This is a genomic window from Ornithinimicrobium avium (assembly GCF_003351765.1).
GTDB lineage: Bacteria > Actinomycetota > Actinomycetes > Actinomycetales > Dermatophilaceae > Ornithinicoccus > Ornithinicoccus avius.
This window is the reverse complement of sequence record NZ_CP031229.1, coordinates 2271267-2328937: the sequence shown is the minus strand read 5'-3', so window position 1 is coordinate 2328937 and position 57671 is coordinate 2271267. Positions and strand designations below refer to the sequence as shown.

Genomic DNA, 57671 nt, shown 5'->3' with positions numbered 1-57671 from the left:
CGTCCAGGCCACCAGCGCCACCCACCACCAGCCGGCCCCGATGGCCTCCACGACCGGCAGCCGGTTGGCCTGGCCGAGGTACATGCCGGCGACGGCGTACATGCCGAGCGGGAAGACCATGCTCCACAGCGTGGGCTGGTAGACCAGCGGGATCTTGTGCAGCAGGTGCCGCCAGAACCCGGCGGCGACGAGCACCGGGATCAACCAGGTGGCGAACGCCCAGAAGACCACCGACATGCCGGCGACCAGGTCGCGCGTCACGTCGATCATCGGCGCGTCCTTCATCTCCACGATCCGGGCGCCGGCCACGATCGTGATGGCGACCGCCCCCATCGCCACCCAGTAGGGCGGGTCCAGGTGTTCGGGGCGCAGCGGGTAGAGCATCACGCGCAGCGCGACGAAGACGGCGCACCCGGCATACAGGACGACCCCCACCGACCAGGCGAGGACGGCGAGGATCGCCAGCCACTCGCGCTGGCTCTCGTAGAGCGGCTCCAGGCCGGCGGCCACGACCGCGATCGACTGGCTGGCCACCACCCAGATGAACCAGGTGCCGTTGGCGGTGTCGAGCATCGGGCGGCGCTTCATGCCGAGCACCGAGGTCCAGGGGATGACGTAGCCGAGCACCAGCCAGGCCAGCACCGCCACCGCGAGCAGCACCCCGGCCACCACCACGTGGCCGGTGCCCACCAGCGAGGCGGCCAGCACGTTGGTCGCCGCGATGAAGGTGAAGAAGCCGAACGCCCGTGCCGGGTCGTGGAAGTCCTCCGACATCTGGTGCCGGAAGGACAGCAGCCGCCACCCGGTGAGCACCAGGAGCACGACGTAGAAGACCACCGTGAGCCAGAACAACGCGGTGGCCAGCAGCGTGAACCCCTTGAGCTGGGCGCCGATGCAGACGATGCCGGTCGCCATGACGCCGGCGAAGTAGCCGGGCGTGAGGCGGACGGGTGCGAGCGGGTGGTGAGCTGCCGGCCGGGTGGTGGCCGGCGCGCCGGCGGGAGACTCGGCGGGCTCGCTCACGGGTTCAGCCCCCGATGCGGCTCATCGGCCGCGGCGGCTGCAGGAAGCCGGGCTCGTTGATGCCGTGCCCCGGCAGCTTGGCGCCGATGGAGGCGCGGAAGAGGTCGGCGAGGGCCTCGTCGTCGGCGCCGTCCCGCAGCGGGGTGCGCAGGTCGGTCTCGCCGGTGGCGAACAGGCAGTTGCGGACCATGCCGTCGGCGGTCAGCCGGACCCGGTCGCAGGACCCGCAGAAGGGCATCGTCACCGAGGCGATGACTCCCACCGTCTGCGGCCCGCCGTCGACGTAGAAGCGCTCCGCCGGCGCGTTGCCCCGGGACTCCTGCGGCTCGGGCTCCAGGTCGAACTCGGTGCGCAGCCAGGACAGGATCTCCTCGCCGACGATCATCTGCGAGCGGTCCCACTGGTGCTGGGCGTCCAGCGGCATCTGCTCGATGAAGCGCAGCTGGTAGCCGTGGGCCAGGGCGAAGCGCAGCAGGTCCACGGCCTCGACGTCGTTGACGCCACGCATGAGGACGGTGTTGATCTTCACCGGCGTCAGCCCGGCGGACGCGGCCGCCTCGATGCCCTCCAGGGTGTCCTTGAGCCGGTCCCGCTTGGCCAGCTCGATGAAGGTCTCGCGGCGCAGCGTGTCGAGGCTGACGTTGACGCGGGTCAGCCCGGCGTCCTTGAGGGCCTGCGCGTTCTTGGCCAGGCCGACCCCGTTGGTGGTCATCGAGATCTCCGGCGCCGGGTCGAGCGCGGCCAGCCCGGCCACGACGTCGACGAGGTCGCGGCGCAGCAGCGGCTCGCCGCCGGTCAGGCGCACCTCCTCGATGCCGAGGCCGACGGCGACGCCGGCCAGGCGGAGCAGCTCGGGGGTGCTGAGCATCGTGTCGCGCGGCAGCCAGGGCACCCCCTGCTCGGGCATGCAGTAGGTGCAGCGCAGGGAGCAGCGGTCGGTCACCGAGACCCGCAGGTCCTTGTGCACCCGGCCGTAGCTGTCGACGAGCGGTCCGCTCACCATCAGTGGTCACCTCCGGCGACCTGGTCGATGAGGTGCTCGAGCAGCGGCCCGAGCACGTCCATGCCTTCCTGCACCGCCGAGGGTCGGCCGGGCAGGTTGACGACGAGCGTACCTCCGACGCCCACGTCGTCGGGCCAGTCCACCACGCCCACCACCCCGCGCGAGGCGGCGGCGTAGGGGGTATGGCGTGCGCCCTCGTGGCGCAGCAGCTCGGCCAGCCCGGGGTTGTCCCGGGTGATGACCTGCCTGGTCGCCTCGGGCGTCAGGTCGCGCGGCCCCATCCCGGTGCCTCCGGTGGTCACCACGAGGCGGTGCCGCTGACCCACGGCGCCGCGCAGGGCTGCGGCCACGCTCTCCACGCCGTCGGGGACGACGACCGGCTCGTCGACGGCATACCCGTAGGTGCGCAGCGCGGTGACGAGCACCCGGCCGGACTCGTCCTCGCGGCGGCCGTCGGAGCTGCGGTCCGAGACGGTGATCGCCGTGGCGGGGCGGGCGGCGGGGGAGGGGGAGGTCACGGACCAAGGGTAGCCGCTATTTGCAGGAACGACGGGGGCGGTCGGGCGCCCGTCACAGGAGGCGGGAGACCGCCCGGGTGGCTCCCTCGAGATAGCGCAGGACGACGGCCAGCTCCTCGTCGGTGAACGCGGCGTCCAGCTCGGCCAGCTCGCGGAACATCGGCATCATGTGCCCCAGGACCTCCTCGCGCCCGCTCGCCGTGGCCTCGACGACGGTGCGCCGCCGGTCGGACTCGTGCGGCTGGCGCTTCGCGTGGCCCCGTGCGACCAGCCGGTCGACGATGCCGCTCGCCGCGGCGGAGGTGACGCCGAGGCGGTGCGCCAGCTCGGTGGGCCCGACCGGGTCCTCGATGACGTGCTCGAGCACCGCCAGCTCGGTGTGCGTGAGGCCGGTGCGACGGGCGAGGGCAGGTGAGACCCGCCCGCTGGTCGCGAGCAGGCGGCGCAGCGCCTCCAGCGCGTCGCTGCGGCGCCAGGACCCGAGCCAGGCGGCCTCCGGCGTGCTAGCCTCTGTCACTTAGTATCTCACTTACTTAGACATCTGCTCCCTCACCCTGGATAGTAGCCGAGAGGATCACCGCATGGACAGGCTCGTGTCGTTGCTGACCGGACGACGGGCCTGGGTGCTCGCCGTCCTCGCCCTCGTGATCGGCGGCTGGCTCGTCGGCGGGGTGGGTCAGGCCGAGAAGGACCCCTCGCCGCTGTCGAGCCTGCCCGCCGGCTACGAGAGCACGCAGGGTCAGGAGCTGCTGCAGGAGCTGCCGGACGAGGGCACCTCTGCCGCGATCGTGCTCTTCACCGCGGACGACATCCGGGCGGACCTGCCCGAGCTGGGGACGGTGATGCAGGACCTCGCCGCCACCTACGACCAGGGCAACGGGGCGCAGGGGCAGCCGGCTCCGGCCCAGGACGGCCCCGTCGGCGGGGGCGGCGAAGGTCAGGGTGGCCCGCCTCCCGGCGTGGCTGGCGGCCAGGGCGGCATACCGCTGATCCCGTCCGAGGACGGGACCGCAGCGCTGAGCGTGCTGACGGTCGACTCCGCCTCGGCGAGCGTCGCCCGCGACGTCGTCTCCGCCCTGCGCGCGGACCTGGACGGTGCGGTGCCCGAGGGGGTGACCGCGCAGGTGACCGGTCCCGCGGCCGTCCAGGCCGACCTGGCCTCCGTCTTCGACGGCGCCAACATCACGCTGCTGGCGGTCACGGCCAGCGTGGTGGCGCTGCTGCTCATCGTCACCTACCGCAGCCCGCTGCTGTGGATCGTCCCGCTGACGGTCGTCGGCGTCGCCGACCAGGTCGCGGCGGTCGCGGCCACGCGCGTGCTGGCCCTGGTCGGCGTGCCGTGGGACGAGTCGACGGTCGGCATCCTCTCGGTCCTCGTCTTCGGCGCGGGCACCAACTACGCGCTGCTGCTCATCTCCCGCTACCGCGACGAGCTGCGCAACCACCACGACCGGCACGAGGCGATGGCGCTGGCGCTGCGCCGGGCGGCGGAGGCGATCCTCTTCAGCGCGAGCACGGTGATCGTCGGCGTGCTGTGCCTGCTGCTGTCGGTCTTCCCCTCCACCCGTGGGCTGGGGCTGGCCTGCGCCGTCGGGGTCGTGGTCGCCGCCGCGTTCGTGCTCGGCGTGCTGCCGGGCGCGCTCGTCGCGCTGGGCCGCTGGATCTTCTGGCCGCAGGTGCCCCGCGAGGGGCAGACCGTGCTCAGCGAGTCGCGCTCGGCGTGGCGCCGGGTGGGCGACCGGGTCGCCCTGGCACCGGCGCGCTACGTGGTCGTCACCCTCGTCGTGCTGGCCTCGATGGCTTTCGGCCTCACCCAGCTGCGCAGCGGGCTGGCCCCCGAGGACCAGTTCCTGCGGACGCCGGAGGCGATCAGCGCCGCGCAGCGGTTGGCCGAGTCCTTCCCGGCGGGCACCTCCGACCCGGTGCTGGTCGTGACGCGCACCGACGAGCAGTCCCGGGTGGAGGACCTGGCCGACACCCTCGGGCAGGTCGAGGGCGTCACGAGCGCCACGGCGGTGCCGCCCGTCGAGGGGATCGGCCAGGTGCGGCTCGTCCTGCAGGCCGAACCCGGCAGCGACGCGTCGCGGACGACGGTGGAGCAGGTCCGGGAGACGCTGACGGGCCAGCCGGCGACCTACGTCACCGGCGGCGACGCCTCGACGACGGACGCCGACGACGGGGCGGTGCGCGACCGGCTCGTGGTCATGCCGCTCATCCTCGTGGCCGTGCTGCTGGCGCTGGCGCTCCTGCTGCGCTCGGTCCTGGCGCCGGTCATCCTCGTGGCCAGCGTGGTCGCAACCTTCTCCGCGGCGCTGGGTGTCTCGTGGTGGGTCTTCACCAAGATCTTCGACTTCGGCGCGATCGACGCCACGATGCCGCTGCTGGCGTTCGTCTTCCTCGTGGCGCTCGGGGTGGACTACAACATCTTCCTCATCACCAGGACCCTGGAGGAGGCGCGTGGTCACGGGACGCGCGAGGGCGTCCTGCGGGCGCTCGGCGCGACCGGCGGCGTGATCACCAGCGCCGGCATCCTGCTGGCCGCGGTCTTCGCGGTGCTGGGCGTGCTGCCCCTGGTCGTCCTCGCCCAGATCGGCGTGGTCATCTGCATCGGCGTGCTGCTCGACACGCTCGTGGTGCGCACGATCCTGGTGCCCGCGATCGTGCGGCTGCTGGGCGAGCGGTTCTGGTGGCCGCGGCGGGTCGGGTCGCAGGGCCTCCCGCACCACAGCGAGGCCTACGTCGAGCAGCTCTAGGGCCGCCGGACCGGCCGGAGTGCTCCGGCGGAGCACCCCGGCGCGCGGTGCTCCGCGGAGCACCCCTGCGCGCAGGTCTCGGCCGCTCGTGGCCGCGATCGCTGCCGCGCCGGCTCCGGCACGGTGCCTCTCCGCCTCATTCGGCCAGGCGACGGAGCTCGATGAGCTCGCCCCGTGAGGCGAAGCGCTCGGCGCACGCCCGTAGGTCCGCCTCGTCCTCGCTCTCGACGAGGTAGAAGCCGACCACCTGCTCGACGGACTCGGTGAAGGGACCCGCGGTGAGGGTCGTCCCGCCGCTGCCGTCCGGGCGCATGGACGTGGCCTGCGCGCTCGGCTCCAGCGGCGAGGTGACCACGATCGTGTGACCGCCGTCGGCGAGCTCGCGGTGGAACTGCTCGTGCGACCGCATGCCTTTCTCGTGCTCCTCGGGAGGCAGCTGCGCCCACTCGGACTCGGGGGCGGGCAGCAGCAGCAGGTATCGGCTCATCGGGTGGTCCTCCTGGTCGGTGTCGGGTCCGCGGGTCCGCGTCCTCTGCTCCCCTGACGGACGAGGCGGCCACGGATCGACAGCCCTCCCCAGAAACGTATCCGCGCGCCGCCGCCCGCGCCTGCGCCGCGCCTACAGCACGAAGCGGAAGAGCGGGCTGTCCGGCGGGATCGGCTCGATGTCGATCGTCGACTCCGCCATCCGCGCCAGCAGCGGGTCCAGGTCCTCCCGCGAGCCGAGCTCGATGCCGACCAGCGCGGGGCCGGTCTCGCGGTTGTTGCGCTTGGTGTACTCGAACAGCGCGATGTCGTCGTCCGGCCCGAGCACCTCGTCCAGGAAGAGCCGGAGCATGCCCGGCTCCTGCGGGAAGTCGACGAGGAAGTAGTGCTTGAGCCCCTCGTGGACCAGTGAGCGCTCCATCACCTCGGGGTAGCGCAGCACGTCGTTGTTGCCGCCGGAGACCACCGCGACGACGTTCTGCCCCGGCTCGATCCCGGCGACGTCCAGGGCGGCCGCCGCGAGCGCCCCGGCGGGCTCGGCGATGATCCCCTCGGTCTGGTAGAGCGCGATCATCTCCGTGCACACGCGCCCCTCGGGCACCGCCACCAGCCCGGGGGTATGCCGTGCCACGACCTCGTAGGTCACCTCCCCCGCGCGGGCGACCGCCGCGCCGTCGACGAACCGGTCGATGGCCGGCAGGGTCACCGGACCGCCCGCCCGGGTGGCGGCGATCATGCTGGCCGCGCCGGCGGGCTCGACGCCCACCACGCGCACGCCCGGGTGCCGCTCGCGCAGCCAGGTCAGGCAGCCGGCCAGCAGGCCGCCACCGCCGACCGGCACGACGAGCACGTCGAGCCGCCGACCCAGGTCCACCAGGTCCTCGAGCACCTCCCGGGCGATCGTGCCCTGGCCGGCGACGGTGTGCGGGTGGTCGAACGCGGGCACCAGCGTGGCGCCGGTGCGCTCGACGTCGGCCAGCGCGGCCGCCGCCGCGTCGTCGTAGGTCGTGCCGCCGACGACGGTCTCCACCCAGTCACCGCCGATCGCGGCCACCCGCTCGCGCTTCTGCCTGGGGGTGTTGGCCGGCAGGTAGATCCGGGCGCTCACGCCGAGCGAGGCGCACGCGTGCGCGACCCCCTGCGCGTGGTTGCCGGCGCTGGCGCAGACCACGCCCGACCACACCTGCTCGCTGTCCAGCTGGGCGATGAGGTTGGCGGCGCCGCGGCCCTTGTAGGAGCGCACCGGCTGCTGGTCCTCGCGCTTGAGCCAGACGCTGGCCCCCGTCGCCTCGGACAGCCGCGGGCTCGGGGTGAGCCCGGTGCGGGCGACCCGGCCGCGGATCCGCTCGGCGGCGGCGTCGACGTCGTCGGCGGTGGGTGGCTCGGCCTCGGCGGGGAACGTCATGGACCCGATCGTAGGGCCGGTGCCGGTGCCGCCCGGGAAGGGCCCGGAAAGGCAGTCGTCCGGTCTGTATTGAATTTTATCGGATTTCTGGTAGAATGAACAATGTGCGGGCGGGATAACGCGGGGATCGAAAGGTGGAAGGACTATTTTGGTGCAGTTCAGCAGAGGCCAGGTGCTTATTCACCCTCAGCACGGACCGGCGACCGTGAAGAAGGTCACCAGCCGGGTCATCCAGGGAGAGCGCAGGGAGTACCTGATCCTGAGCGTCCACGCCGACGACATGTCGGTCGCCCTGCCCGTCGACGCCGCCGAGGAGATCGGGGTGCGCGCCGTGATGGACGGTCCGCGCGTGCGCGAGGTCTTCGAGGCGCTCGCCGACGACGGCGAGCCTTTCGACAAGGTCTGGTCGCGGCGCTTCAAGCACAACACCGAGCGTCTGCGCAGCGGGGACCTGCTCAAGATCGCCGGGCTGGTGCGGGACGTGACCCGCCGCGACGACGAGGTCAAGGTCTCCTACGGCGAGGCGAACCTGCTCAACGAGGCCATGGGGCTGCTCACCGCTGAGCTGGCGATCGCGCTGCGCGTCACCCCGGAGCGCACGGTGGAGCTGGTCGAGTCGGCGGTGCGTGACCAGGTCGTGCCCGAGCTGGGCGAGGACCTGGCGCTCGCCGGCTGACCCGGGGAGCTCGGCGGTGCCCCTGCGCGGGGCGCCGGCGCACCGCATACCTCAGCCGAAGAGGATCGCGGCCTCGTCCCACTGCTCGCGCGGCACGGACTTGAGCGCGCTCGTCGCGTCGTGCAGGTTGACGTTGACGATGTCGATGCCCTGCAGCGCCACCATCGTGCCCCACCGCCGGGCGCTGACCGAGTCGACGGCCGCGGTGCCGAACCGGGTGGCCAGGACGCGGTCGAAGGAGCTGGGCACGCCGCCGCGCTGAAGGTGGCCCAGCGTGGTGTTGCGGGTCTCGATGCCGGTGCGCTCCTCGACCATGCGGGTGACCTGCTCGCCGATGCCGCCGAGACGTCGGCGGCCGAGGGTGTCGGTGCGCTCGCTGCTCGCCTGCTGGTCCTCGCCGGGGAAGCTGAACCCCTCCGCGACGACGACCACCGGCGCGCGGCCGCGATCCATGGCGTGCTGGACCCACCCGCACACCTGGTCGCGGGTGACCGGCACCTCCGGGATGAGGATCGCGTGCGCGCCCGCGGCGATCCCGGCGTGCAGCGCGATCCAGCCGACGTTGCGGCCCATGACCTCCACGACCATGCAGCGGCTGTGCGCCTCACCGGTCGTCCGCAGCCGGTCGATGGACTCGGTGGCGATCGAGACCGCGGTGTCGAAGCCGAACGTCCGGTCGGTCGCCGACAGGTCGTTGTCGATCGTCTTGGGCACCCCGACGACGTTGATCCCGTCGTCGTGGAACATGCGGGCCACCGTCAGCGTGCCCTCGCCGCCGATCGCGACGAGCGCCTCGATGTCGTGCTTTGCCAGGACCTCCTTGACCCGGTCGGTGCGGCCGTCGACGAAGGGGCTGACCCGGGAGGTGCCCAGGATCGTGCCGCCCACCTTGGACAGCCCGCGCACGTGCTGGCGGGGGAGAGGGACGATGTCGTCCTCGACGAGTCCCCGGAAGCCGTCCTTGACCCCGACGAACTCGTGCTCGTAGATGCGGTCGCCCTTGAGCACCACCCCCCGGATGACGGCGTTGAGGCCGGGGCAGTCGCCCCCGGCGTTCAGCACGGCGATCTTCACGTCAGGCTCCTGGATCTCGGGCGGTCCGCACCCCGCGGGCCGCTCACGGCGACGCCGGTCGACCTGCGGGCAGGGGACCGGCGTCGGTGCGGTCCTCAGGGTATGCCGTCGCGCTCCCGATCCGCCAACCTCACGTGCGCGTCAACCTGCGCCGCGCGGTCGCGCCGTGCTGTGGCAGGCTGTGCGGCGTACGTCACCGCCGACCACACCGCCGACCCACCAGGAGGTCCCACCCGTGTCGACCGCTGCCCTCACCGCGCGCCCGGGCGTGCTCGCCGACCGCCTCGTCCCGCGCAGCTCGGCGCTCACCGACGTGGCGCTGGTCGCGACCGGTGCGGCCGTCGTCGGGCTGCTCGCCCAGGTCACCGTCCCGATGTGGCCGGTGCCGGTCACCGGCCAGACCCTCGCGGTCATGCTCGTGGGCGGGGCCCTCGGGATGCGTCGCGGGGCGGGGGCGCTGCTGCTCTACCTGCTGGTCGGCCTCGCGGGGGTCCCGTGGTTCGCCGAGGGCAACGGCGGGACGGCGATGGCGCTGGCCCCGTCGTTCGGCTACGTCCTGGGGTTCGTCCCCGCCGCGGCGCTCGCGGGCTGGTGCGCCGAGCGGGCGTGGGACCGCCGGCCGCTGCTCGCGATGCTCGCCTTCCTGGGGGCGACCGTCGTCCCGTTCCTGGTCGGCGTGCCGTTCATGGGGCTCGTCCTCGGGGTGGCCGACCCCGCCACCCTGTTCGCCTGGGGCGTCCAGCCCTTCGTCCTCACCGGCATCCTCAAGGCCGGCATCGCCGCGGCGACCTTCCCGCTGGTGTGGCGCCTGATCCGCAGCATCGACCAGCGCCGCTGACGCGCCCTGGGGCACACTGGACGCGACGGACCTCCCCGGGCTGCCTCCGGGGAGGTCCGTGTGTCCGGGCTGAGGGTTGAGGGCTGAGGGCTGAGGGCTGACGGCGGTCGCGACTGCGGGGACGCCTCTGCGCGGCCAGCGGCGTCTAGCGGTCCTCGGCCTCCTCGAGCGCGGCCCGGGCCGTGTCCCGCTCCTGGCGGCTCCGGCGCAGCTCTGCCTCCGCCGCCTCCAGGGTCCGGGCTGCTGCCTCGGCCACCTCGACCGCGCGCTCGGACTCCTCCCGGGCCTCCCGGAGCAGCTGCTCGGCCTGCTCCACGCGGCTGACGGCCCCGGTGGCGGCCTCCTGGGCGGCGGCCTGGTCGGTGGCGGCCTGCTTGCGGGCGGCGCGTGCTGCGGCGACGACCTTCTCCGCGGCGTCGAGCGCCATCTCGAGGTCGCCGACTGCGCCGCCGCGTGCCGACCGTGTCGCCGGTCGGGGGGTGTCCTCGTCCTGCGCCGGCTCCTCGGCGTCCTCGTCCTCGTCCTGTGCCGGCTCCTCGGCGTCCTCGTCCTCGTCCTGCGCCGGCTGCTCACCCCGGCCGCCCTCGAGGCGGGTGAGCACGACGCCGGTGCTGGTGCGGGCGACCGCGTCGGCCACGTCCACCTCGCCGAAGCCGCTGTAGCTCAGGGCCCGCGTCAGGCTGCCGCTGGTGACCACCTCGCTCGCGGCCGCGTCGGCCAGCGCGGCGACCGCGGTGTCGCGCACCTCGGCCTCCACCGCCGCGGTCAGCCCACCTGCGTGCTCGCGCGCGGCTGCCACCCAGGCAGCCAGCACCTCCTCCCGCTCGCCGCGCAGGGCCGACAGGGCGCTCGCGTCCAGCGCGGACTGTGCGTGGCGCATCCGGGCACCCAGGTCCTCCAGCCGGGCCACGACAGGGTCGTCGGCGCGGACCGTCGCGTTGACCGCCGCGGCAGCGACGCTCGGCCTGCGCAGCGCCGCCACCTGCTTGGCCGTCTCGCGCAGCCCGTCCGCCCGCAGACCCTTCACCCTGGCCGTCCGGGCGGCGACGAAGTCGGTGGGTGCGACGGCGTACAGCGCGTCGACGACGTGCTCGAGGACCGCGTCGCTGCTCTCCTGGTCGGCGCCCTCCATGTGGCGGACGATAGTCGGGGACCAGCGCGGGCGGGGCCGGAGAAGGCTGCGGACACCCGTAGGCTGGTCCGCGTGAGCACGCCCCCGGTCCTTCCGCTGCACGTGCTCGGGACCGACGTCGACGTGCGCGTGGTGGGGCACGAGCCCGAGCACCTGCTCGAGGTGCTGCGTGCGCGCTGGCACCTGGCGCTGCGCCCCGGACGCACGGGCGCCTCGACGCCGGCCGGTGCGCCCGCGCCCGGGCCGCTCGTCGTCGAGGCCGGGGTGCTCCCGCCGGACGGCGGGACCACGCCGTGGACCCGGCAGGAGAACACGGTGCACGACCAGGACCTGCCCCGTCTGCTGCAGCGCCTGACCCAGAGCATCACGCACGCGGTCATCACCGCCCGCACCGGCGAGCTGCTGATGCTCCACGCCGCCGGCCTGGCCGACCCGGGCACCGGGGCCACCGCCGCCTTCGTCGCGCCGGGCAACACCGGCAAGACCACGCTGTGCCGCACGCTCGGCCCGACCCGCGCCTACGTCACCGACGAGACGGTGGGGGTGCGCCGCGACGGGACGATCGCCCCCTACCTCAAGCCGTTGTCGACCCGGCGCGACGACTGGGCCGGGACCAAGGACGAGCAGGCCCCGGGCGAGGCCGGTCTCTCCGCCCCGCGCGTCGCGCCCTGGCTCGCCGGTGTGGTGCTGCTGCGGCGCGAGCCGGACCACCCCGGGCCGCCGCGCGCGGCGGAGCTCGACGTCCTCGACGCCGTCCTCGAGCTCACGCCGGAGTCGTCCGGCTTCATGCGCACCGACGGCCCGCTGCGCTGGCTGGCCGACGTCCTGCACCGCACCGGCGGCGCCCGCAGCGTCGTGTATGCCGAGGCGCGCGACCTCGAGCCCCTCGCCGCGCAGATCTGCGCGCGCAGGTCGCCGTGGTAAGGGTCCGCGCCGTCCTGGCCCACGACGAGCTGCACCACGAGGGCGAGTCGCTCGTCCTCGTCGACGGCCAGGTCCACCGGGTCTCCGCGCTCGGGACGACGATCCGCCGGCACGCGGCGGTGGGAGTGGCCACCCTGGACGAGCTCGCGACGGCGCTGGAGGATGAGTTCGGCACGCCGCCGGAGGGCTCGGCGCAGGAGCTGACCAGGCGCGCCGTAGAGACCCTCGTCGCCGCAGGTCTGCTCGAGGTCCTCGAGCCGTAGGACGCGCCCGGGCCGTGCCCGGGGTGCGCGAGGGGCCCGGTATGAAGCACACTGGCACCCGTGCCCGTCGCCCCCTACCTGGCTCTCGTGCTCGCCCTCGGCGCCGCGTGCCAGCTCCTCGCCTACCGGGCGAAGGTGCCCTCGATCCTGCTCCTGCTGATCGTGGGCTTCGGGCTGGGCCAGGTCGTCTCCCCGAGGAGGTCCTGGGCCGCGAGGTGCTTTTCGCCGGCGTGAGCATCTCGGTCGGGATCATCCTCTTCGAGGGGTCGCTGTCGTTGCGCTTCCGCGACCTGCGGGGGCTCGGTCGCGCCGTGGTGCGGCTGTGCACGGTGACGGTGGCCATCGCCTGGGCCCTCATCACCGCCTCCGGGATGATCGCCGGGATCAGCTGGCGGCTCTCGCTGCTCATCGGGGCGCTGCTCGTCGTCACCGGCCCCACGGTCATCGCCCCGATCGTGCGCCAGCTGCGGCCCACCCGCCGGGTGTCCTCGATGCTGCGCTGGGAGGGCATCATCGTGGACCCGATCGGTGCGGCCCTGGCGGTGCTCGTCTTCCAGGCCGTCATCATCGGCGGCCCCGAGCCGGCGGTCGGGCCGGCGCTCCTCACCCTGGGGCGCCTGGTCCTCATCTCCACCGCGCTGATGGTGCTCTTCGGCGTGGCCCTCGAGGTGGCGATGCGCCGGCACCTCATCCCCGACTTCCTCGACGGCGTGGTCTTCCTGGCCGCCGCGGTCGGTGCGCTGGTCGTCTCCAACCTGCTGCAGCCCGAGAGCGGCCTGCTGACGGTGACGATGCTCGGCATCTACCTGGGCAACCGGCGCGAGCTGCGCCTGGAGCACGTGCGCGAGTTCAAGGAGCACCTGCAGGTGCTCATCGTCGGCGCCCTGTTCGTGCTGCTGGGCGGGCGGATCTCCCCGGCGGAGGTCGTCGACGTCGCCCCGACCGCGGTCCTCTTCGTGGCCCTGCTCATGCTGGTCGTCCGGCCGGCCTCGGTCCTGCTCGGCCTGCTGGGGACCTCGGCGACGCGCAAGGAGCGCACCCTGCTCTCCTTCATGGCGCCGCGCGGCATCGTCGCCGCCGCCGTCACCAGCATCTTCGCCCTCGAGATCGAGCACGCCGCGGAGCGGGCGGACCTGGAGGCCAGCGCGCTCGACGTCACGCCCCAGGAGGCGCTGCGCCTGGAGGCCGAGGCCGAGCGGCTGGCCGCGCTCGTCGTGGACGCCGCCGACCTCGTCCCGCTGGTCTTCGTCACCATCGTGGTGACCGTGGCCGTCTACGGGCTCGGCGTCGGGCGGCTGGCCGAGCGGCTCGGCCTGGCCACGACCACGCCCAACGGCATCCTGTTCGCCGGGGCCCCGAGCTGGGCCAGGCAGGCCGCCGGGGTGCTGCAGGGCCTCGGCGTGCCGACCCTGCTGGTCTCCCTGGCCCCCGCCGAGGTGAGCCAGGCCCGGATGGCGGGGCTGCGCGTCGAGCGCACCCACATCCTGTCGGAGTATGCGGTGGAGGACATGGAGCTCGCCGGCCTGGGCTCCCTCGTGGCCGGCACCTACGACGACATGACCAACTCCACCGCCGCGCGCGAGTTCGCCCACACGCTCGGCAGCCAGAACACCTACCAGCTGAGCCGCCAGGGCGAGCCCGAGCAGCGCAGCGGCACCCCGGGCGGCGCCAAGCAGCGGACCGCGAGCAAGCTGACCGCCAACGTCGCCTTCGAGCCGCCGCTGACCGCCCCCGAGCTGGAGGCCAAGGTGCGCGAGGGGATGACCGTGCGCAAGACCCGGCTCACCGAGCAGCACACGCTGGCCGACTTCCGGCAGCGCGAGCCCGACGCCGTGCTGCTCTTCGTCGTGGAGGACGAGAAGGCCAAGGTGGTCACGGCCCACTCGCCGCCGCCGGAGGACTCCGGCACCGTCGTGGCGCTGGTCCGACCCCGCCGTGACGCCTCCGACCGCTGACCGTCGGCGCGGCCCCATACCTCGGAGGTCCGACACCGCCGACGCGCCCGCTCCCGGCGCGGGGAGCACCACCTCGCCGCGGGTGTGCGGTATGGTGCGGGTGCGCCTGGAGTTACACGTGTGTTGTTTGTGACTGATGTGACCAATGGTGCGAACCGTCAACCTGGACGGGTGGGGCACCGGCCCCGCGCGTCGCCGTGAAAGGAACCGATATGCGCACCACCACGCTCCGTGGCCTGGCCGCGGGGGCCGGCGCCGCCGCAGTCCTGGTGGCGGGGGCCGCCACCGCCACCGCGATCCCCGGCCAGCCGCAGGCGGCCTTCTGGGAGGGCTACTTCGCCGAGCAGGGCTACGAGAACGTCTCCTGCGGCGTCTCCGTGGTCTCCGGTCAGCCCGGCGTCCTCGACGTCGTCGTCGGTGAGGAGTGGGACTCCACCCTCAAGGACGGCAACGAGTGGATCGGCGTCGTCATCAAGGTCGCCGACGACTACGACGTGCACGCCTGGGAGGGCTACGGCACCTACCACTACACCCTCGACGTGCCGGGCCAGTCCCCGGGCAACATCACCCACGTCATCGGCTGCCAGGCCCCCGCCGGCAGCGTCGCGACCGAGGACCCCGGTGACGGTGACGGCACGACCGAGGAGCCGGTGCTCACCGAGGAGCCGACCGACGAGCCCGTCGACAGCGACGAGCCCGGCGACAGCGACGAGCCCGGCGACAGCGACGAGCCCGGCGACAGCGACGAGCCGAGCGACAGCGACGAGCCGAGCGACAGCGACCAGCCGAGCGGCCCCCCGGTCGAGACCGACGGCCCCTCGACCCCCGGCGGCACGAACCTCGGCATGCTCGGCGGTGCGGCCCTCGTGCTCGCCGGCGCCGGCGCCGCAGGCTGGGCGATGCGGCGCCGTCCCGGTCAGCACTGATCGGCACCTGCTGAGGGATCGATGACCGCAGGACCACGTCTCCTCGTCCCGACCGCACTGCTCGTCGCGACGCTCGGTGTGAGCACGCTGACCGTGCAGGCGGTCGGGGCGCTGGCGGGCACCCCCGGCCCCGAGGTCGCTGCCGACGGCCCCGACGCACCCGCCTGGGTGTCGGTGCCCGCGGCCGGCCTCGACGAGCAGCCGGTCGCGCCCGAGGGCCTGACCGCGCAGGGCACGATCAACCCCGACCAGGGCGAGGCCATCTGGTATACCGGCACCGGCCGCGTCGTCCCCGGCCAGGTCGGGACCGCCGTCGTCGCCGCGCACATGGTCTACTACGACGAGCCGGACGTCTTCCACGACCTGGGCGAGGTCGTCGAGGGCGACGTCATCACCGTCGGCTACGGCAACGGCGCGACGCGCGAGTTCGTCGTGACCGACACCCAGCAGCTGTCCAAGAAGGGGCTGCAGTCCTCACCCCTGGTCTGGGGAGACCAGGACGACGTGGCGAGGATCGCCCTCATCACCTGCGACGACTCGCTCGGCGAGCGCGCCGACGGGCACCGCAGGGCCAACTTCGTCGCGATCGCCGAGGCTGTCGAGGGCTGAGCGGGCCCTCGGGAGCGGCTCCCGCGCATAGGCTGGGACGGACCCCACCGCCGTGCCGCCCCAGAGAGGGCCTCTTCGTTGACCCCGCCCGTACCGGGCCGTCCGCCGACGGCCGCCCCCACGACCCCGCGCACCCGCAACGTGGGACTGGTCGTCGTCGCGCTCGTGCTCGGTGGCGTCGGGATCGGGATCACCGAGTTCGTCACCATGGGGCTGCTGCCCCAGATCGCCGAGGACGTCGGCGTGGACATCCCCACCGCCGGTCACGTCATCTCCGCGTACGCGGTGGGCGTCGTCGTCGGGGCGCCGCTCATCTCCCTGGGAGCCGCCCGGCTGCCGCGCCGCGGGGTGCTCGTCGCGCTCATGGTCGTCTTCGCCGTCGGCAACGCGCTCACGGCGCTGGCGCCCGGCTACGGCACGCTGCTCGCGGCGCGCTTCCTGACTGGGCTCCCGCACGGTGCCTTCTTCGGCCTGGCCGCCCTCGTGGCGGTCGCCCTGGCCCCACCGGGTCGCGGCGGCCGGGCGGTCGGCACGGTCATGCTCGGGCTGCCGATCGCGATGGTCGCCGGAGTGCCGCTGGGCACCTGGGCCGGCCAGGTCCTCGGCTGGCAGGTCGCCTACTGGGCGGTCGCGGCCATCGGGGTGCTGACCGCCGTGCTGGTCCGGGCCTGGGTGCCCGTCTTCCCGGCCGACCACCGCCAGTCCTTCGGCACCGAGCTGCGGGCCTTCGGCGGGCTGCAGTTCTGGCTGACCATGCTCGTCGGTGCGGTCGGTTTCGGCGGCATGTTCGCCATGTACTCCTACATCGCCCCCGTCGTCGAGCAGGTCACCGGCCTGGGAAGGTCGTGGGTCCCGGTCTTCCTCCTCGTCCACGGCGCGTTCTCGGTGGTCGGCACCTGGCTGGGGGGCCGGCTGAGCGACTGGTCCGTGCTGCGCACCCTGCTGCTCATGGGGCTGCTCTCGGCGGGGTCCCTGCTCGCCTTCTGGCAGACCGCGCGCTGGACCGTCCCGGCCCTGACCACCCTTTCGGTCATCGCCGTCTCGGGCTCGGCGTGGGTCATCGCCCTGCAGCTGCGTCTGATGAGTGTCGCGGGTCCGGCGCGCACGCTCGGCGCCGCCATGAACCACTCCTCGCTCAACGTCGCCAACGCACTGGGCGCCTATCTCGGCGGTCTGGTCATCGCGGCCGGGTACGGGTTGCGCGCCCCCTCGCTCGTGGGCGCCGGGCTGTCGGTCGCCGGCCTGGCGGTCCTCGGACTGTCGCTGCTGCTGCACCGACGCGGGCAGGGCAGACGCGCCCAGGACGGCCCCGGTCAGATCGCCTCGACGTCGGGGTAGTTCGGCTGCCACATCCGGTCGTAGACCTGCTGGATCGGGTCGGTCATCGGCAGCTGGGCCACGCCCTCCTGCGTGGCCGCCCGTGCCACCGCGATCGCCACGGTGGCCGAGACCAGGCGCAGGTCGCTCATGCTCGGCAGCAGCCGGGCGCCGGGGCGCCAGGTGTTGACCATCCCTGCCAGCGCGTTGGCCGCCGCCGCGATCATCCCCTCGGTGACCCGCGAGGCGCGGCACGCGGCGACGCCGAGGCCGAGCCCGGGGAAGATCAGCGCGTTGTTGGACTGGGCGATCGTGTGCCTGACCCCACCGTGGTCGACCGGGTCGAAGGGGCTGCCGCTGGCCACCAGCGCGCGCCCGTCGGTCCACTCCAGCAGGTCCGCCGGAGTGGCCTCGGCCCGGCTGGTGGGGTTGGACAGCGGGAAGATGATCGGTCGCGTGCAGTGCTCGGCCATCTCCTGGACGATCTCGCGCGTGAACGCCCCGCCCTTGGTGGAGGTGCCGATGAGGATGGTCGGCCGCACGTTGCGCACGACGTCCATCAGCCCGATGGCGTCGGGGTCCTTGACGTCCCACCCCGCCACGTCGAGGCGCCGGCGGGCCCACGGTTTCTGGAACGAGTGCAGCCGGTGGTCGTCGACGAAGTACAGCCCCTGGATCCCGATCGGCCAGAACCGCGAGTAGACCTCCTCCTCGGTCTGCGAGCTGCCGGTGCGCAGCATCTCGTCCCGGACCAGGCCGGCGATCCCCATCCCCGCGCTGCCCGCGCCGAAGACCACGACCCGGTGCTCGCCGAGGTCCACCCCGGTCACGTCCACCGCGGCCAGCAGCGCGGCGAGGACCACCGCCGCGGTGCCCTGGATGTCGTCGTTGAAGGTGCAGACCTTGTCCTTGTAGGCGTCCAGGATCCGGTAGGCGTTGGCCGTGCCCACGTCCTCCCAGTGGATCAACGCCTGCGGGAAGAGCCTGGTCACGGTGCTGACGAAGAGCTCGATGAAGTCGTCGTAGCGCTGCCCCCGGACCCGGCTGTGCCGCTCCCCGAGGTAGAGGTCGTTGGACAGCAGCCCCAGGTTGTCGGTGCCGACGTCGAGCACCACCGGGATCACCCGACGCGGGTGGATGCCGGCCGCCGCGGTGTAGACCGACAGCTTGCCGATCGCGATCTGGATCCCGCCGATGCCCTGGTCGCCGATGCCCAGGATGCCCTCGGAGTCGGTCACGCAGATGAGGTCGACGTCGTCGGCGCGCAGCCCGTAGTTGAGCAGCGACTGCTCGATCTTGTCCGGCCGGTCGATCGAGAGGAACACCCCGCGCGGACGGTTGTAGTCGTGGCTGAACCGCTCGATCGCCTCGCCGATCGTCGGCGTGTAGATGACCGGCAGCATCTCCTCCAGGTGCTCGGCGAGCAGGTGGTAGAAGAGCACCTCGTTGCGGTCGCGCAGCGCGTTGAGCGTGAGGAACTTGCCGAGCATCGACTTGTTGGCGCGGTACTGCTCGTAGACCCGGCGGGTCTGGTTCTCCAGGTTGGTCTCACCGGTCGGCATCAGCCCGTCGAGCTCGAGCAGCTCGCGCTCGGCCAGGGTGAAGGCCGTCCCCCTGTTGGTCATCGGGTTGCTCAGCACCGCCCGCCCGCGGGTGCGGATCCGCAGGGTGCTGCTGCCGACGGTCGTGTCCTGGTCGTACTCGCGGCCCATGGCCCAACTCTAGGGCCCCTGCCGCGGCCCAGGGTGGCACCATGGCCGGATGACGACCCTCTACCTGGGTGGATACACCCGTGAGCAGCCGCCGGGCCGGTCCGGGCTGGCCCGCGTCGAGCTCACCGGGCAGGGGTTCGGCGACGTCGAGGCGCTCGAGGGCCCGTCCGACCCGTCCTGGCTCGTCCGCGCACCCGGGACGCACGACCTGTATGCGGTGAGCGAGGGGGACGGTCAGGTCGTCCGGGTGCGTCCCGGGCAGGGCCTGGGTGCGACCACGGACAGCGGTGGCAGGGGGCCCGCCCACCTCGCGCTCTCGCCCCACGGCCGGTGGCTGGTCGCCGCGAACTACGTCAGCGGCAGCGTCGGCCTGGTCGAGGTGGGGCAGGACGGGAGCCTGGAGCTGGTCGACGAGCTGGCGTTCACCGGTGAGGGCCCGAGCGACCGGCAGGACGCGCCGCACGCCCACCAGGCCGTCTTCCTCGACGAGGAGGACCTGCTGGTCTGCGACCTGGGTGCCGACCGGCTGCGCGAGGTGAGGGTCGGGGAGCGGGCGCTGCGCCATACCGGGGACGTCGTGCTGCCCCCCGGCTGCGGACCGCGGCACCTGGCGCTGGCGCCCGGCCGGACCGACCTGCTGTGGGTGGTCGGCGAGCTGGACCAGACCGTGCACACGGTGCGGCGCGAGGGCGGCGCGTGGACGCCGGTGCAGAACGTGACGACCGTGCCCGAGGGGCCCGGGCCGGGGGAGACGACCACGGCGGGGATCGTGGTCTCGCCCGACGCCTCGCACGTCTACGTCTCCACCCGCGGGACGGACACGGTGTCGGTCTACGCGGCCGACGACGGCGGGATGCTGACGCTGCGCCAGCAGGTGGTGACGGGACACTGGCCGCGGTTCGTCGGCTGGGTGCCCGGCCTCGAGGGTGAGCGGCTGCTCGTCGCGGCCGAGCGCGAGGGCTCGGTCGACGTCTGGGCCGTCGAGGAGGGCATGCTCGAGGAGACCGGGCACAGCCTGGCCTGGCCTGCGCCCACCTGGGTCGGCTGAGCGCTCAGCGCCGCTTGAGGATCCGGACCGCGACGGTGGCCAGGACCACCATCACCGCCGCCGCCACCGCGGCGATCGCCAGCGGCTCGCCGGCGAGGGCCGCGATCGCGGCGCCCCACAGCGCGAACCCGATCGTGCTGTAGATCAGCGCCCACGCCGCGGCACCCGGCAGCTGGACCAGGGTGAAGCGGCCCCACGGGATGCCGATCATCCCGGCGGCTGCCAGGACGAGGGTCTGGAAACCGACGGTGAGGTAGCACAGCGGCACCGTCACCAGGCCCCAGCGCCGGATCGAGTCCCGGCCGCGGGCCACGCCCTCCCCGGAGAGCCAGGCGTGCACCCCGGCGCGCCACCCGGTGCTCGGGGAGGTGTGCCGCAGCGCCTGCTCGGTCACGGTGCGGGCGATCCAGTAGGTGGCCTGGCCGCGCAGCAGCGCGATCGCCATCAGGAAGACGAAGGCGACGGCGAAGCCGTGGTCCTCCCAGAAGAATCCGCCCTGGCCCGGCAGCACCGCGTGCATCGTCAGGCAAGCGTAGGCGCTGGCGACGCCGCGGCCGCATCCCGGGCCGACGGGAAGGCAAGGCTGTCCGTGCTGGCCGACCGGCCCGAGGTCGGGGCAGAGTAGGGGGATGAGCGATGGCCACCGCCCGGCCCTGCCCGAGCCAGCGGCGCCCCACGTCGAGCCCGCGGGATCCTCGGCCTCACGGCTGAACTGGCTGCGCGCCGGCGTCCTGGGCGCCAACGACGGCATCATCTCCACCGCCGGTGTGGTGATCGGCGTGGTCGCCGCGACGCCGGACCGCACCGCCGTGCTCGTCGCGGGCCTGGCCACCCTGGCAGCCGGGGCGATGTCGATGGCGGTCGGCGAGTACGTCTCGGTGAGCACCCAGCGCGACGGCGAGCGGGCGCTGCTGGAGAAGGAGCGTCGCGAGCTGGAGGAGAAGCCGGAGGAGGAGCTGGAGGAGCTCGCCGGGATCTACCGGGCCAAGGGGATCAGCGACGAGCTCGCCCACGAGGTCGCCCGGCAGCTCACCGAGCACGACGCCCTCGCGGCCCACGCCGAGGCCGAGCTCGGCATCGACCCCGACGACCTGACCAACCCCTGGCACGCCGGATGGGCCTCGATGGTGGCCTTCACCCTCGGCGCGCTGCTGCCGCTGGCCGCGGTCCTGCTGCCCCCGGCGGGCTGGCAGGTCCCCGTCACGGTGGTCGCGGTGCTCCTCGCGCTCGCCGCCACCGGCGCCGTCAGCGCGACGCTGGGCGCCTCCCCGCGCACGCCGGCCGTGGGACGCAACCTGGTCGGCGGCGTGCTGGCGATGGCGATCACGTACGGCATCGGCACCCTGCTCGGCGTGACGGTCGTCTGAGGCAGGGGCACGACCTGCCACCGGGCCGTCGGCCTGCCAAGATGGAACACATGGCAGACGCTCCCACCACCCTGATCATCATCGGTGCCTCCGGCGACCTCACCCGTCGCCTGCTGCTCCCCGGCCTCGGCTCGCTGCTGGCCGTGGAGCCGGAGCGGGAGGTGGTCGTGGTGGGCGCGGACCGGGACGAGATGTCCCAGGAGGACTGGGGCAGCACGATCCGGGCCGCCTTCGCCGAGGCTCAGACGCCGAAGGAGTCGGTCGACCGGGTGGTCGGCAGGGCGCGCTACGACCGGACCGACGCCCTGGACGAGGGTCAGCTGCGCGAGCTGGTCGCCTCGGTCGAGGGCGACCTGGTCATCTACTTCGCGCTGCCGCCTCAGGTGACCGTGCAGGTCTGCGCGCTGCTGGAGAAGATCCCGCTGCCCGACGGCACGATGCTGGCGATGGAGAAGCCGTTCGGGCACGACCTCAGGACCGCGGTCGAGCTCAACCGGCAGGCGACGCGCGTGGTCCCGGAGAACCAGATCTTCCGGATCGACCACTTCCTCGGCGTCAACACCGTCCTGAACCTGCTCGGCCTGCGCTTCGCCAACCGGATCTTCCAGCCGTTGTGGAGCGCCGACCACATCGAGCGGGTCGACATCTTCTACGACGAGTCGCTGGCGCTGGAGGGTCGGGCCGGCTACTACGACCGGGCCGGGGCGCTCATCGACATGACCCAGTCCCATCTGCTCCAGGTGCTCTCGATGTTCGCGATGGAGTCGCCGGCCAGCATGGACGCCGACGAGCTGCAGTCGCTGAAGTCGCAGGTGCTGCGCGCGACCAGCCTGTGGGGCGAGGACCCGACCACGGCGACGCGGCGGGCCCGCTACACGGCCGGGCACGTGGGCGGCAAGGACGTGCCGGACTACGTCGCCGAGGAGGGCGTGGAGCCCGCCAACAAGACCGAGACCCTCTCCGAGGTCGTCCTGGAGGTGCGCAACCAGCGGTGGAAGGGCGTGCCCTTCGTCCTGCGCAGCGGCAAGGCGCTGGGCGACCAGCGCAAGGAGATCGTCGTCACCTTCAAGGCGCCGAGCCACATCCCCGACGGCCTGCGCGACAGCGGCCAGCCCGACCGGCTGGTGCTCGAGCTCAAGCCCGGCGCGGTGACCCTCGACATCTCGATCAACGCCGAGGGCGACCCCCTGGACCTGGAGCAGAAGGAGCTGACCGCCACCCTCGGCCAGCCCCGGATGCGGCCCTACGGCGAGGTGCTGGCCGGCATCCTCGACCGCAACCCGATGCTCTCGATCCGCGGCGACACGGCCGAGCAGATGTGGCGTCTGGTCGAGCCGGTCCTGGCCGCCTGGAAGGCCGACGAGGTCCCGCTGGAGGAGTACGTGGCCGGCAGCTCCGGCCCGGAGGGCTGGGGCACCGTCCCGCAGCGCTGAGCGGGTCCCGGGCCGGCCCTGCGCATGCCCTCCTGTGGACAGGGCAGGCTCACCTGCGGAAAAGTAAGGGCGATGACAGGGCCGCGCGCCACCACACCTGACCCCTGACCGCTACCCCGGCCCCGTCAGGACGGAGAGATCATGGACGACCTCGCCCGGCGCCTCGGCCTGCGGACCAACGCACACATCTTCTTCTGGTCGGCCGGCCTGATGGTGGCCATCCTGCTGCTGCTCCTGGTCTTCCCCGGACCGATCGGGGAGGTGTTCGGAGCGGGTCGGGACTGGATCGTCGCCAAGCTGGGGTGGTTCTTCATCCTCGGCGTCACCAGCTGGGTGATCTTCCTGGTCTGGGTGGCCTTCAGCCGCTACGGGTCGTTGCGGCTGGGCAAGGACGACGACCGCCCGGAGTACGGCAACCTGTCGTGGTTCGCGATGCTCTTCGCAGGCGGCATCGGCACCGTCCTGATGTTCTGGGGTGTCGCGGAGCCGATCTCCCACTTCTCCGACCCGCCGTTCGCCGGCACCGAGCCCTACAGCATCGAGGCCGCGCGCAGCGCGATGAGCATCTCGCTCTACCACCTGAGCATCCACACCTGGGCGATCTTCACGCTGCCCGGTCTGGCGTTCGGCTACTTCGTCTACCGCCGCGGGCTGCCGCTGCGGTTCTCCTCCGCCTTCTACCCGCTGCTCAAGGAGCGGATCCACGGCCCGATCGGCAAGACGATCGACGTCTTCGCCGTGCTCGGCACCCTGTTCGGGCTGGCGGTCTCGCTGGGGCTGGGCACCTCCCAGATCAGCGCAGGCCTCAGCGCCCTGACCGGGACGGCTGACGCGGTGTGGCTGCGCGTCGTCATCATCACCCTGCTCACCGCGGTCGCGACCGCCTCGATCGTGGCAGGCCTGGACAAGGGCGTGCGGCGGCTGTCCAACCTGAACATCCTGATGGCCGTCGGCCTGATGCTCTTCGTCCTCTTCTTCGGCGACACCGTCTTCCTGCTGCGCCAGGTCATCGAGAGCCTGGGCTACTACCTGCAGGACGTCGTGCGGCTGTCGTTCTGGAACGACGCCATGGCCCAGTTCGGCAAGGAGGAGGGCTGGGGCTGGCAGGGCAGCTGGACCGTCTTCTACTGGGCCTGGACGGTCACCTGGTCCCCATTCATGGGGATCTTCCTGGCCCGCATCTCCCGCGGCCGGACCGTGCGCGAGTTCGTCGGGGGCGTGCTCGTGGCCCCGTCGGTGTTCACCCTGGTCTGGTTCGTGATCTTCGGCTGGTCGGCCATGGAGCTCGACGGCATCGGCGGTGACGGCGGCGCGCTGTCCGCGGCGGTCGCCGAGAGCGTGCCGCTGGCGATGTTCGCCTTCTTCGACCACTTCCCGGCGGCGACGCTGATCTCCGGGATCGCGATCGTGGTCGTCGCGCTCTTCTTCGCGACCTCCTCGGACTCGGCCTCGCTGGTGGTCGACATGCTCTGCTCCGGCGACGGGGACGCCGGCCCGGTGCGGCAGCGGGTGTTCTGGGGCGTGTCGGAGGGTGCCGTCGCGGCGTCCCTGATCGTCCTCGGCGGGGACCAGGCGCTGACCACCCTGCAGCAGGTCATCACCGTGATGGGCCTGCCGATCTTCGTCCTCGTCTTCGTGATGCTCGTCTCGCTGCTGACCGGCTTCCGTCAGGAGCGATTCGGCGCGGGCGCGGACCCCTCCGTGCCGCAGGACGGCGCGCACGCCGAGCCCTCCGACCGGGGTGGGTCTCCCGCGGACCGGGCCCCGTGATCCGGGCCTCCGTCCGGCGCGGGTAGGCCGTGCGCGCTCAGTCCGCGCGACGTGCCCGCGGCGTGCGCGGGGTCTGCTCCTGCCGCCCGTCCCGCAGACCGCCGACCCAGGTCGCGCCGCGGCCGACCAGCTCGTAGAGCACCGGCACCAGGATCAGCGTCAGCAGCGTCGAGCTGACCAGGCCGCCGATGACCACGACCGCCAGCGGCTGGGAGATGAACGCCCCGCCGCCGGTGATCGCCAGCGCCATCGGGGTCAGCGCCAGGATGGTGGCCAGGGCGGTCATCAGGATCGGCCGGAGCCGGTGCCGGGCGCCCTCAAGCAGGGCGGTGCGCCGGTCCATGCCGCGCTCGCGGTACTGGTTGACCAGGTCGATGAGCACGATCGCGTTGGTCACCACGATGCCGATCAGCATCAGCAGACCGACCATCGAGGCCACGTCCAGCGGCATGTCGGTGATCAGCAGCAGCGCGATCGACCCGGTCGCGGCGAACGGCACCGAGACGAGCAGGATCAGCGGCTGCACCAGCGAGTTGAAGGTCGCCACCATCACCAGGTAGACGATCGCGATCGCCGCGAGCAGCGCCAGACCGAGCGAGGAGAAGGCCTGCCGCTGGTCGGCGCTGACGCCGCCCAGGTCGACCTGCACGCCGGGGGGCACGTCGAGGGCGTCCAGCCGCTGCTGCAGGTCCGCGGTCAGAGCGCCGAGGTTGTCGCCGCCCGGCTGGCCGGTCACGGTGGCGGCGCGCAGGCCGTCGATGCGCGTGACGCTGACCGATTCTTCGACGGTGGCGAGGTCGGCCACCTCGCCCAGCGTCACGACGTCGCCGGTCGCCGAGGCGCCGACGGGCAGCGACTTCAGCGCCTCGACGTCCGGCGCCGAGCCCTGCTCGACGACGACGTCCCGCCTCGCTCCGTCCAGCTCCACCCGGCCCACGGTGGCCCCGCCGGTCGCCGCCTGGACGACCTGCCCCAGCTGGGCCTCGGCGATCCCGGCGTCCGCGGCCGCCTGCCGGTCCACCTCCACGTGCAGCGCCGGCACGGTGTCGGTGAGGTTGTTGACCACGTCGGTGGCGCCGGCGTCCTTCAGGACCGTGGCGACCGTGTCGGCGGTGGTGCGCAGGTCGTCGGCGTCCTGGGCCTGCACCACCACCTCGAGGTTGGTCTGCGCGAGCTGCTGGCCGGACTGCACCGAGAAGCTCGCGTCCGCCGGCAGCTCGCCCTCGAAGGCCTTCTGCAGCTGCTGGCCGAAGCCGTCCCCGTCGACGCCCTCCTCGAGCGTCACCGCGAAGGACGCGGTGTTGGCGCCGCTGCCCAGGAAGACCGCCTCGATCCCGCCGGGGGAGCCCGCCGTCACCTGGTAGGACGTGACGTCCTCGCGGGCGCCCAGCCAGTCCTCCACCTCGTGGGCTTGGGCGTCGGTCTCCTCCAGCGTCGTGCCGGTGGGCATGGTCAGGGTGGCCTGCAGCGTGTTCTCCCCCGAGGAGCCGATGAAGTCGGTCTTCAGGTGCGTGGCGGTATACCCCGTGCCGCCGAGCAGGAGGAGCGCGAGCAGCACGGTGATCCAGGGGTGGGCCAGCGAGGTACGCAGCGCCGGCAGGTAGGTGCGCTGCAGCCGGTCCGTCCGGTCGTCGAGGGGATCGTCGGCCTCGGCGTCGGTGGCAGCGGCGGCGTCCTCGATGCCGGGGTCGACCTCGGGCACCTCCTCGTGCCGCCCCCGGGCGCGCCGCCCGGCGAGGAACCAGTAGCCCAGCACCGGGACGATCGTCAGCGCCACCAGCAGGGAGGCCAGCATCGCCAGCGACACGGTGATCGCGAACGGCCGGAACAGCTCCCCGACCTGTCCCCCGACGAAGCCCAGCGGCAGGAAGACGGCCACGGTCGCCACCGTCGCCGAGGTGATGGCGCCGGCGACCTCGCGGGTGGCGCCGACCACGGCGGTGCGCCGGTCGTCGCCGCGCGAGACGTGCCGCTTGATGTTCTCGATGACCACGATCGAGTCGTCGACGACCCGGCCGATGGCGATCGTCAGCGCGCCGAGGGTGAGGATGTTGAGGCTGTAGTCGGCCACCTTCAGGCCGACCAGCGCGATGAGCAGGGACAGCGGGATGGACAGCGCGGTGACGAAGGTCAGCCGCACCGAGAGCAGGAAGGCCGCGACGACGAGGATCGCGAAGCCCAGCCCCAGCAGGCCCTCGGTGGCCAGGTCCTCGATCGACTTCTCGATGAACGGCGCGCCGTCGTAGATCGTGACCAGCTCCCCGCCCTCCAGCGAGGTGCTGATGTCCGGGCCGAGGTCGGCCAGCGCGTGGCTGATCTCGACCGCGTTGCCGTCGGGCGTCTTGGTGATGGCCAGACCGACGCTGGGCTCGCCGTTGGTCCTCGTGTAGGCCGTGGGCTCGCGCTCCTCCAGGGTCACCGTCGCGACGTCCCCGAGGGTCGGGACCTCGACCTCGCCGGCCTGCGCCGCGCCCGCGGCGGCCTGCTCGGCCGCCGCGGCAGCGGCGGCGGCCTGCCCGGCCAGCTCGGGGTCCGTCGGGTCGGCGGCCGCGGCGCTCGCCGCGTCGTCCGCGCCCTGCCGGGCCCGGTCCGCGGCGGCCTGCTGCTGGGCGGCGGCCTGCTGCATACCCATCACCTGGGGGGTGAGCAGCGGCAGGGCGGCGATCTCCTCGACCGAGCCGAGGCGGGAGCCGACCTGGACCGGCAGCTCGGTGGTCCCGTCGAGGACCGTGCCGCCGGGCATGACGACCCCGTTGGCCTGGAGGACCTGGGCCACGGTGGGGACCGCGACCCCCTGGTCCTTCGCCTCGTCCTCGTCGAGGTCGACGGTGACGACGCGGTCGGCGACGCCGGAGAGAGTGACCGCGCGCACGCCGTCGAGGTCCTCGATGTCCGGCACGACCAGCCGGTCGAGGCGGTCGACGAGGTCCTGCTCGTCCACGCCCTCGCCACCGACCGCGGCCAGCTGGATGATCGGGAAGTCGTCGAGGTTGCCGGCGAAGATCTGCGGGTCGGCGCTGTCCGGCAGGTTCGGCAGCGAGAGCACCGCGCGCTGCAGGTCGGTCTGCGCCGCGCCCATGTTCGTGCCGTAGTCGAGCTCGATGACGACCGAGGAGAACCCGTCGGTGCTGGTCGACTGGACCTCGACGACGTTGTTGAGGCCCTGGGCGGCGATCTCCACCGGCTTGGTGACCTGCTCCTCGACGACCGTGGCGCTCGAGCCCTGCGCGGAGGTGGCCACGACGAGCACCGGGAACTGCAGCGAGGGGAAGAGCTCGCGCGGCAGGGCGTTGGCCGACCAGAGCCCGGCGAGGACGCTGAACAGGGTGGCGAGGGCGATGAGCGCACGGTTGCGCACGCTGAACAGCGTCAGGCGGGACATAGGCGATCAGCGTACGGCCGCGCAGGTTTCCCCTCCCAATCACGATTCCGGCACGGGCCGTGGTCCCCGGCGTAGGTTGGGGCCATGACCCGCAGTGCCGCAGCCTTCAGCGCGCCCACGAGCCCCAGCCAGATCCGCACCGTGGTCCTCGTCGGGCCCCAGGGGACCGGCAAGAGCGCGCTGCTGGAACAGCTGACCAGCGGGGCCGTCGGCCACGTCAAGGACGCCGAGGAGCCCTCGACCGCGCTCGGCGTGGCCAGCGCCGTGCACGAGGAGAGCGGCACGGTCGTCACGGTCGTCGACAGCCCCGGCCGGCCCGACTTCGTCGGTGACGTGCGGGCCGGGCTGCGGGCCGCCGACGCGGTCGTCTTCGTCGTGGCGGCGGGCAGCGGCGTGGACGACGCGACCCGGATGCTGTGGCGCGAGTGCGAGGCGGTCGGCGTGCCGCGCCTCGTCGCGGTGACCCAGCTGGAGCTGGCCCGCGCCGACTTCGACACCGTCGTCGCCGAGTGCCAGCGGATCTTCGGCACGGCGGTGCCGCTGTCGGTGCCGGTGGTGCAGGACCAGCAGCTCGCGGGGATCGTCGAGCTGCTCGCGTCCACGATCACCGACGCCGACGGCAGCACCCGACCGCTCACCGAGGAGGAGCGCGCCGGCGTGGAGGCCCGGCGCGCCGAGCTGGTCGAGGAGATCATCGAGACCTCCGAGGACGAGACGCTGCTCGACCGCTACCTGGCGGGCGAGGAGCTCGACGTCGAGGGGCTGACCGGCAACCTGCGCACCGCGACCGCCACCGCCCGCTTCTTCCCCATCGTCGTGGTCAACCCGCCCACCGGGGCCGGCGTGGCCCGGCTGCTCGAGCTCATCGTCGACGCCTTCCCCTCGCCGGACCAGGCGTGGCTGCCCACCGTGACCACCCCGGACGGCGCGGAGCTCATCGAGATCTCGGCCGACCCGGACGGCCCGCTGGTCGCCGAGGTCGTGCGCACCACCACCGACCCCTACGTGGGACGGCTGTCCCTGGTGCGGATCTTCTCGGGCACCCTGCGCACCGGTGACCGGCTCCACGTCAGCGGTCACCTCGAACGGGTCATGGGCCGCTCGGTCCAGGGGCACCCCGGGCACGACCGGGACGACGAGCGGGCGGGCCAGATCATGACACCGGTGCCCGGCGGCTCGCAGCCGCGCGAGGAGGCCATCGCCGGCGAGCTGGTCCTCGTCACCAAGCTGACCGGCGCCGAGACCGCCGACACCCTCTCCGACCCGCAGCGCCCGGCGCTCGTGGAGGCCTGGCTCCTGCCCGAGCCGTTGCTGCCGCTGGCCATCCGTGCCGCGGCGAGCAAGGACGAGGACAAGCTGGCGGCCGCCCTCCAGCGGCTGACCAGCGAGGACGTCACCCTGCGTCTGGAGCACAACGCCGAGACGCACCAGGTGGTGATCTGGACGATGGGACCGGCCCACGTCGACGACGTGCTGGACCAGCTCGCCGACCGCTACAACGTCGAGGTCGAGACCGAGCCGGTCAGGACCTCGCTGCGGGAGACCTTCGTGCGGCCCGTCCAGGTCCAGGGCCGCCTGGTCAAGCAGTCCGGCGGCCACGGCCAGTACGCCGTCGTCCAGCTCGAGATCGAGCCCCTCGAGCGGGGCGCCGGCTTTGAGTTCGTGGACAAGGTCGTTGGCGGCGCCGTCCCGCGCCAGTTCATCCCCTCGGTCGAGAAGGGCCTGCGCCACCAGCTCGAGGAGGGCGTGCTGGCCGGCTATCCGTGCGTGGACGTGCGGGTCACGCTCGTGGACGGCAAGGCGCACTCCGTGGACTCCTCGGACATGGCCTTCCAGAACGCCGCGGGTATGGCGTTGCGCGAGGCGGCCAACGAGTCCACCGTCTCCCTCCTCGAGCCGGTCGACATGGTCGAGGTGATCGTCGGCGACGACTATGTGGGTGCGCTGATGGCGGACCTGCGCGGCCGCAGGGCCCAGGTCTACGGGACCGAGCCCGCGGCGCTGGAGGGGCACACTCTCGTGCGCGCCGAGATCCCGCAGCACGAGCTCTCCCGCTTCCCGATCGACCTGCGCTCGGTCTCGCACGGGTCCGGGTCGTTCAGCCGGGAGTTCGTCCGCTACGACTACCTGCCCGCCTCGCGCGCCCGCGAGGTCACCGGCTGAGCGCGCCGAGGTTCCCGGTCCTGCCCAGGTATCTGCCTGCCTGAAGGGCTACTGTGAAAGAAGCCGAGGCAGAGGAGGCCACGATGTCCACCACCGTCCGCACAGGTCTTGCCTACGGGGTCGCCGCCGTCGCCGCCCTCGTCGTGGGACTGATCCTCGACTCGGGCCTGCTGTTCCTCCTGGCCGCGGTCATCGTCGTCCTCGGCTTCCTGCACGTCTACCGCGGCCGCGCCCTCGCGATCGAGCACGAGCGGGCCGAGGAGGAGTCCACGGTCCGCGACGGCAACGGCCCGCCCGAGGGCCACGGCGGCTGGTAGAGGAGGCGTCAGGCATCTGCGTCAGGCATCGCGAGGGTCTGGACCCTGGCGGTGCCTGACGTCCGCGCGGCCCACCACTGTCAGCCGGCCAGGCCGAGCCGCGCCAGCAACGGCCCCACCTGCGGGTCCCGCCCGCGGAAGCGGCGGTAGGTCTCGCTGGCGTCGACCGACCCGCCCCGGCCCAGGAGCTCGGCGCGGAAGCGGTCCCCGGCCGCACGCGTCATACCCCCGGGCTGGTCGTCGGTCGCCTGCTCGCGGAACCACGCGACGGTGTCGGCGTCCATGACCTCGGACCAGAGGTAGGAGTAGTAGCCGGCCGCGTAGCCGCCGCCGAAGATGTGGTGGAAGTAGGCAGACCGGTACCGCGGCGGGACGAGGGGGAAGGAGACCCCGGCCGCCTCGAGCGCGGCGGCCTCGAAGGCCTCCACCCCCGCGCCGTCCTGGGGCAGCTCCTCCAGCGGCGTCTGGTGCCAGGCCTGGTCCAGCAGCATCGCCTTGAGCAGCTCGAGGGTGTGGTAGCCGGTCTCCGGCCGGCTGTCGACCAGGGCCTCCACCCACTCCTGCGGGGCCGGCTCGCCGGTCTCGTGGTGCCGGACGAACTGCCCGATCAGCGCCGGCTCCCAGGCCCAGATCTCGTTGACCTGGCTGGGGAACTCGACGAAGTCGCGCGGCACCGAGGTGCCCGAGCGCGAGGGGTAGCGCACGTCGGAGAGCAGCCCGTGCAGGTCGTGCCCGAACTCGTGGAAGAGCGTGATGACGTTGGACCAGGTCATCAGGCTGGGCGAGCCCGGCGCCGGCGGCGGCACGTTGCAGGTGTTGGTGACGAGGGGCCGGTCGCCGAGCAGGTGGCTCTGGTGGACGATCGAGGTCATCCAGGCGCCGCCCTTCTTGGTCGGGCGCGTGTAGGGGTCGAGCACCACGGCGCCGAGCACCGAGCCGTCCGCCTCGCGCACCTCGAAGACGCGCGCCTGGTCGGTGTAGCCGACGAGCCCGGGGCGCTCCTGGAAGGTGATCCCGTAGAGCGCGGTCGCGGCCGCGAAGACGCCGTCGTGCAGCACCCGCTCGAACTCCAGGTAGGGCTTGAGCAGGTCGGTGTCGAACTGGCCGGACGTGGTGGTCCCGTCCGTCCTCGTGTCGAGGAACTGCCAGTCCCACGGCTCCAGGCTCGCGCCTGGGTCCAGGGTATGGAGCCGCTGGGCCAGCTGCTCGGCCTCGCGCTCGGCGATGGCCACCACGCCGGGCGCGAGCCGGGCCAGGATGTCGTTGACCGCCTCGGTGGACCCGGCGCAGGTCACCTCGTGGGCGTAGGCGGCGTGGTGCGGGTAGCCCAGCAGGCTGGCGCGCTCGGCCCGCAGCCGGGCGATGCGGACCAGGGTGTCGCGGGTGTCGTGCGCGGGGTCGGTCCCCTCGCCGCCCAGCCCGCGGGTGACCGAGGCGCGGTAGATGCGCTCGCGCAGCCCACGGTGCTCGAGGTTGTCGAGCACCGGCTGGCCGGAGGTGTTGACGATCGGCACCAGCCAGCCCTCCAGGCCGCGCGCCTGGGCGGCCTCGCGCAGCCCGGCACGCTCGTCCGGTGAGAGCCCGGCGAGCTCGGCCTCGTCGGTGACGTGGACGGCGGCCGCGTTGCGCCCGGCGGTCAGCGCGGTGTCGAAGGCGGTGGACAGGGTCGCCAGCTCGGCGTTGAGCTCCTTGAGCCGGGCCTGCTCGGCCGGCGGCAGCGCGATCCCGCCGCGCTCGTAGTCCGCCAGCAGCCGGGTGAGCAGGTAGGCGTCCTGCTCGTCCAGCGCGACCTGCCCGGCGTCGGCCCGCTCGCGCAGGGCGACGAGCCGCTCGTAGAGGCTGCGGTCGAGCAGGATCGCGTCCTGGTGTGCCGCCAGCCGCGGCGAGAACTCCGCCATCAGCGCGTCCCGCCCGGGGGTGGTGTCGGCCGAGCGCGCGACCCAGAAGGCCGACAGCGTCCGGTCCAGCGTGCTCCCGCTGCGCTCCCACGCGTGCAGGACGTTCTCGACCGTCGCCGGCTCCTCGTCCTTACCCAGCTCCCCCAGCTCGGCCAGGTGCTCCTCCATCCCGACCTCCAGCGCCTCGCGCACGTGCGCGTCGGTGATGGCGGCGTAGTCCGGGAGGGCGAACGGGAGGGTGGACGGGGAAAGGAGCGGGTTGGTCATCTTCTTATCCCAGCACACGCCCCACGCGCCGTCCTCACCACCAGTCCTTCTCCGCGGTCGCCAGCGTCACCGGCGCCACGAGATCCCCCACCCGCTCCCGGTGCCAGCACGCCCGCGTCGCCCGCAGCTCGGCCCAGGTCGTGAACCGGTAGCGCCACAGCACCGCCCGCACCGCCTGCGGCCGCTCCCCGCCGAACGGGTCGCGACCCAGCAGCCGCAGCGTCGGCGCGTCGGCCTCGAGCAGGCGGCGCAGCAGCCTCGGCAGCCACGGCCACGCGTAGCGCTGCGACAGGGCGACGAACCACATCAGCCAGTCCAGCCGCAGGTGGTAGGGCGCGAGCTGCCGGGGCCACCGGCCCGGGTCGCCGGGCTTGCCCGCGAAGCCGTACTCGCGCCACGCCCCCTGCTCGTCCCGGCCCTCGAGCACCACCTCGTGCCGCACCGTGGTGACCGACCCGAACGCGCCGTAGGTGTTGACCAGCCGCAGCGCGTCGAAGGAGGCGTTCATCGCCTGTCCGGGGGAGAGCAGGTTGAGCACCGGCCGCCGGCTGAGGACGAGGACGAGCGCGGTGAGCAGCACCATCGCCACCACCCAGGGGTATGGCGCCGCGCCGGCCCGCGAGGGCACCAGCCACTCCTCGACGGGCCGGGGCAGGAGGGCCGACCACCAGGCGTCGGGCAGCGCGGACGCGGCGAGGACGACCGCGAGCCAGTTGAGCCAGGCGAAGTTGCCGCTGGCGACCAGCCACAGCTGGGTGAGGAGCATCACGGCGGCGGCGACGCCGGCCCAGGGCTGGGGGAGGAACAGCCCGAACGGGACGACCAGCTGGGTGACGTGGTTGGCCGCCACCTCGACGCGGTGCAGCGGCCGGGGCAGGTGGTGGAAGAACCAGGACAGCGGTCCCGGCATCGGCTGCGTCTCGTGGTGGTAGAAGAGGCAGGTCAGGTCCCGCCAGCACGCGTCGCCGCGCATCTTGATCAGCCCGGCGCCGAACTCCAGCCGGAAGAGCACCCAGACGAGCAGCAGCATGCCGAGCCGCGGCGGCGGGGTCGAGGCGTCGCCCAGGAAGACCGCGAGGAAGCCGACCTCGCACAGCAGGGTCTCCCAGCCGAAGGCGTACCAGACCTGCCCGACGTTGACGACCGAGAGGTAGAGCGCCCAGAGCACCAGCCACACGGCCATGGACACCCCCAGCGGCAGCCGCGCCGTCACCCCGACGAGGCTGAGCCCGGCCAGCGCCGCCCCGGACCAGCAGACGGTCAGGAAGAACTGGTCCGACCAGTGCAGGTGGAAGAGGCTCGGCGCCCTGCGCAGGCCGTCCCGCCGCGTGCCGGACCGGCGCAGGAAGGTCGGCACCGGCGTCAGCCCGCGCGAGCCGATCAGCGCCGGCCCCTGGCGCGCCGCCACGACGAACGCCACGACGTAGAGGGCGGCCAGGCCGTGCAGGAAGACCGCCCGCCCCAGCCACGCGTGGTCGGCGACGAACCACTCCATACCCCGACCGTAGGCCGTGCGCGCGCCTCCGGCACGCCGCATACAGTCGTGCCCATGACCGACCCGACGAGCCAGCAGGCCCCGACCCCCGAGGCCACGGCGGACGACGCGGCGCACCCGGAGCCGCGCGACCTGATGGTGCAGACCCACCACACCCTCTCGACGCCGGACGGGGAGCTGTCCTACACGGCCCGCACCGGGCGGATCGTGCTGCGCGAGGAGGAGTTCAAGGACGACGTCTTCGAGGGGTGGACGCCGCGCGCCGAGCTGGCGGTCACGTCCTACACCCTCGACCTGCCGGAGGGGTCCGACCGCTCGGACCGGCCGGTGACCTTCGTCTTCAACGGCGGCCCGGGGTCGAGCTCGGTCTGGCTGCACCTGGGCGTCCTCGGGCCGCGGATCGTGGACGCCGGCGAGGTCGAGGAGCCCACGCCGCCGCCCTACCGGTTGCTGGACAACCCGCAGACGCCGCTGCGCGCCACCGACCTGGTCTTCATCGACCCGATGTCCACCGGGCAGTCGCGGGCGGTCAGGGGTGGCAAGGCCAAGGACTACCACGGCTGGAAGAAGGACGTGGAGCAGGTCAGCGAGCTGATCCGGCTGTGGTGCACCCGCGAGGACCGCTGGATGAGCCCGAAGTTCCTGTGCGGCGAGTCCTACGGGACCACGCGCGCGGTCTCGGTCGCCGAGCACCTCTTCTCCCGCTTCGGCATGCAGCTCAACGGGCTGGTCCTCATCTCCAGCGTCCTGGACTTCGGGGCCCAGGACTTCCGCTTCCTGCGGCACGACGCGGCCTGCCAGTCCTACCTGCCGACCTACGCGGCGATCGCGCACTACCACGGGCTGCACGAGGGCCGGGAGCTCGCGGACGTGCTCGCCGAGGCCGAGGAGCTCGCCGCCGGGACCTACCGGTGGGCGCTGGGCCGCGGCCACCGGCTCACCGACGCGGAGCGGGCCGACGTGCGCGCCCGGCTCGCGTCGCTGACCGGGCTGTCGGAGGACTACCTGGAGCGCTGCGACCTGCGGCCCGAGCACTGGCGCTTCTGCACCGAGCTGCTGCGCGCGGAGGGTCGCACGGTCGGCCGCATCGACGGGCGGATCACCGGCGTGCTGCACTCCGGCACCGCCGAGGGGATGGACGCCGACCCCTCCATCGACGCCATCCTGGGCCCCTACGCGGCGGCGATCCACCACTACCTGCGCGGCGAGCTGCGCTCCGAGCTCGACCTGCCCTACGCGGTGTTCTCCGACGCGATCGAGCACTGGTCCTACCAGGAGTTCGAGGGCCGGCCGATCGACGTCACCGACAAGCTCGAGCGGGTGATGCGCGCCAACCCGCACCTGCGGGTCCGCATCGAGTACGGCTACTACGACCTCGCCACCCCGTACGGCGCGGCCGAGGACATGGTCGCCCACCTGCGGCTGCCGGACCAGGCGATGGACCGGATCGAGCACGCCTGGTTCGAGACCGGCCACATGCCCTACGTCGGTGGGGCGAGCCGGGTCGAGGAGGCCGAGGGCATCACCGACTTCGTGCGGCGGGCGAGCGGGCGGGGCTGAGCCGGTCCTCCGTCGGGTCGGCGTCGGGAACGTCAGGCATCAGTGTCAGGCATCGCCAGGGTCGCAGCCCCGGCGATGCCTGACACTGATGCCTGACACACCTCGTCAGTCAGCCGAGCCCGGCTCCGCGTCCTCGCGGAGGCCCACCGGCAGCGGCTCCACCTCGAGGTCGAGCGGCACGGCGGACACGTCGTCGGCCTTCACCGCGACGACCCCGGCGACGATCAGCGCGCCGCCCAGGAGCTGGACGGCGGCCGGCATCTCGCCCAGGAGCAGCCAGGCCCAGAGCACCGCGAAGAGCACCTCGCTGAGACCGACGAACGAGGCCAGCTTGGCGCCCAGCGCGCGGCTGGCGACCAGCCCGGTCCCGTAGGCGACCGCCGCCGCCACCAGGCCCAGCCAGGCCACCGGCAGCCACCACGGCACGAGCATCCCGGCCACCGTGGCGTCGGCCGTGCTCATCGCGAAGGGGACCAGCCCGACCAGCCCGGCGACGCCCAGCACGGCACCTCCGACGGCCATGCCCAGCGCGGCGAAGGCGACCGGCGGCAGGCCGTTGGACGTGTCGGCGCCGAGGACGAAGAAGGCGGCCAGGCCGACGGCGGCGAGCAGCCCCCAGACCACGCCCGTCATGCTGACCTGGGCGTTGCCCAGCACGTCCAGGACGAGCAGGAGCCCCACCACGGCCAGGCCGGTCCCGATCAGCGTCAGCCGGCGCGGCCGGTAGCCGTGGACCAGCCACAGCCAGACCACGACGAGGATCGGCCCGAGGTACTCCAGCATCAGCGCCACGCCCACCGACAGCTCGGTCACCGCGAAGAAGTAGAAGAGCTGGCACCCGGCCACCGCGAGCACCCCGAAGAGCCCGAGCTGCACCCACGTGGCGCGTCGCGCCAGCAGGTGCCAGCGCCCGCGCAGCGACCAGGCGGCCGGCCCGGCGAGCGCGAGGGCTCCGATGAGGATCCGCACGGTGACCGCGGCGGCCGGCGTCCACCCGGCCTGCAGGATGCTCTTGCCGACGGCGCCGGAGCTGCCGAAGGTGAGGGCCGAGAGGATCGCGATGACCAGGCCCACGGCCAGCAGAGCGCGGGGCGTGCGACCTGCCCGGGCGCCATCGCCGCGGACGTGCTCGCCGCGGACGTGCTCGCCGCGGGCGCGCTCGGTGCGCAGCTCACCGCTCGTGCTGGGGACCGTGCCGCGCCGGTGCGGGGTGGTGGTCACTGCGGGCCTCCTCTCGGGACGCGAGGGGCCGCCGTGCCGACGGCCCGTCGTAGGATCATGGGTGTCGACCGTCGACACCCATGACGATAGGTGAGAGGAGCATCAGGAGTCAACATGTTCTTTGCCCATGACACCGAGGTCGCGCTCCAGGAGGCTGCCGACCTGGTCAACACGCTCGGGCGGGACGGTCAGGACCGGCTCGCGACGACCGCCGAGCTGGCCGCCTGGGTCCGGCGCTGGAGGTGGTCGGGCGTCCTGCGGCTGGACGAGTCCGAGCTGGACTCGGTCCGGGCGCTGCGGCCGCGCCTGCGCCGGCTGTGGGAGGGCGAGGAGCAGGACGTCGTCGAGGAGGTCAACCAGATGCTGCACGACGGCGGGGCCCAGCCGCGCCTCGTCCGGCACGACGACTGGGACTGGCACCTGCACGCCACGCCGGACGACGCCCCGCTCACCCGGCGGCTGACGGTCGAGGTCGCGATGGCCATGGTCGACCTCGTGCGCGCAGACGGGCTCGGCCGGCTCGGCGTGTGCGAGGCGCAGGACTGCGAGAAGGTGCTCGTCGACCTCACCCGCAACCGGTCCCGCCGCTTCTGCAGCACCACCTGCGGCAACCGGGTCGCCGCGGCGGCCTACCGCGGGCGGCGCGCGGCTGCCGCCGCGGACGACTGAGTGCGGGCCGGGGCTCAGGCGGTGGTCCGCGTGGTCTCGTCGGTGCCGAAGCTTCCGGTCGACAGCAGCTGCTCCATCGCGGTGAACTCGGCCTCCACCTGTGGCTGCGGCCTGGCGGTCATCGAGGAGACCACGACCGCGACGACCAGGTTGAGGACGAAGCCGGGCACGATCTCGTACATCTGGTCGCTGAGCACGGCGATGTTGCCCCACACGAAGACGACGACCGCGCCGGTGATCATCCCGGCCAGGGCGCCGGTCGCGGTGAGCTTGCGCCAGTAGAGGCTGAGCAGCACGATCGGGCCGAACGCGCCGCCGAACCCGGCCCACGCGAAGGCCACCAGCTCCAGGATCGAGGAGTTGGGGTTGAGCGCCAGCAGCAGCGCGACGACCGCGATGATCAGCACGCCCGTGCGGCCGAGCATGACGTCGCGCCGAGGGTCGGGCTCGCGGCCCACGATGTTGTAGAGGTCCTCCACCAGCGCCGAGGAGCACACGACGAGCTGGGAGGACATCGTCGACATGATCGCCGCGAGCACCGCAGCCAGCACCAGCCCGGCGATGAGCGGGTGGAAGAAGATCTGGCTGAGCACGAGGAAGACCGTCTCGGGGTCGCCCAGCGGCTTCTCCGGGTCGTCGGCGAAGTAGCCGATCCCGATCAGCGCGGTGCCGATCGCGCCCAGGCAGGTCAGCGCCATCCAGCTGATGCCGATCCGGCGCCCGGCCTTGGCGTCGGCCGCGCTCCGCAGCGCCATGAACCGGATGATGATGTGCGGCTGCCCGAAGTAGCCCAGCCCCCACGCGGCGGTGGAGAAGACGGCCAGGCCCCAGAGCAGGGGGTTGCCGTCGCCGATGCCCTTGAAGAGGTTGAGCGCCTCCGGGTTGACGTCGGTGATCCGGCTGCCGATCGTCCCGATGTCGCCGACCCGGAAGATCGCCACGATCGGGACCGCGAGCAGCGCCAGGAACATCAGCACGCCCTGGGCGACGTCGGTCAGGGTCGCGCCGAGGAAGCCGCCGAACATCGTGTAGACCAGCGTGATCGCCGAGACGAGCAGCAGCCCGCCCAGGTAGGTCCAGCCGAAGGAGGACTGGAAGAACTTGCCGGCGGCCACCATTCCGGAGGACACGTAGAAGGTGAAGAAGACCAGCACGATGAGGCTGGCGCAGATGCGCAGCAGGTGCGACCTGTCCTTGAGCCGCTTCTCGAAGTAGCTCGGGATGGTGATCGCATTCTCCGACACCTCGGTGTAGGCGCGCAGCCGCGGCGCCACGAACTTCCAGTTGAGCCAGGCGCCGATGGTCAGGCCGATCGCGATCCAGGCCTCGAAGAGGCCGGAGGCGTAGATCGCGCCGGGCAGGCCCATGAGCAGCCAGCCCGACATGTCCGAGGCGCCGGCCGACAGGGCGGCCACGCCCGGCGGGAGTCCCCTCCCGGCCAGCATGTAGTCGTCCAGGTCCGACGTTCTCCGGTAGGCGAAGTAGCCGATCCCGAGCATTCCCGTGAAGTAGATTCCGATGGCGATGAGCTGGTAGGTATGGTCCGACATGGCCGGTCCGTCCTGGTCGGGGATGGGACATTCGAATATGGCAGCGTGTGACGCATGCTGTCCACCCCCCACGCCTCGCTGCGCGCGGCCAGCCGGGTCGTCGCGCTCGGCCGTCCGCAGCGCGTCCCGGGCGCCCCCGTCAACGTCCCCGTCCACCTCACCTCGACCTACGTCAGCGGCGGGGAGGTCAGCTACGCGCGCGTCTCCAACCCGACCTGGGAGGCCCTGGAGGAGGTGCTCGCCTCGCTCGAGGGGACCGACGAGGGTATGGCGCTCGCGTTCGCCTCGGGACTCGGCGCGGTCGCGGCGGTGGTGGCCCTGGTGCCGGTCGGCGGGGTGGTCGTGGCGCCGCGGCACGCCTACAACGGCACCTCCGGGCTGCTCGCCGAGCGCGAGGCCGCCGGGGCGCTGATCGTCCGCCGGGTCGGGGCGGAGGACACCGGCGGGATCGTCGCCGCGTGCGAGGGTGCCGACCTGCTCCTGCTCGAGTCGCCGACCAACCCGATGATGGAGCTCACCGACGTGGCGGCCGTGGTCCGGGGGCTGGACGAGCGGTGGGGCACGGACCGGCCGGTCGTGGCGTGCGACAACACCTTCGCCACGCCGCTCCTGCGGCGACCGCTGGAGCAGGGAGCCGACGTCGTGGTGCACTCGGCGACGAAGTATCTCGCGGGCCACTCCGACGTCCTCCTCGGGGCGGTCGTCGTGGCCGGGGAGCGGACCGACCTGCTGGAGCGGCTCCATACCCACCGCACCCTGCACGGAGCGGTCCCGGGGCCGAGCGAGGCGTGGCTGGTGCTGCGCGGGGTGCGCACCCTGCACGTGCGGCTGGAACGGGCGAGCGCCACGGCGGCGCTGCTCGTCGACCGGCTGACGGGGCACCCGGCGGTGGAGAGGGTGCGTTTCCCGGGCTTCGGCGCGATGCTCTGCCTCGAGGTGGCAGGCGGGCAGGAGGCGGCCGAGCGGGTGTGCGCGGCGACCCGGCTGTGGACGCACTCCACCAGCCTGGGAGGGGTCGAGTCGCAGATCGAGCGGCGGCGCGTCCACGCGCTCGAGGCGCGGACCGTGCCGGTCAACCTGCTGCGCCTCTCGGTCGGCGTCGAGGACGCCGAGGACCTGTGGGAGGACCTGGCGCAGGCTCTCGCGCAGACCCTGGAGGGCTGATCCGCTACAGCTCCTACATCTCCGAGAGGGCGTAGCCGTAGAGGTCGGGCTGCCGCTCGGCGACCGGTAGCGGTGCGCCGCCGTCGGGGTCGGCGAACCTCAGCGTGCGCGCCGGGCCACCGTCGTCCAGCTCGGCAGGCACGCCGGCCGCGGTCAGCGCCCGGTGGAGGGTCGCGACGTCGCCCTCGAGCTCGAAGGCCAGGCCGGCGCCGACCTCGCCCAGCGGGTGCACGCCGTGCAGCCCGCCGCGGCGGGCGGTCAGGTCGGCCCACGACCCGTCCTCCTGGGTGACCCGGCGGCGCAGGCCCAGCCCGTCGAGGACGTCGACGGCGACGCGGGCGTCGGGCGTGCTCCAGACCGGCATGACCGAGACGCACGGCTCGCCCGCGACCAGCCGCCGGGGATTGGGGGTCGCGGGGTCCAGCGTCAGGACCGTCCCGTCGGTCGCCCGGACGAGCCCGGTCGGCCCGTGCTCGCCGTGTCCCAGCTCGATGGCCACCCCCTCGGCGGCGGCCGCGGCCACCGCCTCGGCCAGCGGCACGGTGGTCTCCAGCGCGAGCGTGGTCGTGCCCGCGGGCCGGGACTCCGAGGCGGCGTGCAGCGCCAGCCGCCCGGCGGCGAGCTGGTAGACCAGCCGGCCGGGCTGCTCGTCGAGGAGCACGGCGCCCATCGCCGTCAGCACCGTCTGCCAGCGGGGGACGTCGTGGGTGAAGCGGACCGGGCGGACGGTCAGGGCGTCGCGGGGGCTCATCGGGCCTGCTCCTCGGCTCGTGGGGACGAGGTCAACGGTAGCCCCGCCGTGCCCGGGTCGGTGAATGCGGCCGTCGCCACGGGGCAGGGCGGGCCTACGATCGGGCCATGAGCCTGTTCGTTGTGCACTACAGCTACTCCGACGACACCGGTGCCCGCGACGAGCACCGGCCCGCGCACCGTGAGTTCCTCGGTGCCCTGGCCACGGAGGGCGTCGTGGTGCTCTCCGGGCCCTACGCCGCCGTCCCGGAGGCCCCGGACGCCGCGCTGCTGCTGCTGCGCGGGGACAGCGCCACCCAGATCGTCGACCTGCTGCGCGACGACCCGTTCCAGCAGCAGGGCCTGGTCGAGCAGGTCGCCGTCCGCGAGTGGACCCCGGTCCTGGGCTCCTGGGCCGACGGCCCGCTGACCGACGAGCTCTGAGCCTCGATCCGCCGAGCGGGTTTTGTGAACGTCGTCCGGAATGTCGGAGAGCGGCCTGAGAGGTGGATCCGGGTTCGGGGCAGGGGGAATTCGCCGGTCTGCCCGGCTTTTCCACGTGGGTCGTTCCTCGAAGGGGCAGAAAGCGGGGTCAGGAGGGGGCGTAGGCGGCGTCGAAGAGGCCTTGCCAGGCGTCCTGCCAGGGCCAGTTCGTGGGCAGGTGCAGGTGGAGTCGCCTGGCGCGGTTGGCGATGCGGGCGGGGATCTTGATCAGCTCCTCCCGGATCGTCGCCGGGCGGGCTCGGGCGTGCGCGACCGAGGCCAGGACGCCGGCGGCGCGGGTCAGGTTGAACGCGATCGCGGCCAGCACCGTCCACGCACCGTTGGCGCAGAAGGACCCGCTGGGGGCGTGGGCGAGCGGACCGGACTTCAGATCCGCGATGACCTGCTCGACGATCGCGTGATCGCGGTGGCAGGCCTCCGCGGCCAGCATCGACAGGGGTGAGTCGGTGAACACGGCGTGGTAGCGGTAGGTGGCGAACAGCTCGTCCTGCCCTGCCTTGACCGCCTTGGGGTTGAGGCGTTTGACCCGGCGCACGATCAGCCGGGCGGTGACGTGCTCGGCCTTCTTCCGGGAGGTGAACGCGGTGTACTCGACCTCGGCCACCTGCGCATCGGAGATCCACCGTTGCTCTTGTTCGTCCCAGATCGCGTCGGTGTACTTGATGTCCACCCACGCCTGCTCGGGGATGCGGGAGATCGCGGCGGTCACGGCCGGGTCCATCCGGGCGGTCAGGGAGAACCGCGCGCCGGCCCGGCGGGCCGCGGCGACGACGTCGTGGTTGTAGTAGGCGGAGTCCGCCCGCACGGTCAGTGCGCCGGTGGCACCCGCCCGGCGGGCGGTGGCTACGGCGTCGGCGATCAACCGGGCCGCGCCGTGCGCCGAGGAGCTGTTGCCCTTGCGCAGCCTCGTGGCTGCGAGCACCGGTGCCGTCGTGGGGGTGGACAGGGTCGCGACCTGCACGTTCAGGCCCTTGACGCCGGTGTAGCCATACCCGGTGCCCTGCTTGGCGTACCCGTGGGTGGCGCGGATCGTGTCGTCGACGTCCAGGTAGGCGACCGCCCGGGCGCCGGCCAGCAGGCCCGGGACGACGGCGGCCAGGTTCACCAGGACACGGGAGGCGACGGCGTCCAGCTGGCGGACGTGGCCGAAGGTGTAGGCGCGCAGGTGGGTACCCAGCGTGGTCGGGGCCCGGTGCCCGGCGAAGACCCGGCCCATCCCGCCGTGCCGCACCAGGTCCATGTCCTCGATGCTGTCGGCACCGGCGACCATGCCCGCGACCAGGGAGCCGATCTTGAGGTCGGCGTTGGCGCCGGCCGAGCCGGCCACGGTGACGTGCTCGGCGACCAGGTCGGGCAGCCCGGCCTTCTCGGCCAGGCCCATCACCGGGACCAGGCCCGCCGTGCCGATCAGGTTCGGGTCATCGAAAACGGCGGAGATGTTGTGGCAGACTCGCACTATCGGGTGCTCCTGTTACCTGGTCGATCGGAACTGTCGCAAGTCCCATCGTCCCAGGTCACAGGGGCATTCGTGCGTTACGACCCGGCTTGGTCACCAATCACATCGGCGGATCGAGGCTGAGGGGCGGACTCAGCCGGTCGCGGTGACGTAGGTCCCCGCAGAGCCGTCCACGAGCTCCTCGGCCTCCTCCAGGTTGCCGATCGCGGCGGCGACGTCGCCGCCCTGCTCGACGAAACGGCATACCGCGTCCACCTTGGGGCCCATCGACCCCGCCGGCAGGTCCAGCCGGCGCAGCCGCTCCGGCGTCGTGCGCCGGATCTCCCGCGCCCCGGCAGTCCCGAAGCCCTCGATCACCGCGGGCACGTCGGTGAGCACCACCAGGCGGTCGGCGCCCAGCCGCTGCGCGAGGAGCGCCGCGGACAGGTCCTTGTCGATGACGGCCTCGACGCCACGGAGCTGGCCGTCGTCGGTGCGCACCACCGGCACGCCGCCGCCCCCGGCGCACACGACGATCACCCGACGCTCCAGCAGCTGGGCGATGAGGTCGGTCTCGACGATCTCCTGCGGGCGCGGCGAGGGCACCACGCGGCGCCACGCGTGGCCGTCCGCCTTCACCGTCCACCCGTGCTTCTGCGCCAGGGCCCTCGCCCTCGCCTCGTCGTAGACCTCGCCCACGAACTTCGTCGGGTCCTCGAACGCCGGGTCGTCGGCATCGACGAGCGTCTGGTTGAGCAGCCCCGCGACCTGGCGGTCCGGGCGCTCGTTGCCCATCGCCTGCACGAGCCAGTAGCCGATCAGCCCCTGCGTCATCGCCCCCAGCGCGTCGAACGGGTAGGGCTGGGACAGCCGGGCGTCGGACGCGGTCTCCATCACCAGGACCCCGACCTGCGGGCCGTTGCCGTGCGTGATCACCAGCTCGTGCTCGTCGGCCAGCCGGGCCAGGGCGCCGGTCGCCCGGCGGATGTTCGCCACCTGGGCCGCGGCGTCGGGCACCTGGCCCCGCTGCAGCAGCGCGTTGCCCCCGAGCGCCACGACGATCCTCACCGGAGCGAGTATGCCGTGCCGCTCGGGTCTGCCGCGCCGCTCACCGGCCGGAGGATCGCGTAACCTGCCGGGGTGAGCAGGGAGGTGCCGCCGCGGGGGGACGGGCAGTCGGTCCCCCGGACGGGTTTCCGGCCCGAGCTGCACGGGGTCCGCGGGCTGGCGATCGCGCTGGTCGTCCTCTTCCACCTCTTCGGACAGGGCCGGGTGTCCGGGGGCATCGACGCCTTCCTGGCGATCTCCGGCTTCCTGATGACCCTCTCCGTGGCCAGGCGGCTGGAGGACGGGTCGCTGCGGCTCACCGCATACCTCTCCCGGCTGCTGCGCCGGCTGCTCCCACCGGTCCTGCTCGTGCTCACCGCCGTGGCGGCCGCCGGCTACCTGATCGGCCCGAGCGGTCAGCAGGCGCAGCTGGTGCGCGAGCTGCGCGCCACGCTCCTCTGGGCCGAGAACTGGGAGCTCATCGCCTCCCAGCTGGACTACGCCGCGGCCGGGCCGGGCACCTCGCCGCTGCAGCACTTCTGGTCGTTGTCGGTGCAGGGGCAGTTCTACCTGATCTGGTTCGTCCTCCTCGTCGCCGCGGCCTGGCTGGGTCGCCGGCTCGGGCGGACGGTGTGGGCCTCGGCGCTCGCGGCCGTCTGCGCCGTCACGGTCGTGTCCTTCCTGTGGCAGGTCCTCGTGCTCGCCGACGACCAGCAGGTCGCGTACCTGCACACCGGTGGGCGGCTGTGGGAGCTGGGGCTCGGCGGGGTCGTGGGCCTGGTGCTGCCGCGGCTGCGGCTGCCCCGTGCCCTCAGGGTGGGGCTCGGCTGGGTGGGCCTGGTGCTCCTGGCCAGCTGCGGGTTCTTCCTGGACGGGCGGGAGCTCTTCCCCGGCCCGTGGGCGCTGTGGCCGGTGGCGGGGGTCCTGCTCGTGCTGGTCGCGGGGACCACGCACGCGCCCGGGTCGGCCGACCGGCTGCTGCACCTGGCGCCGTTCCGGTTCCTCGGTGACATCTCCTACGCCTGGTACCTGTGGCACTGGCCGCTGCTCATCTACCTGCTCCACCTCACCGGCAAGGAGGTCGCCGACCTGCGCCTCGCCGTCGTCGTGCTCGTCGTCTCGGTCCTGCTCGCCTGGGCCAGCACCCGGCTCGTCGAGGACCCGGTGCACCACTTCCTCGGCGGCCGGCAGCTACTGACGCTGGGCGGCACCGTCGGCGTGCTGGTCCTCTCCGCCCTCGTGGCCTCGGCCGTGCTGGGCCACCTGGATGCCCGCGAGCGGGCGCACCTGGCGCAGGCCGCCCGCCCCTCGGTCGACCACCCGGGCGCCGCGGTGCTCGGCCCGGGGTGGGAGGGCGTCCTGCCCGACGTGCCGCCGGTGCCGGACCTGTCGGTGGTGGGTCAGGACCTGCCCGAGGTCTACGACCTGGAGGGCTGTGTGAACACGCACCGGGACACGCCGGAGTCGGCCCTGCCGGGCCTGTGCTTCCTGGGTCCGCAGGATGCACGTCACACCGTGCTGGTGGCGGGCGGCTCGCACGTCGCCCAGTGGATGCCCGCGCTGCGCCTGGTCGCCGAGCAGGAGGGCTGGCGGCTGGCGTTCACCGAGAAGGGCGGCTGCCAGTTCCTGCCCCGCCCGGAGCCCGGCTCGCAGGACCCGGAGCAGACGGACAGCTGCTACGCCTACGACGAGAACCTCTGGCCGCTGATCGAGGACCTCGACCCTGACTACCTGTTCACCATCGGCACCACCTCGCGCCCGGTGGAGGGCGAGGCCACGCCCGAGGGCTTCCTCATCCAGTGGCGCCGCCTGGACCGGCTCGGCGTCGGGGTGCTGGCGGTGCGGGACAGCACCCGGCTGCAGGAGAAGGTCCCCGAGTGCCTGGAGCGGACCGGGTTCGACGCCGTCGCCTGCGGGCAGCCCCGCACCGAACGGCTCCGGGCGACCTCGCCGCTGCTCGAGGTGGCCGAGCTGCCCTCCAACGTCCGGTCCGTCGACCTCACCGACCGGATCTGCCGGCCCGACCGGTGCCGCGCGATCGAGGGCAACGTCATCGTCTACCGGGACACCAGCCACGTGACGGCGACCTACATGCGCTCGCTGGCGCCCTTCCTGCGGGACGCGCTCGAGGAGGCGGCGCCGGCGCTGTTCTGAGCGTCGCCGCGAGCCTCCGCGCGGCCACGACGACCCTGGCCGGGCATGATGGTCCGGTGACCCGCGAGGAGACCCCGCCCAACGCCACCGACGACCAGGGCCGCCGCACCGGCCTGTGGGAGGAGCGCGACGACCACGGCGGTGTCATGCGCGGGGAGTACCTCGACGGCCTGCGCACCGGCACCTGGCAGCACCTCTCGGCCCAGGGTCGGCTGCGGTCCGAGGGCGGGTATGCCGTGGGGGAGCTGCAGGGGTCGTGGACCTGGTGGCGGGCGGACGGCAGCCGGCTGCAGGAGGGAGCCTTCGAGGGCGGTGCGCGCAGCGGACGGTGGCGGCGCTGGTCCGCCGCCGGCGCGCTCCTCGACGAGGGTGACTACCGGGGCGAGAAGAAGGTCGGCACGTGGGTGAGCTACCACCCCGACGGCTCGGTGAGGGCCACGAAGGACTACCGCGCCCCTGCCTGAGCGGCTCGATCCGGGGGACCGGCGGCGAGCAGGACCGGGACCGGGGCCCGGGCCGTGGCCGGGGCCGGGGCGCCGGCACGGGAGAGCGGTGACGGAACGGCCGGCGGCCGGGTGCCGGTGAGGAGCACCGCGGTCAGGTCCCGGACGACGCCGGCCGCCCCGCGCCGGGTGGGCATGAAGCGCAGGAAGAAGGTCAGGCGCAGCAGCCACGCCGCGCCGCCGGTGAGCTCCATGCCGTAGAGCTCGGCGACCGAACGGCCCAGCCCGTAGGACGCCGCCTGCCCCAGCCCGCGGTAGCCGAACGGCCTGGTCGGGCGGGCCCGGAGCCGGCGTGCCAGGTTGGCGCCCAGGTGCGCGCCGGCCTTGATCGCCCACAGGGCGTTGGTCGGGACGGGCTCGCCGGTCACCGGGTGGAGCACCCGCGCGGCGTCGCCCGCGGACCAGATGCCCGGGGCGTCGACGACGGAGAGGTCGGCGGCCGTGACCAGCCGTCCTCGCGCGTCCCGGGCCAGACCCTCCGTGCCGGGCACGACCACCGGTACTTGTCCGATGGTGGCCAGGACGGTGGCGGCGGGATGGAGCGAGGCGGCCGCCGGACCGGCCGGGCCGGTCAGCACGGCCCCCCGGCCGGTGACGCGCGCCAGCCGGGTGCCCAGAAGCACGCGGACGCCCAGCCGGGACAGCTCGTGCTCCACCCGGTGGGCCAGGCGCGGGTGGCTGCCGCGCAGCTCGGGCAGCAGCTCCTCGCCGCCGTGGACGAGGAGGACCTCCAGCCGTCCGTGGCCCAGGTCGGCGACCGCGGCGGCCAGCTCGGTGCCGGCGATGCCGCCGCCGGCGACGACGACCCGGCGCCGGGGATCCTCCGGCGCGCCCTCCCGGGGCAGGTCCGCCAGCACGTCGTGCAGGTGCTCGGCGAGCCCGCCGATCTCACCGACCCCGCGCAGCGTGAAGCCGTGCTCGACCAGCCCCGGCACGGTCGTCAGCGGCTCCCGACCACCGGTGCCCACGACGAGCTCGGCATACCCGACCTGCTCGGTGGTCCCGGCGCCGTGGCGGACGAAGGAGACCGTCCGGGCCACCGGGTCGACGTGGGTGGCGCGCCCGTGGACGATGCTCGCCAGCGGGAGCGCCCCGGTGAGCGGGGTGCGGGTGCGCTCCAGCGGCAGCAGGCCGGCGACGACCTCGCCGGTGAACCCGTGGAAGCTGTGGCAGTCGTCGGCGCTGATCACGACGATCTCGAGCTCGCCGGAGCGGACCCGGGCGCCGAGGCGGCGGACGAGCTGGGCGTAGGCGTGCAGCGTCACGTAGCCGCCGCCGAGCATCACGACCCTGGTCATCGCCCGGCCTCCAGCACCGGGCGCGGCGCGGTGCCGAGGTCGACCGGGCGACCGAAGGAGGTCGGCGGGGCGGCCCCGAAGCCCAGGTGCGCCAGGCCGTGGGCGAGCTCGCGGGTCCGGTCGACCTGCTCCAGCGTCGGGACGCCGAGCGAGAAGTGGCCGCGGTGCCCGGAGAGCGCGAGCAGCGCGGTCTCGGCGAAGCAGGCGTAGGCCCGGCCGTCCGGCAGGCCGATGTTGCCGCCGAGCAGCCGCAGCGACGGGATCTCGACGACCCCGCCGTCGACGACCGTGACGTCCGGGCGCTGCTCCAGGAGGGTGGGGGAGGTGTTGCGCGGCTGGGTGGCGTCGAGCACGACCGCACCGGCCGCCAGGTGCTCCGGCCCGATGATCGCGCTGGTCGAGGCGGTGAGCAGGATGACGAGGTCCGCGCCGCCCACCTCGGCGAGGTCGTCGGTCGCCCTCGTGTCGACCCGACCGCCGCAGATGGCGTCCAGCCGGGTGACGAGCGCCTCGAGCCGCGGCCGCGACCGGGCGACGAGCGTGAGGCGGTCGACGGCCGCGTCCCTGGCCAGCAGTGCCGCAACGGCGCCGCCGACGCTCCCGGTCGCCCCGACGACCGCGACGTGCCGGTCGGCCCGCTGGTCCACGGCCGCGCCGAGGAGCAGGCGGGCCTGCAGGTCCACGGTGCTGGCGGTGAACGCGTTGCCGTTGGTCACGCCCACGTCCGTGCGGTCGCGCAGCGAGACGCCGCCTGCGGTCACGGTGGCGGTGAGCGCGCCGAGGCCGACCACGTCGGCGCCCAGGCCGGCGGCCCGGTCGACGGCGGCCGCCACCCGGCGGCGCCCCTCGCCGGGCTGCTCCAGCAGGTGCTTCGCGCCGAACGGCACGAGCACCACGTCGCCCACCCGCTGCCCGGCGACCTCCACCCCCGCCATCCGCACCGGCGGCAGCGGCAGCCGCCGCAGCGCCAGGTCGTAGAGCCGCTCGGGCCCGCTGCCCAGCGGTGCCCACACGCGGCCCAGGTCGTCGGCGATGCGGGCGCGCGGGTGGACGAGGAAGGCGAAGGTCCCGGCCCCCGTGGGCAGGTCTGTGGTGCTCGTCGTCATGGTGCTCCCCTGTCGTTCGAATTCAGCTCACGGCCTCGGGCAGTAGGGAGCCTGCGGTCGTCGGGCAGATACACGCAGGTGCCGGGCGTGGGTCACGATGGGCTCATGCGAGTCTTCGTCGCCGTCGTCCCGCCGCCGGAGGTGGTGTCCGCCCTCGAGGACCTCCTCGCACCCCGCCGCGAGGCCGTGGCGGCGCGGGAGGAGTGGCGCTGGACCCGGCCCGAGCACCTGCACCTCACCCTCGCCTTCGTCCCGGACCTGCAGGAGTGGCGCGAGGAGGAGCTGGTCGAGGAGGGCCAGCGCTACGCCGACCGCCACCGCCCGGTCGACCTGCGGCTGGCGGGCGCGGGCGCCTTCCCCGACCCCGGCCTCGCACGCGTCCTCTGGGCGGGGGTCGAGGAGGGTGAACCGGGCACCCTCGCCGCCTGGGCCAAGGGACTGCGCGCGGTCGCCAGCCATGCCGGCGCCCGGGTCGACGGCACCCGCTTCACCCCGCACGTCACGCTCGCCCGCGCGGTGGGCGGGCGGCACCCGGCAGGGCACCTGGTGCAGTCGCTGGACACGCTCCGCACCCCGGTATGGAGCGCCTCCCGCATCGACCTCGTCGCCTCCTACCTGGGTCAGGGGCCCGGGGGGACGCCGCGCTACGAGACCCGGCACAGCTGGACGCTCGGGGAGTGAGGTGCCCGGCCGACCGGCCGGCCCGACCGTCGGTCCGGTGTGAAACCCTGGCCGCGTGACCACGACCCCGCCGCCCGCCCCTGCGCCCGCGGCCAACGACAGCAGGACCGCCTCGATCGCCTGGGCCGTCGCGGTGATCGTCGTCGCCCTCGTCGTCGGGCTGATCGCCTGGCTGGCGCTGGGGCCGGACAGCCAGGGACGGGCCGGTTCCCAGCAGGCCCCGGCCACCGCCGAGGCCCCGCCCGCCGCTGAGGCCCCGGCCACCGGGGCGCCCGAGGCGCCGCCCACCGGGGCGCCCGAGGCGTCGGCCGAGGACCCCGCGGCGCAGACGCCCTCGCCCGAGCTGGCGCAGATGATGCTCTCGTTGCAGCGGCGCGACGCCGACGACCTGCTCGCCGTCGGCGACGTCGAGGCACCGGTCGTGATGATCGAGTACGCCGACTACCGCTGCCCCTACTGCGCGCGCTTCACCCTCGAGACCCGTCCCGCCCTGCAGGACCTCGTCGACGAGGGGACGCTGCGGATCGAGTTCCGCGACTTCGTCATCTTCGACGAGCAGTCGCACGCGGCAGCGGTCGCGGCCCGTGCGGCCGCCGAGCAGGGCGTGGGCCAGGAGTTCGCCGCCGCGGTCTTCGCCCGGTCCTCCTCCGGCCACGCCGAGCTCGCGCGGCGGGACCTGCTCGACGTCGCCGAGGAGGCCGGCGTGCCCGACCTCGCGAGGTTCGAGGAGCGGATGGACGCGCCCGACCTGGTGGCCGACGTCGACGCGGACACCGCCGAGGCGCGGGCCCTGGGCCTGAGCTCGACCCCGACCTTCCTGGTCAACACGACCGTCGTGCGGGGCGCGCAGCCGGCCGAGCACTTCCAGCAGGTGATCGCCAAGGAGCTGGAGCGCGCGCAGGCTGCGGACTGACGCGTCTGCCGCGGCCGGGCCGGCGCGTCGACCCGACCGCCGGCTGAACGCCATACCCCCTAGCGCCGGGGCGGCCCGCTGGTGACCGCGACGTCGTCCTGCCCCCCCGACGGGGTGTGCGTGGGGGTGCGGCTCGGCGGCGGGATCGTCAGCGTCGTGGTCTCCTCCGCGGTCGTCGAGGCCTGGTCGAGGTCCGGCGCCGCCACCATCGTGCTGGTCACCACGCCGAGGTCGGGTCCGCAGGTCCGGTCCGCCGGCGGGTCCGGCTGCAGGGTGCGGCCGTTGATCATGCGGATGTCGTCGTACTGCGGCCGCCCCGAGACCAGGTTGCGGTAGCTGTAGCGGATCAGGCTGACGATCGAGCAGTCCTGCCCCATCGACAGGATGTCGAAGCTGTAGGGATGTCCCTGCAGCTCACCGGCGGTCTCGGGGTCCTCCTGAGCGGCCTGCTGGGCCTCCTCGGTCAGCGGCGGCAGCCGGAACTGGTTGACCAGCCCGCCGCCCGTGAAGGACCCCATCTGCACGTGGCCGCGCTGCAGGGCGGCCACGTGCATGTGCCCGTTGAGCGTGACGCCGGTGGCGGTGACCCGGTCCGCGGCGTAGGGCTCGTGGGTGACGACGAGGTCGGTCGGCGTCAGCCCCGCGGTGGCCTTCTCGAAGGCCTGCGCGGCGGCGACCTGCTCGGCGCCGAAGTCGTCGCTGCGCTCGTTGTAGTAGCGCGGGTCGTTGAACCCGCTGATCGTCACCCCGTTGACGCCGACCTCGACGTAGTCACCCGCGGTCGGCTCGAGGAGCACCACGTTGGGGATCCGGGACAGACGGTCCAGCACCGCCTCGTCGTCCCTGGAGGCCCCGTCGTGGTTCCCGCGCACGAAGATGTAGGGCACGCCGAGGCTCTCGATCCCGTCGTAGATCCCGGTGAGCACGCCTTCCCTCGCCTGGCCGAAGTTGAGCAGGTCCCCGGCGTCGATGACCGCGTCGATGCCCTCGGACGCCACGATCTGGCGCATCAGCGGGTACTGGTTCATCCCGTGGATGTCGCTGACCAGCAGGAACTTCGCGGCGGAGGGCGCCTGGGTGGTGCCGGGGGTGAACTCCTGGCGCAGGGCGTCGGAGAGCGCCAGCAGGTTGGTCACGTAGACCGCGCCGTGGTCGGCGTTGCTGGTCAGCTCGGTGAGGATGGACCGGTTGGTCTGGACCAGCGAGAGCAGCGAGGTGGCGCGGAACTGGGCCACCTTCTCGGTGCGATAGGTCAGGTATGCCGCGGTGCCCGGTCCGAGGGTCGCGACCAGCGTGGCGACGGTCGCCGCCGCGACGACCCTGCCCAGGTGGTGGGGACGGGCGACCGTGTAGGTGAGGAAGACGAGCAGCGAGGTCACCAGCGCGCCGAGGGCGAACTTCCAGGCGACCTCCTGCACCCCGGAGTCGATCGCGGCGCGCAGCTCCTGCTGGCTGGGCTCCAGGCTCGCGGTGCTGAGCCGGCCGCTGCGCAGCAGGTCGGTGACCTCCTCGCGCACCGAGACCTGCGCGTCCAGGCCGGGCGCCGGCAGCGGGCCGTCGAAGCTCATGATGACGTCGCCGACGACCATCGGAAGGTTGACGGTGGAGCTGAGCGACGGGGAGACGGAGACGTCGGCGGCGAAGTACTGCGTCTGGGTGTGCACGGGCCACAGCTGGGTGGCCGAGACGCCGCCCATGAAGGCGACGACGGTGAGCAGGGCCAGCACGGCGCCGCGTCGCAGCCCGGCGATCATGCCGGGCGGCGGCGCGAACGAGCGTCGGCCGTCACGGGTAGCCATCGGTCGCCAGGGTAGTCGGCGAGGCTGGGATCGCCACCCCGGCGCCCGCCCCTGCCGCTACCCTCCGAGCATGGATGCGGACGTCGTCGTCGTCGGAGCCGGGCTCGCCGGGCTGGTCGCCACCGCGGAGCTCGTCGCCGCCGGGCGCCGCGTGGTCCTGGTCGACCAGGAGCCGGCGAGACATCTCGGCGGCCAGGCCTGGTGGAGCTTCGGCGGGCTGTTCCTCGTCGACACGCCCGAGCAGCGGCGGATGGGGATCCGGGACAGCGAGGACCTCGCCTGGCAGGACTGGCGTGGGACGGCCGGCTTCGACCGCCTCGACGGCCCCGGCGCCGAGGACCGCTGGGGCAGGCGGTGGGCCCGCGCCTACGTCTCCTGGGCGGCGGGGGAGAAGCGGGCCTGGCTGCGGGAGAAGGGGGTCGGGCTCTTCCCCGTCGTGGGGTGGGCCGAGCGCGGCGACGGCAGCGCGACCGGGCACGGCAACTCGGTGCCGCGCTTCCACATCACCTGGGGCACCGGCCCTGGCGTGGTCGAGCCCTTCGAGCGGGAGGTGCGGGCCGGGGTCGAGGCCGGTCTGGTGCAGCTGCGCGGCCGGCACCGGGTCACCGGGCTGGTCCTGACCGACGGCGCGGTCACCGGCGTGCGCGGACAGGTGCTCGCCGAGGACGACGCCGGGCGTGGCGCCCCGACCTCGCGGGAGCCGGTCGGCGACTTCGAGCTCGCCGCGCAGGCGGTCGTGGTCACCAGCGGTGGCATCGGTGCCGACGAGGAGCTGGTGCGGCGGTGGTGGCCGGAGCGTCTGGGCACGCCGCCCCGGGAGATGGTGACGGGGGTGCCGGCCTACGTCGACGGGTCGATGCTGGGCCCCGTCGAGAAGGCCGGGGCCCGGCTGGTCAACCGGGACCGGATGTGGCACTACGTGGAGGGTCTGCCCAACCACACGCCGGTCTGGCCGGGGCACGGCATACGCATCCTTCCCGGACCCAGCTCGCTGTGGCTGGACGCGACCGGGCGGCGCCTGCCCTTTCCGTTCCTCCCCGGGTTCGACACCCTCGGGACCCTCGCTCACCTGCGGCGCAGCGCGCCCGAGCACGACCACTCGTGGTTCGTGGCGACCACGACGATCCTGGGCAAGGAGTACGCCCTGTCCGGCTCCGAGCAGAACCCCGACCTCACCGGCCGGTCCGTGCGGCAGGTGCTCGGCCGGGTGACGACCGACGTGCCCGCGGCGGTCCAGGCGTTCGTCGACCACGGTGCGGACGTCGTGCGCGCCGCGACCGTCGAGGAGCTGGTCGCGGGCATGAACGCGTTGGTCGGCCAGGATCTCGTGCACGCCGGCCCGGTGCGCGAGCTGGTCGAGGCGCACGACCGCGAGCTGGCCAACGACTACGGCAAGGACGTGCAGACCGCGCTGGTGCGCGCCGCCCGGCGCTCGCGGGGCGACCGGCTGGTGCGCACGGCGCCGCCGCACCGCTTCCTCGACCCCAGGCACGGCCCGCTCGTGGCGGTGCGGCTGCGCGTGCTCACCCGCAAGACCCTCGGCGGCGTGCAGACCGACCTGGACGCCCGCGCGCTCGGGACCTCCGGCGAGCCGCTGCCCGGGCTGTATGCCGCCGGCGAGGTCGCCGGGTTCGGCGGCGGCGGGGTGCACGGCTACCGCTCGCTGGAGGGGACCTTCCTGGGCGGATGCCTCTTCAGCGGACGCCGAGCGGGGATGGCCGCGGCTGCTGCCGTGCGCTGACCCCTGCCGACCGGCGACACGGTCGGCACGCCCGGGTGGGCGGGCCGCGTCAGGGAGTGCACGTCATACCCGTGTGGTTGGGTGAACCCTGTGGACCTGCAGACCGTGCGACGCAAGGCAGGCACCGCCGCGCTGGTCAGCTTCCGGCTGCTGCCGGGCCCGTTGAAGCGCGCCGCGGTGCGGATCGGTGCGCCGACCTACACCGCAGGCGCCGTCTGCGTGCTCGAGCACGACGGCGAGGTGCTCGTGCTGTGGCAGCCGCACCGGCTGGGCTGGAGCCTGCCCGGCGGGCTGCTCGGTCGGGGCGAGGCCCCCGCCGAGGCGGTGCGCCGCGAGGTCGCCGAGGAGATCGGCATCGACATCGACCCGGGTGACCCGGTCGTCGTCCGCGTGGACCACGTGGAGCAGGGCATCGACGTCGTCTTCCACGTGCGGCTGGACGCGCGGCCGCAGCTCTCGCTCGCGACCGAGGCGCGCAAGGCGAGATGGTTCGCGCCCGGTGAGCTCACGGAGCACCAGGCCGACCGCGACACCCGCGGCATACTCGAGACGCTGCGCACGGCGAGGGACGCGCCCAGGCCGGGTCGGCTCATCGGGCCGGCCGCGCAGGACTGAGCAACCCGCCCGGACGCAGGTCCGGTGGCCCGCTGGTGCCCCTCCGGCCCCTCCGGCCGGCCACCTCTTGCCCGTGCGGGCGTCCCCGTCGGCTGAGGGCTAGCTCTGGCGCACGCCCAGCAGGATCTTGCCCACGTGACCCGACGCCTCCATCTCGGCGTGCGCGGCGGCCGCGTCGTCGAGCGGGTGGCGCGACTGGATCACGGTCCGCACCCGCCCTTCCTCGATCCACGGCCAGACCCGCTCTCGCACCTGCGTGACGATCTCGGCCTTGGCCTCCAGGGAGCGGGAGCGCAGCGAGGTGGCGATGACCCGGCCGCGCTTGCGCAGCAGGGTGCCGAGGTCGAGCTCGGCCTTGGTGCCGCCGAGCAGACCGATGACGACGAGCCGGCCGTCGGGGGCGAGGGCATCGAGGTTGCGGGCGAGGTACTTCGCGCCGACCACGTCGAGGATCACGTCTGCCCCGCGTCCGTCCGTGGCCGCCGTGATCTCCTCGACGAAGTCCTGACTCGTGTAGTCGATCAGCACCTCGGCGCCGAGCTCGCGGCACGCGTCGAGCTTCTGCTGCGACCCGGCGGTCACCGCGACCCTGGCCCGGAGCGCGCGCGCCACCTGGATCGCCATGGTGCCGATGCCGCTGGAGCCGCCGTGGAGCAGGACCGTCTCGCCCCCGCGCAGCCCCGCCTCCATCACCAGGTTGTTCCACACCGTGCACGCGACCTCGGGCAGCGCGGCGGCGTCGGCCAGCCGGACCCCGGCAGGGACGCGCAGGAGCTGGCCGACGGGGACGGCGACCTGCTCTGCATACCCTCCCCCGGAAAGCAGTGCACAGACCTCGTCGCCGACAGCCCAGCCCGACCCCTCGGTGCCGGGACCGAGGGCCGCGACCCGGCCGCTGACCTCCAGCCCGGGCAGCTCGGAGGCGCCCTCCGGCGGCGGGTAGTAGCCCTTTCGCTGCTGCACGTCCGCCCGGTTCACGCCCGCCGCGACGACGTCGACGAGCACCTCGCCGGGTCCCGCGGTGGGCGGCTCCACGTCCGCGGGGACGAGGACGTCGGGGCCGCCGGGCTCGTTGATGGTGATGGCTCGCATGGCATCGACGCTACGTCAGGGACGGTCCGGCGGGGTGGTGGCCCTCGCCGACCACACGGATTCCTGACCGGCTGGGGACGCGCTGTGGAAAACTCGGGGGTATGTCGTACGGGTGTTCTAGTATGAGGTATGCCCGGCAGGTAGGGGAAGGGCCGGGCGGAGGAGGACACCGGAAGGGGTGAGGGGCATGGCGGCGCTGCTGTCCGAGGAGCGGGACGTCCCGGGCGAGGACGCCCGAGAGGTGCTGCGGGAGGCACTCGACCTGCTGGGGCTGGACGAGGACCTGGCCGGTCCGTGGCTGGAGGGCGTGGTCGCGCAGGCGGTCCAGGAGGGCGGTGCGCACCCGTCGGTGGATCCTCCGGCCGACGGGCTCGGGGTGGTCGCCGGCATGGTGGCGATGGCGCGGGCGAGGTGCGGGGTGGACGCCACGGTGCTGGTGTCCGTGCAGGACCTGGTGCTGCGCACGGGGGAGGTGCTGCTGCGGGAGCGGGGCGTGGGGGAGCCGACGGACCTGGGCATCACCCGGCGGAGGGCCTGGCGGGCAGAGGTCAAGGCCTCGGTCGCCGGTGAGCTGCAGGTCGCCCTGGGGGTCGGGGTGACCGAGGCGCGGCAGCTGGTCGCGGTGGCCTGCCTGCCGGGATCCCTGCGCGCACCGGTGCTGAGGGCGCTGCGCCGAGGGGAGGTGCACTGGGCGCTGGTACGCAGGTTCCAGTCCAAGACCTCCAGGCTGGAGGTCGCGGACGCGACCGCGGTGGCGCAGGCGTTGTTCGGGACCGATGCGGACCTGGCGGCGGTGGAGCGGCTCGATCCGGACGGTGACCTGACCTCGCGGCCCTGGCACCAGGCGGAGTACTACGCGGCGTTGGACCGTGAGGTCGCCCGCTACCTGCAGCAGGACGAGGAGGCCGCCACCAAGGAGCGGGAGCTGGCGCACCCCGGTCGCGGGACGGGTCTGGAGGTGCACGAGGACGGCACGGCCACGTTCACCGTGACCGGGTCGCTGGCCACGATGGTGGCGTTCAGCGCTCGGATCGAGGGGATGGCCCGTCGGTGCCGCAAGGCCGGTGACGAGCGGACCCTGGCCCAGCTGCGGGCGGACATCGTGGCCTGCCTGCTGATCTTCGGCGTGGTGGACCTGCCGGGTCCCGACGAGGACGACCCGGACGCGATCGTCACCCCGGCCGACGTGGAGGCACTGCGCTCGATCGTCGAGGCCACGCCGGCCGGCCAGGTCGAGCTCGTCGTCCCCTGGGACGCACTGCTCGGACGGGTCGTCTGCCCCCGCTGCGATGGCCGGCCCGTCGGCCCCGTCGGCCCCGTCGGCCCCGTCGGCGGCGGCCCGACCCTCGGCGGCGGCCCGACCGTCGGCGGGTCCACGCGGTCCGGTGAGAGCACAGCCACCCGGGCCGGGGACGCCTTCAGCATGCCTCCGCTTCCGGGTGCCTCACCGCGGCACGACCTGCACACCGACGACCGGCCGCGATCCCCGGACGACCGGCCGCGATCCCCGGACGACTGGCCGCGATCCCCGGACGACTGGCCGCGATCTCCCGACGAGGGGCCTCCATCGGCGACGGACGATGGTCCTCCAGCGCCGGTCGGCGACGAACCTGGGCAGGACGACCAAGAGCACAGACGCCAGGACGACCAACAGCACAGACAGCCGGACGAGCAACGCAACAGGCGGCGGCGCACGGAGGCGCGACCACGAGGTGTGGGTGAGCTGCGCGGGTTTCCGGCCGGGTGGGTGAGCCCTGCCCAGGCGCGGGTGATCGCGCTGCGGCCCGGCTCGACGTTCTACCGACTGCTGACCGACCCGGCCGACGGTCGGTGCATCGAGCGCACCGTCGCCCGCTACGCCCCGGACGCAGACATGCGCCGCCAGATCCGCGCGGCCGACGTCTACGGCCGCGGCCCGGGCTGTCGCCGGCCGGCGTCCGCGTGCGAGCTGGACCACGAGCACGAGCACGCCGACGGCGGGCCGACGACCGAGGTCAACCTCAACGCCAAGTCCAGGCTCGACCACTGGCGCAAGACCAAGAAGCTGGTCCGCACGGTCATGACGCCCCGACGGGACCTGACCTGGACCACGCTGCTGGGACAGGTCGCCCGGACCCGCGCCCACGACTACCGCCA

Annotated in this window: 49 protein-coding genes (2 of these 49 cut by a window edge); 27 read left to right on the top strand and 22 right to left on the bottom strand. The window is 73.5% G+C overall.

What is annotated here, in order from left to right; genetic code table 11:
* The 4 genes in view from DV701_RS10630 to DV701_RS10615 are tightly spaced (at most 52 nt apart) and all read right to left on the bottom strand, a layout consistent with a single transcriptional unit that may run on beyond the window.
* On the bottom strand, positions 1–1023 hold the 5' portion of the coding sequence (locus tag DV701_RS10630) for a tellurite resistance/C4-dicarboxylate transporter family protein (RefSeq protein ID WP_228254974.1). 75 nt of this gene lie to the left of the window's left edge; 1023 of the gene's 1098 nt are visible here — the first part of the coding sequence; the start codon lies at positions 1021–1023; its stop codon lies beyond the left edge, outside the window.
* Between the two features lie 4 nt (positions 1024–1027).
* Positions 1028–2026 carry a GTP 3',8-cyclase MoaA gene (gene moaA / locus DV701_RS10625; protein WP_202863500.1) on the bottom strand — a complete coding sequence of 333 codons (999 nt, stop codon included), beginning with the start codon at positions 2024–2026 and terminating at the stop codon, positions 1028–1030.
* Positions 2026–2544 (bottom strand): MogA/MoaB family molybdenum cofactor biosynthesis protein, encoded by a 519-nt coding sequence (locus DV701_RS10620; RefSeq protein WP_114928285.1) that lies wholly within the window; start codon positions 2542–2544, stop codon positions 2026–2028. Before DV701_RS10620 ends, moaA begins: the two co-directional genes overlap by 1 nt.
* A gap of 52 nt (positions 2545–2596) precedes the next feature.
* Positions 2597–3061, bottom strand: coding sequence for a MarR family winged helix-turn-helix transcriptional regulator (locus tag DV701_RS10615; protein WP_114928284.1), 465 nt, complete (start codon positions 3059–3061; stop codon positions 2597–2599).
* Positions 3062–3125: 64 nt separating this feature from the next.
* Between DV701_RS10615 and DV701_RS10610 the strand changes: the two genes are divergently transcribed.
* A complete protein-coding gene (locus DV701_RS10610; protein ID WP_114928283.1) occupies positions 3126–5297 on the top strand; it encodes an MMPL family transporter in 2172 nt (723 codons plus the stop codon).
* A 136-nt stretch (positions 5298–5433) separates the two neighbouring features.
* Here DV701_RS10610 and DV701_RS10605 read toward each other — a convergent pair whose 3' ends face one another.
* Both DV701_RS10605 and ilvA read right to left on the bottom strand, forming a co-directional pair.
* The gene (locus DV701_RS10605) at positions 5434–5784 is read right to left on the bottom strand and encodes a YciI family protein (RefSeq protein ID WP_114928282.1); all 351 of its coding nucleotides are present in this window, start codon (positions 5782–5784) and stop codon (positions 5434–5436) included.
* Between the two features lie 132 nt (positions 5785–5916).
* Positions 5917–7188, bottom strand: coding sequence for a threonine ammonia-lyase IlvA (gene ilvA / locus DV701_RS10600; protein ID WP_114928281.1), 1272 nt, complete (start codon positions 7186–7188; stop codon positions 5917–5919).
* A 151-nt stretch (positions 7189–7339) separates the two neighbouring features.
* Between ilvA and DV701_RS10595 the strand changes: the two genes are divergently transcribed.
* Positions 7340–7864: a CarD family transcriptional regulator gene (locus DV701_RS10595; RefSeq protein ID WP_228254973.1), complete on the top strand. Its 525-nt coding sequence runs from the start codon at positions 7340–7342 to the stop codon at positions 7862–7864.
* Between the two features lie 51 nt (positions 7865–7915).
* Here the strand turns inward: DV701_RS10595 and DV701_RS10590 are convergent, their stop codons facing one another.
* A complete protein-coding gene (locus DV701_RS10590; RefSeq protein WP_114928279.1) occupies positions 7916–8938 on the bottom strand; it encodes a 6-phosphofructokinase in 1023 nt (340 codons plus the stop codon).
* Positions 8939–9173: 235 nt separating this feature from the next.
* On the opposite strand from DV701_RS10590, the gene DV701_RS10585 reads away from it, so the two are divergent.
* A complete protein-coding gene (locus DV701_RS10585) occupies positions 9174–9776 on the top strand; it encodes a biotin transporter BioY (RefSeq protein WP_114928278.1) in 603 nt (200 codons plus the stop codon).
* Positions 9777–9921: 145 nt separating this feature from the next.
* Here DV701_RS10585 and DV701_RS10580 read toward each other — a convergent pair whose 3' ends face one another.
* The gene (locus tag DV701_RS10580) at positions 9922–10908 is read right to left on the bottom strand and encodes a hypothetical protein (RefSeq protein WP_114928277.1); all 987 of its coding nucleotides are present in this window, start codon (positions 10906–10908) and stop codon (positions 9922–9924) included.
* A 72-nt stretch (positions 10909–10980) separates the two neighbouring features.
* Between DV701_RS10580 and DV701_RS10575 the strand changes: the two genes are divergently transcribed.
* The 7 genes from DV701_RS10575 (at position 10981) to DV701_RS10550 (ending at position 16923) form a co-directional block, all read left to right on the top strand.
* Entirely contained in the window at positions 10981–11832 is an 852-nt protein-coding gene (locus DV701_RS10575) for a hypothetical protein (RefSeq protein ID WP_114928276.1), read from the top strand.
* Complete coding sequence (locus tag DV701_RS10570) at positions 11826–12095, top strand: hypothetical protein (RefSeq protein ID WP_114928275.1); 270 nt, start codon at positions 11826–11828, stop codon at positions 12093–12095. Before DV701_RS10575 ends, DV701_RS10570 begins: the two co-directional genes overlap by 7 nt.
* A gap of 60 nt (positions 12096–12155) precedes the next feature.
* Complete coding sequence (locus DV701_RS18250; RefSeq protein ID WP_162802965.1) at positions 12156–12329, top strand: hypothetical protein; 174 nt, start codon at positions 12156–12158, stop codon at positions 12327–12329.
* On the top strand, positions 12326–14050 hold the full coding sequence (locus DV701_RS10565; RefSeq protein WP_162802964.1) for a cation:proton antiporter: 1725 nt from the start codon (positions 12326–12328) through the stop codon (positions 14048–14050). The genes DV701_RS18250 and DV701_RS10565 overlap by 4 nt, the downstream gene beginning before the upstream one ends.
* 212 nt (positions 14051–14262) lie before the next feature.
* On the top strand, positions 14263–14976 hold the full coding sequence (locus DV701_RS10560; RefSeq protein ID WP_114928273.1) for a hypothetical protein: 714 nt from the start codon (positions 14263–14265) through the stop codon (positions 14974–14976).
* Between the two features lie 21 nt (positions 14977–14997).
* Positions 14998–15585 carry a class F sortase gene (locus DV701_RS10555; protein ID WP_114928272.1) on the top strand — a complete coding sequence of 196 codons (588 nt, stop codon included), beginning with the start codon at positions 14998–15000 and terminating at the stop codon, positions 15583–15585.
* Between the two features lie 78 nt (positions 15586–15663).
* Complete coding sequence (locus DV701_RS10550) at positions 15664–16923, top strand: MFS transporter (RefSeq protein ID WP_228254972.1); 1260 nt, start codon at positions 15664–15666, stop codon at positions 16921–16923.
* On the opposite strand, the gene DV701_RS10545 is transcribed toward DV701_RS10550, so the two are convergent.
* A complete protein-coding gene (locus DV701_RS10545; protein ID WP_114928270.1) occupies positions 16899–18614 on the bottom strand; it encodes an NAD-dependent malic enzyme in 1716 nt (571 codons plus the stop codon). The genes DV701_RS10550 and DV701_RS10545 overlap by 25 nt on opposite strands.
* Positions 18615–18663: 49 nt before the next feature.
* Between DV701_RS10545 and DV701_RS10540 the strand changes: the two genes are divergently transcribed.
* Positions 18664–19662: a lactonase family protein gene (locus DV701_RS10540; RefSeq protein WP_114928269.1), complete on the top strand. Its 999-nt coding sequence runs from the start codon at positions 18664–18666 to the stop codon at positions 19660–19662.
* A 4-nt stretch (positions 19663–19666) separates the two neighbouring features.
* Here DV701_RS10540 and DV701_RS10535 read toward each other — a convergent pair whose 3' ends face one another.
* Positions 19667–20182 (bottom strand): DedA family protein, encoded by a 516-nt coding sequence (locus DV701_RS10535; protein WP_162802963.1) that lies wholly within the window; start codon positions 20180–20182, stop codon positions 19667–19669.
* A gap of 109 nt (positions 20183–20291) precedes the next feature.
* On the opposite strand from DV701_RS10535, the gene DV701_RS10530 reads away from it, so the two are divergent.
* The 3 genes from DV701_RS10530 to DV701_RS10520 all read left to right on the top strand — a co-directional run bounded on the left by DV701_RS10530 (position 20292) and on the right by DV701_RS10520 (position 24232).
* On the top strand, positions 20292–21029 hold the full coding sequence (locus DV701_RS10530) for a VIT1/CCC1 transporter family protein (RefSeq protein WP_114928268.1): 738 nt from the start codon (positions 20292–20294) through the stop codon (positions 21027–21029).
* 50 nt (positions 21030–21079) lie between these two features.
* Positions 21080–22462 carry a glucose-6-phosphate dehydrogenase gene (locus DV701_RS10525; protein WP_114931005.1) on the top strand — a complete coding sequence of 461 codons (1383 nt, stop codon included), beginning with the start codon at positions 21080–21082 and terminating at the stop codon, positions 22460–22462.
* 141 nt (positions 22463–22603) lie between these two features.
* Positions 22604–24232, top strand: a complete 1629-nt coding sequence (locus DV701_RS10520; protein WP_114928267.1) for a BCCT family transporter — start codon at positions 22604–22606, stop codon at positions 24230–24232.
* 37 nt (positions 24233–24269) lie between these two features.
* Here DV701_RS10520 and DV701_RS10515 read toward each other — a convergent pair whose 3' ends face one another.
* Entirely contained in the window at positions 24270–27614 is a 3345-nt protein-coding gene (locus tag DV701_RS10515; RefSeq protein WP_114928266.1) for an efflux RND transporter permease subunit, read from the bottom strand.
* An 84-nt stretch (positions 27615–27698) separates the two neighbouring features.
* Between DV701_RS10515 and DV701_RS10510 the strand changes: the two genes are divergently transcribed.
* Both DV701_RS10510 and DV701_RS10505 read left to right on the top strand, forming a co-directional pair.
* On the top strand, positions 27699–29777 hold the full coding sequence (locus tag DV701_RS10510) for an elongation factor G (protein ID WP_114928265.1): 2079 nt from the start codon (positions 27699–27701) through the stop codon (positions 29775–29777).
* An 83-nt stretch (positions 29778–29860) separates the two neighbouring features.
* A complete protein-coding gene (locus DV701_RS10505) occupies positions 29861–30094 on the top strand; it encodes a hypothetical protein (RefSeq protein WP_114928264.1) in 234 nt (77 codons plus the stop codon).
* A gap of 80 nt (positions 30095–30174) precedes the next feature.
* On the opposite strand, the gene DV701_RS10500 is transcribed toward DV701_RS10505, so the two are convergent.
* Entirely contained in the window at positions 30175–32259 is a 2085-nt protein-coding gene (locus DV701_RS10500; RefSeq protein ID WP_114928263.1) for a M3 family metallopeptidase, read from the bottom strand.
* Positions 32260–32293: 34 nt separating this feature from the next.
* Positions 32294–33754, bottom strand: coding sequence for a lipase maturation factor family protein (locus DV701_RS10495; RefSeq protein ID WP_114928262.1), 1461 nt, complete (start codon positions 33752–33754; stop codon positions 32294–32296).
* Positions 33755–33808: 54 nt separating this feature from the next.
* Between DV701_RS10495 and DV701_RS10490 the strand changes: the two genes are divergently transcribed.
* Positions 33809–35314 (top strand): S10 family peptidase, encoded by a 1506-nt coding sequence (locus DV701_RS10490; protein WP_114928261.1) that lies wholly within the window; start codon positions 33809–33811, stop codon positions 35312–35314.
* Positions 35315–35419: 105 nt separating this feature from the next.
* On the opposite strand, the gene DV701_RS10485 is transcribed toward DV701_RS10490, so the two are convergent.
* Complete coding sequence (locus tag DV701_RS10485; RefSeq protein ID WP_228254971.1) at positions 35420–36535, bottom strand: EamA family transporter; 1116 nt, start codon at positions 36533–36535, stop codon at positions 35420–35422.
* A 114-nt stretch (positions 36536–36649) separates the two neighbouring features.
* Here DV701_RS10485 and DV701_RS10480 point away from each other — a divergent pair, with 114 nt between their 5' ends.
* Positions 36650–37204, top strand: a complete 555-nt coding sequence (locus tag DV701_RS10480) for a CGNR zinc finger domain-containing protein (protein WP_114928260.1) — start codon at positions 36650–36652, stop codon at positions 37202–37204.
* Positions 37205–37218: 14 nt separating this feature from the next.
* Here DV701_RS10480 and putP read toward each other — a convergent pair whose 3' ends face one another.
* Positions 37219–38754 carry a sodium/proline symporter PutP gene (gene putP, locus DV701_RS10475; protein ID WP_114928259.1) on the bottom strand — a complete coding sequence of 512 codons (1536 nt, stop codon included), beginning with the start codon at positions 38752–38754 and terminating at the stop codon, positions 37219–37221.
* A gap of 54 nt (positions 38755–38808) precedes the next feature.
* On the opposite strand from putP, the gene DV701_RS10470 reads away from it, so the two are divergent.
* Positions 38809–39918 carry a trans-sulfuration enzyme family protein gene (locus tag DV701_RS10470; RefSeq protein ID WP_114928258.1) on the top strand — a complete coding sequence of 370 codons (1110 nt, stop codon included), beginning with the start codon at positions 38809–38811 and terminating at the stop codon, positions 39916–39918.
* A 13-nt stretch (positions 39919–39931) separates the two neighbouring features.
* Here the strand turns inward: DV701_RS10470 and DV701_RS10465 are convergent, their stop codons facing one another.
* The gene (locus DV701_RS10465; protein WP_114928257.1) at positions 39932–40669 is read right to left on the bottom strand and encodes a hypothetical protein; all 738 of its coding nucleotides are present in this window, start codon (positions 40667–40669) and stop codon (positions 39932–39934) included.
* Between the two features lie 107 nt (positions 40670–40776).
* Here DV701_RS10465 and DV701_RS10460 point away from each other — a divergent pair, with 107 nt between their 5' ends.
* A complete protein-coding gene (locus tag DV701_RS10460; RefSeq protein ID WP_114928256.1) occupies positions 40777–41091 on the top strand; it encodes a YciI family protein in 315 nt (104 codons plus the stop codon).
* Between the two features lie 148 nt (positions 41092–41239).
* Here the strand turns inward: DV701_RS10460 and DV701_RS10455 are convergent, their stop codons facing one another.
* Entirely contained in the window at positions 41240–42607 is a 1368-nt protein-coding gene (locus DV701_RS10455; RefSeq protein WP_114928255.1) for an IS1380 family transposase, read from the bottom strand.
* Between the two features lie 132 nt (positions 42608–42739).
* Positions 42740–43654: a carbamate kinase gene (locus DV701_RS10450; protein WP_114928254.1), complete on the bottom strand. Its 915-nt coding sequence runs from the start codon at positions 43652–43654 to the stop codon at positions 42740–42742.
* Positions 43655–43726: 72 nt separating this feature from the next.
* On the opposite strand from DV701_RS10450, the gene DV701_RS19150 reads away from it, so the two are divergent.
* Positions 43727–45787 carry an acyltransferase family protein gene (locus DV701_RS19150; RefSeq protein ID WP_114928253.1) on the top strand — a complete coding sequence of 687 codons (2061 nt, stop codon included), beginning with the start codon at positions 43727–43729 and terminating at the stop codon, positions 45785–45787.
* 56 nt (positions 45788–45843) lie between these two features.
* Positions 45844–46251 carry a toxin-antitoxin system YwqK family antitoxin gene (locus tag DV701_RS10440; RefSeq protein ID WP_114928252.1) on the top strand — a complete coding sequence of 136 codons (408 nt, stop codon included), beginning with the start codon at positions 45844–45846 and terminating at the stop codon, positions 46249–46251.
* Here DV701_RS10440 and DV701_RS10435 read toward each other — a convergent pair.
* Positions 46233–47588, bottom strand: a complete 1356-nt coding sequence (locus DV701_RS10435) for an NAD(P)/FAD-dependent oxidoreductase (protein WP_114928251.1) — start codon at positions 47586–47588, stop codon at positions 46233–46235. The genes DV701_RS10440 and DV701_RS10435 overlap by 19 nt on opposite strands.
* Positions 47585–48694 (bottom strand): saccharopine dehydrogenase NADP-binding domain-containing protein, encoded by a 1110-nt coding sequence (locus DV701_RS10430; protein ID WP_114928250.1) that lies wholly within the window; start codon positions 48692–48694, stop codon positions 47585–47587. The genes DV701_RS10435 and DV701_RS10430 overlap by 4 nt, the downstream gene beginning before the upstream one ends.
* A 105-nt stretch (positions 48695–48799) precedes the next feature.
* Here DV701_RS10430 and thpR point away from each other — a divergent pair, with 105 nt between their 5' ends.
* Both thpR and DV701_RS10420 read left to right on the top strand, forming a co-directional pair.
* Positions 48800–49375: an RNA 2',3'-cyclic phosphodiesterase gene (gene thpR / locus DV701_RS10425; RefSeq protein ID WP_114928249.1), complete on the top strand. Its 576-nt coding sequence runs from the start codon at positions 48800–48802 to the stop codon at positions 49373–49375.
* Between the two features lie 55 nt (positions 49376–49430).
* Positions 49431–50288, top strand: a complete 858-nt coding sequence (locus tag DV701_RS10420) for a DsbA family protein (RefSeq protein ID WP_114928248.1) — start codon at positions 49431–49433, stop codon at positions 50286–50288.
* Positions 50289–50347: 59 nt separating this feature from the next.
* On the opposite strand, the gene DV701_RS10415 is transcribed toward DV701_RS10420, so the two are convergent.
* Positions 50348–52087, bottom strand: a complete 1740-nt coding sequence (locus DV701_RS10415) for a metallophosphoesterase family protein (RefSeq protein WP_114928247.1) — start codon at positions 52085–52087, stop codon at positions 50348–50350.
* A 70-nt stretch (positions 52088–52157) separates the two neighbouring features.
* Here DV701_RS10415 and DV701_RS10410 point away from each other — a divergent pair, with 70 nt between their 5' ends.
* A complete protein-coding gene (locus DV701_RS10410; protein ID WP_114928246.1) occupies positions 52158–53828 on the top strand; it encodes an FAD-binding dehydrogenase in 1671 nt (556 codons plus the stop codon).
* Positions 53829–53918: 90 nt separating this feature from the next.
* The gene (locus DV701_RS10405; protein WP_162802962.1) at positions 53919–54443 is read left to right on the top strand and encodes an NUDIX hydrolase; all 525 of its coding nucleotides are present in this window, start codon (positions 53919–53921) and stop codon (positions 54441–54443) included.
* A 99-nt stretch (positions 54444–54542) separates the two neighbouring features.
* Here DV701_RS10405 and DV701_RS10400 read toward each other — a convergent pair whose 3' ends face one another.
* Positions 54543–55535: an NAD(P)H-quinone oxidoreductase gene (locus DV701_RS10400; protein ID WP_114928244.1), complete on the bottom strand. Its 993-nt coding sequence runs from the start codon at positions 55533–55535 to the stop codon at positions 54543–54545.
* Between the two features lie 187 nt (positions 55536–55722).
* On the opposite strand from DV701_RS10400, the gene DV701_RS10395 reads away from it, so the two are divergent.
* On the top strand, positions 55723–57671 hold the 5' portion of the coding sequence (locus tag DV701_RS10395) for an HNH endonuclease signature motif containing protein (protein WP_114928243.1). 424 nt of this gene lie beyond the right edge of the window; 1949 of the gene's 2373 nt are visible here — the first part of the coding sequence; it begins with the start codon at positions 55723–55725; the stop codon falls past the right edge of the window.

Coding starts and splice junctions, on each gene's coding strand:
- moaA (WP_202863500.1), bottom strand. CDS start 2,026: ATGGTGAGCGGACCGCTCGTCGACAGCTACGGCCGGGTGCACAAGGAC.
- DV701_RS10580 (WP_114928277.1), bottom strand. CDS start 10,908: ATGGAGGGCGCCGACCAGGAGAGCAGCGACGCGGTCCTCGAGCACGTC.
- DV701_RS10510 (WP_114928265.1), top strand. CDS start 27,699: ATGACCCGCAGTGCCGCAGCCTTCAGCGCGCCCACGAGCCCCAGCCAG.
- DV701_RS10530 (WP_114928268.1), top strand. CDS start 20,292: ATGAGCGATGGCCACCGCCCGGCCCTGCCCGAGCCAGCGGCGCCCCAC.
- DV701_RS10520 (WP_114928267.1), top strand. CDS start 22,604: ATGGACGACCTCGCCCGGCGCCTCGGCCTGCGGACCAACGCACACATC.
- DV701_RS10480 (WP_114928260.1), top strand. CDS start 36,650: ATGTTCTTTGCCCATGACACCGAGGTCGCGCTCCAGGAGGCTGCCGAC.
- DV701_RS10545 (WP_114928270.1), bottom strand. CDS start 18,614: ATGGGCCGCGAGTACGACCAGGACACGACCGTCGGCAGCAGCACCCTG.
- putP (WP_114928259.1), bottom strand. CDS start 38,754: ATGTCGGACCATACCTACCAGCTCATCGCCATCGGAATCTACTTCACG.
- DV701_RS10430 (WP_114928250.1), bottom strand. CDS start 48,694: ATGACGACGAGCACCACAGACCTGCCCACGGGGGCCGGGACCTTCGCC.
- DV701_RS10540 (WP_114928269.1), top strand. CDS start 18,664: ATGACGACCCTCTACCTGGGTGGATACACCCGTGAGCAGCCGCCGGGC.
- DV701_RS10470 (WP_114928258.1), top strand. CDS start 38,809: ATGCTGTCCACCCCCCACGCCTCGCTGCGCGCGGCCAGCCGGGTCGTC.
- ilvA (WP_114928281.1), bottom strand. CDS start 7,188: ATGACGTTCCCCGCCGAGGCCGAGCCACCCACCGCCGACGACGTCGAC.
- DV701_RS10465 (WP_114928257.1), bottom strand. CDS start 40,669: ATGAGCCCCCGCGACGCCCTGACCGTCCGCCCGGTCCGCTTCACCCAC.
- DV701_RS10500 (WP_114928263.1), bottom strand. CDS start 32,259: ATGACCAACCCGCTCCTTTCCCCGTCCACCCTCCCGTTCGCCCTCCCG.
- DV701_RS10560 (WP_114928273.1), top strand. CDS start 14,263: ATGCGCACCACCACGCTCCGTGGCCTGGCCGCGGGGGCCGGCGCCGCC.
- DV701_RS10495 (WP_114928262.1), bottom strand. CDS start 33,754: ATGGAGTGGTTCGTCGCCGACCACGCGTGGCTGGGGCGGGCGGTCTTC.
- DV701_RS10610 (WP_114928283.1), top strand. CDS start 3,126: ATGGACAGGCTCGTGTCGTTGCTGACCGGACGACGGGCCTGGGTGCTC.
- DV701_RS10435 (WP_114928251.1), bottom strand. CDS start 47,588: ATGACCAGGGTCGTGATGCTCGGCGGCGGCTACGTGACGCTGCACGCC.
- DV701_RS10525 (WP_114931005.1), top strand. CDS start 21,080: ATGGCAGACGCTCCCACCACCCTGATCATCATCGGTGCCTCCGGCGAC.
- DV701_RS10490 (WP_114928261.1), top strand. CDS start 33,809: ATGACCGACCCGACGAGCCAGCAGGCCCCGACCCCCGAGGCCACGGCG.
- DV701_RS10555 (WP_114928272.1), top strand. CDS start 14,998: ATGACCGCAGGACCACGTCTCCTCGTCCCGACCGCACTGCTCGTCGCG.
- thpR (WP_114928249.1), top strand. CDS start 48,800: ATGCGAGTCTTCGTCGCCGTCGTCCCGCCGCCGGAGGTGGTGTCCGCC.
- DV701_RS10605 (WP_114928282.1), bottom strand. CDS start 5,784: ATGAGCCGATACCTGCTGCTGCTGCCCGCCCCCGAGTCCGAGTGGGCG.
- DV701_RS10410 (WP_114928246.1), top strand. CDS start 52,158: ATGGATGCGGACGTCGTCGTCGTCGGAGCCGGGCTCGCCGGGCTGGTC.
- DV701_RS10400 (WP_114928244.1), bottom strand. CDS start 55,535: ATGCGAGCCATCACCATCAACGAGCCCGGCGGCCCCGACGTCCTCGTC.
- DV701_RS10515 (WP_114928266.1), bottom strand. CDS start 27,614: ATGTCCCGCCTGACGCTGTTCAGCGTGCGCAACCGTGCGCTCATCGCC.
- DV701_RS10460 (WP_114928256.1), top strand. CDS start 40,777: ATGAGCCTGTTCGTTGTGCACTACAGCTACTCCGACGACACCGGTGCC.
- DV701_RS10505 (WP_114928264.1), top strand. CDS start 29,861: ATGTCCACCACCGTCCGCACAGGTCTTGCCTACGGGGTCGCCGCCGTC.
- DV701_RS10535 (WP_162802963.1), bottom strand. CDS start 20,182: ATGCACGCGGTGCTGCCGGGCCAGGGCGGATTCTTCTGGGAGGACCAC.
- DV701_RS10415 (WP_114928247.1), bottom strand. CDS start 52,087: ATGGCTACCCGTGACGGCCGACGCTCGTTCGCGCCGCCGCCCGGCATG.